The sequence below is a fragment of the Pseudomonas sp. NPDC088414 genome, assembly GCF_044753325.1.
Lineage (GTDB): Bacteria > Pseudomonadota > Gammaproteobacteria > Pseudomonadales > Pseudomonadaceae > Aquipseudomonas.
The window spans coordinates 40,085-86,537 of record NZ_JBIVMY010000011.1; the positions used below are offsets into that span (position 1 = coordinate 40,085).

Sequence of the window (46,453 nt, forward strand, 5' to 3'; positions counted from 1 at the left end):
CCCGATCAGACCCACACGTGGCATCGCAACGACACCGGCTGGAAAAGTGGGCCGCTGCTTTGTATTGAATTTCGCAGCGGGCCCGAGAGATTACAGATTCCGCAGCGCGGCGACTACTGCGTCACCCATTTCCTGCGTTCCGACTTTAGTGCAACCGGCCGAATAGATGTCACCGGTACGCAAGCCTTGATCCAGCACCACGCTGACGGCTTTCTCGATGGCATCGGCCGCATCGTGCAGATTGAAGCTGTAACGCAGCATCATCGACACCGACAGAATGGTCGCCAACGGGTTGGCAATGCCCTTGCCCGCGATGTCCGGCGCCGAACCGTGGCAAGGCTCGTACATGCCCTTGTTGTTCGAATCCAGCGAGGCCGACGGCAGCATGCCGATGGAGCCGGTGAGCATCGACGCTTCGTCGGACAGGATGTCGCCGAACATGTTGTCGGTGACGATCACGTCGAACTGCTTCGGTGCGCGCACCAGTTGCATGGCGGCGTTGTCGACGTACATGTGGCTCAGTTCGACTTCAGGGTAATCCTTGGCGACCTGCTCGACCACTTCACGCCACAGTTGGCTGGACGCCAGCACGTTGGCCTTGTCCACCGAGCACAGCTTCTTGCCGCGAACCATGGCCATGTCGAAACCGACGCGGGCAATGCGGCGGATTTCACTCTCGCTGTATGGCAGGGTGTCGTAGGACTGACGCTCGCCGTTGTCCAGAGTACGGGTGCCGCGTGGCGCGCCGAAGTAGATGCCGCCGGTCAGCTCACGAACGATCAGGATGTCCAGACCGGCAACGATTTCCGGCTTCAGGCTTGAAGCGTCGGCCAGTTGCGGGTAGAGGATCGCCGGACGCAGGTTGCCGAACAGGCCCAGTTGCGCACGGATTTTCAGCAGACCGCGCTCAGGGCGGATGTCACGCTCGATGGTGTCCCATTTCGGGCCGCCCACGGCGCCCAACAGGACTGCGTCGGCAGCACGGGCACGCTCGAGGGTTTCGTCGGCCAGCGGCACGCCGTGCTTGTCGATGGCGGCGCCACCGATCACGTCATGGCTCAGCTCGAAGCCCAGGCTGTACTTGTCGTTGGCCAGCTCCAGCACCTTGACCGCTTCGGCCATGATTTCCGGACCAATACCGTCACCTGGGAGAATCAGAATCTGCTTGCTCATGCTTTCCTCGTGTCTTCAATCGGTGCGCCTCTAACAGGCGCGCCCGGAAAAATGCTTAGCGTTCGGCCATCAATACGATTACATCTGTACTGAACGAGCCGTCGGCATCAATCTCAAAATATTCGCGCACTTCATTGCCCATCGACTGCTGCAACTGGCGGATCGCCGCGCGCATCACGTCGGGCGTACGCATACGCTCGACCCAACTGCTGTACTCCAGACGCAGGCGCTGACGCGTGGTGCTGCGGGTATGCAGCCCGGCCTCGCTGACCTGGCGCAGCCACTCAGCGGCGGAATAATCGCGCACGTGACTGGTGTCGCGCAGCACCTCGACGCTTTGCAGATAAGTGTCGAACAACGGGCTGCCCGGTGACAACACGTCGATGAACGCTGCCACACCGCCCGGTTTCAGCACCCGACGCACTTCGCGCAGTGCCACCCCGAGGTCGCTCCAATGGTGTGCCGAATAACGGCTGAACACGAAATCGAATTCGCCATCGGCAAACGGCAGACGCTCGGCGGCGCCGTTGACCGTGGAGATGTTGGCAAACCCACGATCCACAGCCGCAGCAGCGACCACGTCGAGCATTTGCTGCGACAGGTCGTAGGCCACCACTTCCTTGACCAGCGGCGCCACATGAAAACTCACATGACCGGCGCCACAACCCAGATCCAGCACCCGGGCGTCGCCCTGCCCGGCCAGTTCAGCCTGTAGCAGCGCGAATTCGGTGCCTTGCGCGTGAACGGCGCTGCTCAGGTAGGCGGCAGCCTGTTCACCGAATTGCTTTTGTACAACCTGGGTGTGCTGGGCGGTGCTGGTCATGGGGACTTCCTTTTGATCTTGGGATGCCTGTTCCGGCCTCATCGCTGGCAAGCCAGCGATGGGGCCAGCTCTGACTACATCAGCTTCGAATCATTACGCATCGCGGAACAACCACGGCTGACTCACACGATGCTTGGCCTCGAACGCCGCAATCGCATCACCGTCCTGCAAGGTCAGGCCGATGTCGTCCAGACCATTGAGCAGGCAATGCTTGCGGAACGCGTCGATCTCGAAGCGGTACACCTTGCCGTTCGGGCTGGTCACGGTCTGCTCGTGCAGATCGATCTGCAATTGATAGCCCGGCTCGGCCTCGACCTGCTTGAACAATTCATCGACCTCAGCATCGCTCAGGATGATCGGCAGCAAGCCGTTCTTGAAGCTGTTGTTGAAGAAGATGTCGGCGTAGCTCGGCGCGATGATGCTGCGGAAACCGTATTCTTCCAGCGCCCATGGCGCGTGTTCACGGCTGGAGCCGCAACCGAAGTTCTCGCGGGCCAGCAATACGCTGGCGCCTTGATAACGCTCGGCGTTGAGCACGAAGTCCTTGTTCAACGGGCGCTTGGAGTTGTCCTGATACGGCTGGCCGACATCCAGGTAACGCCACTCATCGAACAGGTTCGGGCCGAAACCGGTGCGCTTGATCGATTTCAAGAACTGCTTCGGGATGATCTGGTCGGTGTCGACGTTGGCACGATCCAGAGGCGCGACAAGACCAGTGTGCTGGGTAAAAGCTTTCATGCTGCGCTCCTTAGATCAATTCACGAACGTCGATGAAACGACCGTTCACCGCCGCCGCAGCGGCCATGGCCGGGCTCACGAGGTGGGTACGACCACCGGCGCCCTGACGGCCTTCGAAGTTACGGTTGGAGGTCGAGGCGCAATGCTCGCCGGACTCCAAACGGTCCGGGTTCATCGCCAGGCACATCGAGCAACCCGGCTCACGCCATTCGAAACCGGCTTCGAGGAAGATCTTGTCCAGACCTTCGGCCTCCGCCTGGGCCTTCACCAGACCCGAACCCGGCACCACGATGGCCTGCTTGATCGTCGAAGCCACTTTGCGGCCCTTGGCGATCACGGCCGCAGCGCGCAAGTCTTCGATGCGCGAGTTGGTGCAGGAGCCGATGAACACACGATCGAGTTGAATGTCGGTGATCGCCTGATTGGCGCTCAAACCCATGTATTTCAAGGCGCGGACGATCGAGTCGCGCTTGACCAGATCCATCTCTTTGGCCGGATCCGGCACGTTCTGATCAACGGCCAGGACCATTTCAGGCGAAGTGCCCCAGCTGACTTGCGGCTTGATCTGCGCAGCGTCCAACTCAACTACGGTGTCGAACTTGGCATCCGCATCGGAGACCAGGTCTTTCCAGGCTTCAACCGCCTGATCCCACTGCGCGCCTTTCGGCGCGAACGGACGGCCCTTGACGTACTCGACGGTCTTTTCGTCCGCGGCCACCAGCCCCACACGGGCGCCGGCCTCGATGGACATGTTGCAAATGGTCATGCGGCCTTCGACGGACAGGTCGCGAATCGCGCTGCCGGCGAATTCGATGGCATGGCCGTTACCGCCGGCGGTGCCGATCTTGCCGATCACCGCGAGGACGATGTCCTTGGCGGTCACGCCGAATGGCAACTGGCCTTCGACGCGTACCAGCATGTTCTTCATTTTCTTCGCGACCAGGCACTGGGTGGCGAGCACGTGCTCGACCTCGGAAGTGCCGATCCCGTGCGCCAAGGCACCGAAAGCGCCGTGGGTCGAGGTGTGCGAGTCGCCGCAGACCACGGTCATGCCCGGCAAGGTTGCGCCCTGCTCCGGGCTGATCACGTGGACGATGCCCTGACGGATGTCGTTCATCTTGAACTCGACAATGCCGTATTCATCACAGTTGTCATCGAGGGTCTGAACCTGCAAACGCGAGACCTGGTCGGCAATGGCTGCGATGCCGCCCTTGCGCTCCGGCGTGGTCGGTACGTTGTGGTCCGGGGTCGCGATGTTGGCATCGATGCGCCACGGCTTGCGCCCGGCCAGACGCAGGCCTTCGAAGGCTTGCGGCGAGGTCACTTCGTGGATGATGTGACGGTCGATGTAGATCAGCGCAGAGCCATCGTCGCGCTGTTTGACCAAATGCGAATCCCAGAGCTTGTCGTAGAGCGTTTTGCCGGCCATCAGACGGTTCCTCATCAGCTTGTTTCTATGCCCTGGGCTTATCAATAACCCTTTGGCTTGTGAGGCCGATCCTATGGGGTTAGATTAAATAACTCAAATTCATATTTTTTATGCTTTGGATAACCAACTGGAATACGATTTATGGATCTGGCCAACCTCAACGCTTTTATCGCGATTGCCGAGACCGGCAGCTTCTCCGGCGCCGGTGAACGCCTGCACCTGACGCAACCGGCGATCAGCAAACGCATCGCCGGACTCGAGCAACAATTGAAGGTGCGGCTGTTCGATCGACTGGGCCGCGAAGTCGGTCTGACTGAGGCTGGCCGCGCCCTGCTGCCCCGGGCCTACCAGATTCTCAACGTGCTGGACGACACCCGTCGCGCCCTGACCAACCTCACCGGCGAAGTCAGCGGCCGGCTGACCCTGGCCACCAGTCACCACATCGGCCTGCACCGTTTGCCGCCGCTGTTAAGGGAGTTCACCCGCCGCTACCCACAGGTGGCGCTGGATATTCAGTTCCTCGATTCGGAAGTGGCCTACGAGGAAATTCTCCATGGCCGTGCGGAACTGGCGGTGATCACCCTGGCGCCAGAGCCGCACACACTGGTCAAGGCCACGCCGGTGTGGGACGACCCGCTGGATTTCGTGGTGGCGCCGGAGCATTCACTGATCAGCAATGGCGCCGTGAGCCTGGCGGACATTGCCGGCCATCCGGCGGTGTTTCCCGGAGGCAACACCTTTACCCACCATATTGTCCAACGCTTATTCGAGGCCCAAGGGCTGACGCCGAACATCGCCATGAGCACCAACTACCTGGAAACCATCAAGATGATGGTCTCCATTGGCCTGGCCTGGAGTGTTCTGCCACGCACCATGCTCGATGAACAGGTGGCGCGCGTACCTTTGCCGGGCATACAGCTCAGTCGCCAGCTAGGCTATATCGTGCACACCGAACGGACGCTGTCGAATGCGGCAAGGGCTTTCATGGCCTTGCTGGATGCGCAAATCGATCTGCCAGGGACTCCAGGCTAACTTGTGCTACTCCTATAGAGCCGCTGTCCCTGTGCCTAACGCCACCATCAGCTCAAGGCCCGTTAACAATGCCGAAATCTGTTGACCGAATTCCGCCGATGCCGCGTATTCAGGCCATTGATCCGCGACGTTCCGAGCAGAGCTGGGAGAGTGCGCCGCAATTACTCGCCGCACTCAACGGCGCCCGGCTCGGCGCCTGGTATTGGGACATCGAGCGCGGGCAGATCAGCTGGTCGCGGGGCACCCAGGCGCTGTTTGGCTTCGATCCTCGGCAACCGCTGCCCCAGGATCTGGAATATCTCGACCTGCTGCCGCCCGAGGACCGGGCGAAAACCGTGCGCGCCTTCCACGCGGTGATTGCCGGCGCGCCGCTGGAACAGGCGATGCACCACCGCATCCGCTGGCCCGACGGCAGCCTGCACTGGCTGGAAATCAGCGGCAGCCTGCTGCCGGACAAACACGGGCGCCCCCGAATGATCGGGGTGATTCGCGAAATCACCCACCAGCGTCAACGCGAACAGGCCCTCAGCAGCTCCGAGAAACGTTTCGCCACACTCTTTCATCTGTGCCCGAACATGGTGTTGCTGACCCGACAGGAGGACGGCCTGATCAGCGAGGCCAACCAGTATTTCGAAAGCCTGTTCGGCTGGCCGGTACAGAGCGCCATTGGCCGCACCACACTGGAACTGGGCCTGTGGGTACACCCCGAGCAACGCGCAGAGCTGGTGAAAAAGACCAAGGCCAAAGGCGAATTGGTCAGCATGGAAGTGCAGTTTCGCGCCAGCAACGGGCAGATTCATGACGGCATTCTCAGCGCGCAGAAGGTCGAACTCGAAGGCCAGCCGTATCTGCTCAGCACCTTTCTCGACACCACCGAACGCAAGGCCGCCGAACACGCCTTGAAAGACAGCCAGGAACGCCTTGATCTGGCGCTGGACTCGGCGCAACTCGGCACCTGGGATTGGCACATCCCCAGCGGCATGCTCTACGGCTCGGCGCGGGCCGCGCAATTGCACGGGCTGGAGCCGATCCCGTTTCACGAATCGTTCGAGGAGTTTTTCGAGGGCGTGCCGGGCGAAGAACGCGACAGCATGCGCGACGCCTACCGCAGCCTGCGTGAAGGCCCGGCGGGCAACTATCAACTGACTTATCGCGTGCAGCTGGCGGATGGCAGTTCGCGTTATCTGGAAAGCCGCGCCCGCCTCTACCGCGACGAAAACGGCGCGCCGCTGCGCATGGCCGGGACCTTGCTGGACATCACCGATCAGGTCGAGCGCGAGCAACGCCTGGTCGCCTCCGAAGAGAAATTCGCCACGCTGTTCCAGGTCAGCCCCGACCCGATCTGCGTTACCCGCCAGGACAGCGGCGAGTTCATCGAAATCAACAACAGCTTCACCCAGACCTTCGGCTGGAGCGCTGCCGATGTAATCGGCCGCACCGCCGAGGATATCGGCCTGTGGGACGCCTCGGCGAAGAGTCTGCAACGCATCGAACGCGTCATCCGCGAACAGGGCCTGAGCAATGTCGCGATCATCGTCCAGCACAAGGACGGCCAGTCGCTGACGTGCGTGATTTCCAGCCGGCAGATCAGCGTCGGCAATCAGCCGTGCATCGTCACCACCCTGCGCGACATCACCCAACAACAGCGCTCCGAAGCCGCACTCAAGGCCAGCGAAGAGAAATTCGCCAAAGCATTTCACTCCAGCCCCGATGCGATCACCATCACCGAACGTGACACTGGGCGCTATCTGGAGGTCAACGACGGTTTCTGCCGCCTCACCGGCTATCGCGCCGAAGAAGTGGTGGGCAAGACCGTGTACCAGATCGGCATATGGGCCGAGGAAAAACAACGCTCGGCGCTGCTCGCCGAACTGCAGATCAAGGGCCGCGTGCACCATCAGGAAATGCTCGGGCGCAACAAGCGCGGTGAACTGCTGACGGTGGAAGTGTCGATCGAACCGATCACCCTCAACGAAACCGCGTGCCTGCTGCTGACCGCCCGGGATGTCAGCCTGCTGAAAAACGCCGAAGCACAGATCCGCCATCTGGCCTATCACGATCCGCTGACCAATCTGCCCAACCGCGCCTTGCTGATGGATCGCCTGAGCCAGCAGATCGCCCTGCTCAAACGCCACAACCTGCGCGGTGCGCTGCTGTTCCTCGACCTCGACCACTTCAAGCACATCAACGACTCGCTGGGCCACCCGGTCGGCGACACGGTGCTGAAAATCATCACCGCACGGCTCGAAGCCAGCGTGCGCATGGAGGACACTGTTGCGCGCCTGGGTGGCGATGAATTCGTGGTGCTGCTCAGCGGCCTCGAAGGCACGCGCAACGAGGTCAGCGCACAAGTGCGGGAACTGGCCGACACCATTCGTGAGTTGCTCTCGGAGCCGATGTTCCTCGACGGCCAGCGCCTGCAAGTGACACCGAGTATCGGCGTGGCGCTGATTCCCGATCACGGCTCGACCCCGACCGACCTGCTCAAACGCGCCGACATTGCCCTGTATCGAGCCAAGGATTCCGGGCGCAACACCACGCAGATGTACCACAACACCATGCAGAAGGCGGCCAGCGAACGGCTGCGCATGGAGACTGATCTGCGTCTGGCGCTGTCCCGTGGCGAATTCAACGTGCACTACCAACCGCAGGTCGATGCGCAGGACAACCGCATCATCGGCGCCGAAGCGCTGGTGCGCTGGAATCACCCGGAACTCGGCGCACAATCGCCCACAGAATTCATCAAGGTGCTGGAGGACAGCGGCCTGATTCTGGAAGTCGGCACCTGGATCCTCGACGAGGCCTGCGAGGCTTTCAAACAATTGATCGCACTGAAACTGGTCGATCCGCTCAACTTCAGCCTGTGCGTGAACATCAGCCCACGGCAGTTCCGCCAGAACGATTTCGTCGAACGCATCGAACACAGCATGAGCAGCCACGGCCTGCCCTGCTCGCTGCTGAAACTGGAGATCACCGAAGGCATCGTGATCCAGAATCTGGATGACACCATCATCAAGATGCGCCGCCTGAAAAAACTCGGCGTGAGCTTCGCCATGGACGACTTCGGCACCGGCTATTCATCACTGACCTATCTCAAGCGCCTGCCGGTCGACACCCTGAAAATCGACCAGTCGTTCATCCGCGACGCAACCACCGACCCCAACGACGCCGAGATCATCCGCGCCATCGTCGCCATGGCCCGCAGCCTGGAACTGGAGGTGATTGCCGAAGGCGTGGAGACGCCGGAGCAACTGGCGTTCCTGCAGGGGCTGGGTTGCCATTTGTATCAGGGTTACCTGCACAGTCGGCCGGTGGCACTGGATGAGTTGAAAAAGATGCTCGAATGACGTGCACAAAAAAAGGGCGCCAGTGGCGCCCTTTTTTCTTGCTCGGCCTTATTGCAGAACCGGCTTCTGCGCCCCGTTGATCGGGATGCGCTTGGCTTTCGCTTCTTCCGGGATCACCCGCAACAGGTCGATGCTCAGCAGACCGTTGCTCAGATCGGCGGCCTTGATCTCGATGTGATCGGCCAGGCGGAAGGACAGCTTGAAAGCCCGCTGGGCAATGCCTTGATGCAGGAAGGTCACGCCTTCGTTGGCATCACGCTTGCCGCCACTGATGGTCAGCACACCCTTCTCGACTTGCAGCTCCAGGTCTTCTTCCTGGAAACCGGCGGCCGCTACGACGATGCGGTATTGATCGTCACCGTGTTTTTCCACGTTGTAGGGTGGGTAGGTGCTGCCTGGCTCGTTGCGCAGCGCGGTTTCGAACAGGTCGTTGAAACGGTCGAAACCCACCGAGGAACGGAACAGTGGCGCCAGGGAAAATGCAGTACTCATGGTTCAAATCTCCTGAAAACAATCAGCAAGTTTTTCTGTCTCCGCGACCCGAATTCGGCATCGCGTAACCCTTAGATAGGGACCGCCAAAATGATTTCAAGAGATTATTTGCAGATTTTTTTCAGGCTGCTGCGGCGACCGGCAAGCCGAGTAAACGCGAGACTTGATCCGGTTCTGTCTCGCGACGCAGCACGGTAAACAGCTCGGTGGCTTCGGGATAATTGCGCGTCAGCATCGCCAGCCATTGCTTCAAGCGACCCGGCGACTGGCGTGCGGTCATCTGCGCCTTGGCTTGCAGCCAGAAGTCCTGAATCAGCGGCAGCAGCTCGGCCCAGCTCATCTCGACCACTTCTTCGCCGGCGCGCGCGGCAGCGATCTGCTTCGCCAGATCAGGACGTGAGACCAGGCCGCGACCGAGCATGATGTCTTCGACGCCGCTGATCTCGCGGCAGCGGCGCCAGTCTTCGACGCTCCAGATATCACCGTTGGCGAACACCGGCACCTTGACCACGTCCTGCACCCGCGGGATCCACTCCCAGTGCGCCGGCGGCTTGTAGCCATCGACCTTGGTCCGGGCATGCACCACGATGTGCTCGGCGCCGCCCTCGGCCAGCGCGGTGGCGCACACAAGCGAGCCGTCCGGGCTGTCGAAACCCAGGCGCATCTTCGCGGTGACCGGGATGTGCGCCGGCACCGCGCGACGCACGTGTTCGACGATGGAGTTGAGCAGCTCCGGCTCCTTGAGCAGCACCGCCCCGCCCCGGGATTTGTTGACGGTTTTGGCCGGGCAGCCGAAGTTCAGATCGATGACTTGCGAGCCGAGCTCGCAGGCCAGTGCAGCGTTTTCCGCCAGGCACACCGGATCGGAACCCAACAATTGCACGCGCAGCGGTACACCGGCACGGGTGCGGGCGCCGTTCAGCAGCTCGGGGCCGAACTTGTGGAAGTAGGCCGGGGTGAGCAACTGATCGTTGATCCGAATGAACTCGGTCACGCACCAGTCGATGCCGCCAACGCGGGTCAGCACGTCGCGCAGGATGTCGTCGACCAACCCCTCCATGGGCGCCAGGGCAATTTGCATGGGGAAAACACTACTCAGGAAGAAAAAACGTGCGGCAGTTTACTGGATTACGAGACAAACCGCAGATCCCTTGTAGGAGTGAGCCTGCTCGCGATAGCGGTGGGTCAGATAGATGAATGCTGACTGACACTCCGCTATCGCGAGCAGGCTCACTCCTACAGTTTAGATTCGGGCAGTTTCTGGACTTTGGATCGCCGGGCCGTAACCCTCGATGAACTCCGCCGGCATGCGCTTGGGCTTGCCGCTGGACAGCTCGATGCAGACGAAGGTGGTCTGGGCGCGCAGCAGGGTGGCGTTGTCGCTCGGGCGGATCAGTTGGAAGTGCCGGGTCATTTTCAGGCGCTGGTCCCAATCGACGATCCAGGTCGCCAGTTGCAGCTCATCACCTTCGTAGGCCGCCGCCAGATAATCGATTTCGTGACGCACCACGGCCATCGCCCGATCCAGACGCCGGTACTCGACCAGATCCAGTCCCAGACGCTGCGAGTGGCGCCAGGCGCAGCGTTCGAGCCAGGTCACGTACACCGCGTTGTTCGCGTGGCCCAGCCCGTCGATGTCCTCGGCGCCTACTTGCAGATCAATGGTGAACGGCGTTGCCCGATCCCAGCCCATGCCCCACTCCCGGTCAGATTATTCAACCGGGGCAGTGTAACGGATGTCAGGCCGATTGCCGCGCTTGAAGGCTGCGCCCGGCCAACAGTGATAACACGCCATCAACCACCCGAGGGTCGGCCAGCACGCGCTGGTGGCCGCCGCTTTCCAGGCGCAGCAGGCGACTGTCGAACCATGATTCGTGGATCAATTGCGATTCCTTGACCGAGACGAAGTTATCGTCCTCGGCATGCACGATCAGGCCCGGCATATCCAGTTGATAGTGCGCGACATCAAGGGTCGCGGCGCGCATGCCGACGTCCTGCTCGACCTGGCGGATGAACGCCGAGCGCGCCCGCGGTGGCATGCCGACGTAGCGGGCGAAACCGCGCAGTACGCCGAGAATCCGCGCGGGAGCAGCGATGCTGACCAGGGTTTCGGTGCGCAGGCCCAGTTGCACGGCGAGCATGGCACTGGCGCCACCCATGGAGTGGCCGATGACGGCTTGAAGTGGTGGCAGCTCGGCGGCCGCTTCGAGCATGGCGCGGGCGAACAGCACGACGTTGGCTTCACGCCCCGGCGAACGACCATGGGCCGGACCATCGAGGGCAACGACGGTGTAACCGGCCTCGACCAGTGCGGTGATCAACGCTGCAAACTGGGTGGGCCGCCCCTCCCAGCCGTGCATCAGCAGCACCGCCGGGCCCTGCCCCCAGCGCAGCGCCGACAGGCCGAAGCGCAGGGTAATCCGCTCGGAACTCGCCAGCAATGGCAACTCCCAATCTCGCAGCGGCAGCGCGCGCGGCGTCATGAACGCTGTGCGCATTTTGCTCGCTACCTGCTTTGGTGCAATCCAGCCCAAGGTGCCATTAACGCCACGAACCCACTTCAACGTGTTCATCGCTCTCTCCTCAGGCGTTGCCTTCAGGTCAACGCACTGCCGACTTGGCAGCGCGCAGCAATCGATCAGATAAATCGCCCGGACCCAGCGCGCGTGCCAGCGCCAGACCACCCACCATCAACGCCACATCCGCCAACGCCTTGTCGGTGTCCTCGGGGCTGGACGCCAACTGCGCAATCATCAGCTCCAGGTGTTCGTTCAGCGCGATGCGGAAGGATTCCGGCAGACGCCCCAGTTCGCCGATGGAAGCCGGAATCGGGCACGCGGCATCGCTGGAATCACGGTGCTTGCGTGACAGATAGAACGCAGCAACCAGGGCGCGACGCTCTTCGCCGGTCAGCTCGGAGTCCATGTCGGCAATCAGATCGCGTCGACGACCGAGCAGTTGCTTGAACGCCTCGAGCATCATCGCGTCCTTGCTTTCGAAGTGTGCGTAAAAACCACCGACGGTCAGGCCGGCGGCGCCCATCACTTCGCCCACGCTGGGATCCGCCGGGCCACGCTGCATCAGTGCGGCGCTGGCAGCCTTGAGGATGCGTTCGCGGGTTTGAGCTTTTTTATCGTTCATCGTTGCCTCCGAATATTACGACTAGAATATTATTCGCATAATAATATTCCGCAAGTCGAGGATATGACCGCTGGTCTGAAGCACAGTGTAAGGAAAAAGGAGAGTTGGCCAAACGCCAGACAAACAAAAGGGCCATTCAATAATTGAATGACCCTTATAAATCCCGCAGAGCGGGTAATCGTGGCGTCCCCTAGGGGACTCGAACCCCTGTTACCGCCGTGAAAGGGCGGTGTCCTAGGCCACTAGACGAAGGGGACACAAACCCTTCTATACAGCTGATCAGCGCTGAGATCTGATCTGATTCAAGGCCGGTGTGGCCAGACCTTGAACTGTAAAATTGGTGGAGCTAAGCGGGATCGAACCGCTGACCTCCTGCATGCCATGCAGGCGCTCTCCCAGCTGAGCTATAGCCCCTCATCGTTGATGTCATCGCTGAGGACGGGGCGAATCTTAAGGGCGTATCGAAAGCCTGTCAAACTTATTTTTGAAAAATTTCAAAGTTTTTTGTCGGCATAACAATCACTTACCGCCCTCCCCCCGAAAATCCGGGAGAAAAACGCTGAAGGCCGGAATCAAACGATCCCGGCCTTCAGCGGTTACCGCAGAGTCAGACGTGCTTAAGCAATCGCGCCCAGCAGCTTTTCCCACTCTTTGTTTTCTTTCTTCGACACGCCGCCCAGCAGGTCGATCGCCTGGCGCAGACGGAAACGAGTCAGGTCCGGACCGAGGATTTCCATCGCATCGAGCACCGACACCGAACTGGCCTGCCCGGTAATCGCGGCAAACATCAATGGCATCGCATCGCGCAGCTTCAGTTCAAGGGACTCGACCACCGCCTGAATCGTCGCAGTGATGCTGTCCTTCTCCCACTGACGCAGGCTTTCCAGCTTCCACAGGATCAATTGCATCAGCTGACGCACCTGATCGCCCGACAGTTTTTTCGATTCGAACAGCTTGGCATCCGGGTTTACGCCACCGGCAAAGAAGAAGCCGCCCAGCGGTGCAACCTGGCTGAAGGTTTCAACGCGGCCCTGAACCAGCGGCGCGATCTTCATCATGTATTCGGAGTTGAACGCCCACTTTTGCACTCGCGCGGCGAATTCTTCCACCGGCAGATCTCGCAACCACTGGCCGTTGAGCCACGACAGTTTCTCGATGTCGAAGATCGGCCCGCCGAGGGACACACGCTTGAGGTCGAAGTTGTCGACCATTTCCTGCAGCGAGAACTTCTCGCGCTCGTCCGGCATCGACCAGCCCATGCGACCGAGGTAGTTGAGCATCGCTTCAGGCATGAAGCCCATGCGCTCGTAGAAGGTCACCGAGGTCGGGTTCTTGCGCTTGGACAGCTTGCTCTTGTCGGGGTTACGCAGCAGCGGCATGTAGCACAGCTCCGGTTGCTCCCAGCCGAAGTATTCGTACAGAAGAATCAGTTTCGGCGCCGATGGCAGCCATTCTTCGCCGCGCAGCACGTGGGTGATGCCCATCAGATGGTCGTCGACCACGTTGGCGAGGAAGTACGTCGGCAGGCCGTCGGTCTTCATCAGCACTTGCATGTCCATGCGATCCCACGGGATCTCGACATCGCCACGCAGCATATCCGGCACCACGCAGACACCTTCGGTCGGCACCTTCATGCGGATCACGTGCGGTTCGCCGGCGGCCAGACGCGCAGCGACTTCTTCCTTGGACAGCAGCAGCGCACGGCCGTCGTAACGCGGGGTTTCGCCGCGCGCCATTTGTTCGGCGCGCATCTGGTCCAGTTCTTCAGCGGTGCAGAAGCACGGGAACGCATGGCCCATGTCGACCAGTTGCTGGCAATACTTCTGATAGATATCACCACGCTCGCTCTGCCGGTACGGGCCGTGCGGGCCGCCGACGTCCGGGCCTTCGCTCCAGTCGATCCCCAGCCAGCGCAGGGCGTCGAAGATCTGCTGTTCCGACTCGCGGGTCGAACGCAACTGGTCGGTGTCTTCGATGCGCAGGATGAACTCACCGCCATGCTGCTTGGCAAAGCAGTAGTTGAACAATGCGATGTAAGCGGTACCTACGTGGGGGTCCCCGGTAGGCGATGGCGCGATGCGAGTGCGGACGGTGGTCATGGCATGTCTCGAAAAGAATGAAAAGCAAAACAATCAAGCGGCGAATGGTAACAGGCGACACCCGCCCCGCTCCAGCGGGCAGGGCATTTAAGCCAAGTTTGCGGCTGGAACGCCCATAGACCGTGGTGACGGGCCGAATATCAGCCATTGGCATTTACCGTTTATCGGCGGTATGCCAGATTCAGCCGCAGATAACTTTCCTTACAATTCCTCGACTACAGTTTGCCCATGCCTGCCCAACTCAAGCGTCGCCTGTTTATTTTCCTGCTCCTGGTTCTGTTGATTGCCGGGGGCTTCTTCGCCCACTGGTTTTTCAAGGGCCGCTTTTATGAAAGCACCGATAACGCCTATGTCCAGGGCGAGATCACCCGCGTCTCCAGCCAGTTGAGCGCACGCATCGACGAAGTGTTGGTGCAGGACAACCAGCACGTGGAAAAAGGCCAGTTGCTGGTGCGCCTTGAACCCAATGATTTCCGCCTCGCGATTGATCGCGCCAATGCCGCCCTCGCCACGCGCGAAGCCGAGCGCTTGCAGGCACAAAGCAAATTGACACAGCAATCGAGTCTGATCGCCGCCAGCGACGCGCAAGTGGCGACCACCCAGGCCACGCTTGGCCGTTCGCAGATGGATTTGTCGCGAGCCGAAACCTTGCGCAAACCCGGTTACGTTTCCGAAGAACGGGTGACCACCCTCTCCGCTGATGCCCATATCGCCCGCTCGCAAGTGGCCAAGGCCCAAGCCGATGCACAGAGCCAGCGCCAGCAGGTCAATGCACTGACGGCCGAGATCAAACGCCTCGACGCGCAGATCGCCAACGCCCGCGCCGATCTGGCGCAAGCCGAGCTCAACCTGACCCGCAGCGAAATCCACGCACCGATCAGCGGCCTGGTCGGCCAGCGTGCCGCACGCAATGGTCAGGTAGTGCAGGCCGGCGCCTATCTGCTGTCGATCGTCCCGGACGAAGACATCTGGGTGCAGGCCAACTTCAAGGAAACCCAGATCGGCCACATGCAGCCCGGACAGAAAGCCGAGCTGACCTTCGATGCCTACAGCGACACGCCGATCGAAGCGCGGGTCGACAGCTTGTTTGCCGCTTCCGGCGCGCAGTTCAGCCTGTTGCCGCCAGACAACGCCACCGGCAACTTCACCAAAGTCGTGCAGCGGATTCCGGTGAAACTGACGTTCAAGGCCGACAACCCGCTGCACGGCAAGATCCGCCCGGGCATGTCGGTCACCGCCACCGTGAACATCAAAGACGCCCCAGACAATGGCCGGTGATTCGCTGATCCGCCCGGTCGGCGAACCGACCCGGCGGGACTGGATCGCGGTGATGAGCGTGATGCTCGGCGCCTTCATGGCGGTGCTCGATATCCAGATCACCAACTCTTCACTCAAGGACATTCAGGGCGCGCTGTCGGCGACGCTGGAAGAAGGCTCGTGGATTTCCACGTCGTATCTGGTCGCGGAAATCATCATGATCCCGCTGACCGCATGGCTGGTGCAGCTGCTCTCGGCGCGTCGGCTGGCGGTGTGGGTTTCCCTGGGTTTTCTGATTTCGTCCTTGCTGTGTTCGATGGCCTGGAGCCTCGAAAGCATGATCGTCTTTCGCGCCATGCAGGGCTTCACCGGCGGCGCGCTGATTCCGCTGGCGTTCACCCTGACCCTGATCAAACTCCCCGAACACCATCGCGCCAAGGGCATGGCGATGTTCGCCATGACCGCGACCTTCGCCCCGTCCATCGGCCCGACCCTCGGCGGCTGGCTCACGGAAAACTGGGGCTGGGAATACATCTTCTACATCAACATTCCGCCGGGGCTGATCATGATCGCCGGGCTGATGTACGGGCTGGAGAAGAAGGAAGCGCACTGGGAACTGCTGAAAAGCACCGACTACACCGGGATTCTCACCCTCGGTGTCGGCCTCGGTTGCCTACAGGTATTTCTCGAAGAAGGCCATCGCAAGGACTGGCTCGAATCAAACCTGATCGTGACCTTGGGCAGCATTGCCCTGCTCAGCCTGATCACCTTCGTCATCGTGCAGATTTCCAAACCCAACCCGCTGATCAACCTCGGCATCCTGCGCAATCGCAACTTCGGTTTGTCGAGCATTTCCAGCCTCGGCATGGGCGTCGGGCTGTATGGCTCGATTTATCTGCTGCCGCTGTACCTGGCGCAGATCCAGAACTACAACGCCCTGCAGATCGGCGAAGTGATCATGTGGATGGGCGTGCCGCAGCTGTTCCTGATTCCACTGGTGCCGAAGCTGATGAAATTCGTCTCGCCGAAGTGGCTGTGCACCCTGGGTTTCGGGTTGTTCGGGCTGGCGAGTTTTTCGTCGGGGGTGCTCAACCCGGATTTCGCCGGGCCGCAGTTCAACCAGATCCAGATCATCCGGGCGCTGGGCCAGCCGCTGATCATGGTGACCATTTCGCTGATCGCCACGGCGTACATCCTGCCGCAGGACGCGGGGTCGGCGTCGAGCCTGTTCAACATCCTGCGCAACCTCGGCGGCGCGATCGGCATCGCCCTGCTCGCCACGCTATTGGATGCTCGGACCAAGACTTACTTCGATTATTTGCGTGAAGCGGTGGTGCCGACCAATCCGCAGGTAGCCGAGCGGCTGGCGTCGATGACCGACCGCTTTGGCAGTGACACGGCGGCGCTCGGCAAGTTGAGTGAGATCGTGCATCAGCAGGCGCTGATCATGGCCTACAACGATGCGTTTCACTTTGTCGGGATTGCGTTGGGGATCAGCATGCTGGCGATTTTGTTGACCAAAAAATTACCGCAGGGGCTGAAGGCTGGGGAGTCTCACTGATTTTTGTGGTGTCTGTACCGGCCCCATCGCTGGCAAGCCAGCTCCCACAGGTTTCTATGGTGCTCACAAATTTTGTGTACGCCATCAATCTCTGTGGGAGCTGGCTTGCCAGCGATGGGGCCCGGCCGGGCGATAAAAATCAAACCGCCAAAAGCCGCTCGCGCAACTTGGCAATCTCATCGCGCATCTGCGCCGCGGCCTCAAATTCCAGATCCCGCGCCAGCTGATACATCTTCTCTTCCAGCGCCCGGATTCGTTTGGTGATTTCGCTTGGCGAACGCAGTTCGGCTTCGTACTTGGCGTTTTCTTCGGCGGCCTTGGCCATGCCCTTGCGCTTCTTGCTGCGCGAGCCAGGTACGGTGGCGCCTTCCATGATGTCGGCGACGTCCTTGAACACGCCCTTCGGGGTGATGCCGTTTTCCAGGTTGAAGGCGATCTGCTTGTCGCGACGACGCTCGGTTTCGCCAATCGCCCGCTCCATCGAGCCGGTGATGCGGTCGGCGTAGAGAATCGCCCGGCCATTGAGGTTCCGCGCAGCCCGACCGATGGTCTGGATCAGCGAGCGTTCGGAACGCAGGAAGCCCTCCTTGTCAGCATCGAGAATCGCCACCAGCGACACTTCCGGCATGTCCAGACCTTCACGCAGCAGGTTGATCCCCACCAGCACATCGAAGGTGCCCAAACGCAGGTCGCGGATGATCTCGACCCGTTCGACGGTGTCGATGTCCGAGTGCAAGTAACGCACGCGCACGCCGTGGTCGGCGAGGTAATCGGTGAGGTCTTCGGCCATGCGCTTGGTCAACGTGGTGACCAGCACCCGCTCCTCGACCGCCACCCGTTTGGTGATTTCCGAGAGCAAGTCGTCAACCTGGGTCAGCGCCGGACGCACTTCAACCTGCGGGTCGACCAGACCGGTCGGGCGCACCACTTGTTCGACCACACGTCCAGCATGCTCGGCCTCGTAGTTGCCCGGCGTCGCCGAGACGAAAATCGTCTGCGGGCTGACCCCTTCCCACTCGTCAAAACGCATTGGCCGGTTGTCCAGCGCCGACGGCAAGCGGAAGCCATATTCGACCAGGGTTTCTTTACGCGAACGGTCGCCCTTATACATCGCGCCGACTTGCGGCACGCTGACGTGGGATTCGTCGATCACCAGCAAGGCGTCGGCCGGCAGATAGTCATACAGCGTTGGCGGCGCGGCACCGGCCGGACGTCCGGACAGGTAGCGCGAGTAGTTTTCGATGCCGTTGCAGTAACCCAGTTCGAGGATCATTTCCAGATCGAAACGGGTGCGCTGCTCCAGACGCTGGGCTTCCACCAGTTTGTTGTTGCTGCGCAGGTATTCGAGACGTTCCTGCAATTCGACTTTGATGTGTTCGATGGCGTCGAGCAGGGTCTCGCGCGGTGTCACGTAGTGACTCTTCGGGTAGAAGGTGAAGCGCGGCATTTTGCGGATGACTTCGCCGGTCAGCGGGTCGAACGCGGAGATGCTTTCGACTTCGTCATCGAACAGCTCGATGCGGATCGCTTCCAGATCGGATTCCGCCGGATAGATGTCGATCACGTCGCCGCGCACGCGGAACGTCGCCCGGGCAAAATCCATGTCGTTGCGGGTGTATTGCAGGTCGGCCAGACGCCGCAGCAAGGCGCGCTGATCGAGTTTGTCGCCGCGATCGACGTGCAGCACCATCTTCAAATAGGTTTCCGGGCTACCGAGACCGTAGATGCACGACACCGTGGTGACGATGATCGCGTCCTTGCGTTCGAGCAACGCTTTGGTCGCGGACAGGCGCATCTGCTCGATGTGATCGTTGATCGACGCGTCCTTCTCGATGAAGGTGTCGGACGACGGCACATAGGCTTCGGGCTGATAGTAGTCGTAGTAGGAAACGAAATACTCGACCGCGTTTTTCGGGAAGAACGCCTTGAACTCGCCATACAGTTGCGCGGCGAGGGTCTTGTTCGGCGCCAGCACCAGCGTCGGGCGCTGTACCTGCGAGATGACATTGGCGATGCTGAAGGTCTTGCCCGAGCCGGTCACACCGAGCAGCGTCTGGTGCGCCAGCCCGGCTTCGATGCCCTCGACCAATTGGCGGATCGCTTCTGGCTGATCGCCGGCGGGCTCGAAGCGGGTGACTAGCTGGAATTCGGACATACACACCTCTGGGATCGCGGCTCGCGCAGAAAACAGCCGAGCCGCGGGGATGACCGCAAACGACCGTTGTCGCCCAAGGAAAAACGAAGATTGTGCTCAATGTGGAGCCGATTGCCTCGCCTTTCAAGGCAAACGTCCTACATCCGGTAAAGTCTCTGACAGAGTCAATCGACTAACGGTCAAGAAATAATCGGAAAAACTTGCTTGAAAAGCTGAATCGCCTGTCGCCATTGCTCGGTGATGGCCTCTATACTAGCTCCCCGTTTGTGCACCGCTCTAGTGCATTCGGCTGGAGCGCGACACGTCCCTCCACTCTCCATTCAGAGCCGCCGTAATAATGAGCCTGTTCTCCGCTGTCGAAATGGCACCCCGCGATCCAATCCTGGGCCTCAACGAAGCATTCAACGCCGATACCCGGACCACCAAGGTCAACCTGGGTGTAGGTGTTTACTGCAACGAAGAGGGGCGAATTCCCCTGCTGCGCGCGGTGATCGAAGCCGAAACCATTCGCGCTGCTCAGCACGCTTCCCGTGGCTACCTGCCGATCGACGGCATCGCGGCCTACGACCAGGCGGTGCAAAAGCTGCTGTTCGGTAACGACTCGCCGCTGATCGCTGCCGGTCGCATCGTCACCACTCAGGCCGTCGGCGGTACCGGCGCACTGAAAATCGGTGCCGACTTCCTCAAGCAACTGCTGCCGAACGCCGTCGTGGCGATCAGCGACCCGAGCTGGGAAAACCACCGCGCGCTGTTCGAAACCGCCGGTTTCCCGGTGCAGAACTACCGTTACTACGACGCCGCCACCCACGACGTGAACCGTGCCGGCATGCTCGACGACCTCAACGCTCTGCCGAACGGCTCGATCGTTGTGCTGCACGCCTGCTGCCACAACCCGACCGGCGTCGACCTGACCCCGGCCGACTGGAAAAACGTGCTGGACGTGGTCAAGGCCAAAGGTCACGTGCCGTTCCTCGACATGGCTTACCAGGGTTTCGGCGACGGCATCGACGAAGACGCCGCAGCCGTGCGTCTGTTCGCTGAATCGGGCCTGACTTTCTTCGTTTCGAGTTCGTTCTCCAAGTCGTTCTCGCTGTACGGCGAGCGCGTGGGCGCCCTGTCGATCGTCAGCGAATCGAAAGAAGAAAGTGCGCGCGTGCTGTCGCAGGTCAAGCGTGTGATCCGCACCAACTACTCCAACCCGCCGACCCACGGTGCAAGCATCGTCGCCGCTGTCCTGAACAGCCCGGAACTGCGCGCCCAGTGGGAAGCCGAACTGGCAGAAATGCGCCTGCGCATTCGCGGCATGCGCGAGCAGATGGTGGACCTGCTGGCCGAAAAAGCCCCGCAGCGTGACTTCAGCTTCGTCGGTCGTCAGCGCGGCATGTTCTCCTACTCCGGCCTGACCACCGAACAGGTGCACCGCCTGCGCAACGAGTTCGGCATTTACGCCCTGGACACCGGCCGCATCTGCGTGGCTGCGCTGAACCAGAGCAACATCAAAGCGGTAACGGATGCGATCGTTCAGGTCATCTGATTTCGCCTGGCAATGAAAAACGGGAAGCCTTGGGGCTTCCCGTTTTTTATTTGTCTCAAACTAGCGCCAACACCCTCTAAACTGCACACAAATCAAAAACTGTAGGAGTGAGCCTGCTCGCGATAGCGCCCTGTCAGCCGAAGCATTACAGTCTGACACACCGCTATCGCGAGCAGGCGAAGGCCTACAGAGTTTTGTGTTTATCCAAGAATTCTGTGAGAACCCAAATGAAAAACGACAACCTGCGCGCCGACCGAGACGACCTGGATGATTTCATCCCGCGCACTACGGCCAAACGCGAGAAAAACCTGGTGCTGCAAGTGGCCGCCGGGGTGTTTCTCGGCGGTCTCGCCCTGTGGCTGGTGCAACTGGCGGCCACCGCAGCGTACGCCAAATTGCTGCTCGGAACGATTACCTTCGGCAGTTAAGCCAGTTCGCTCGCGCGCTGACTCGCGGCATCGTCATAGGCGACGTAGAGCGATTCGGCAATCTGGCTTTTGATCGCCTTGGTGCTTTCCAGGCCGAGCACGAAACCTTCGGCTTTACCGCCAGCGCGATTGAGTTCCTCAACCGTGCCGGCCTGAGTGATTGCGTCGAAGAGTTTCTCGGCGTGGGGGCCAACGCCCTTGGGCAGACTGATTTGCGCGATGCTCATGCGAGCACCTCGTTGTTGCGAATTGCAGGCTTCATGGCGCGTACCTTTTCGGCGAATGGCCGGCAGCGCGTGTGACCACTTCCGGGCAGCCATGGTAGACCTGTGAGGCGGTTCTGGTAATCGCCAATCGCTGACAAATCACCGTCCGTCCTGCTGACAGCAGAAATTTTACACCCGACGCTTGACTTCTCTTTTTGAATCAGTAACATACGCACCAATTCCGCAATAGCTCAGTTGGTAGAGCAAATGACTGTTAATCATTGGGTCCCTGGTTCGAGTCCAGGTTGTGGAGCCAAATAGCAAAGCCCCTGAATTGAAAGATTCAGGGGCTTTTTTGTGGGCGTTCGAAAAGTCAAAAGATCAAAAGATCAAAGGATCGCAGCCTTCGGCAGCTCCTACATTTGGAATGCGTTCCCCTGTAGGAGCTGCCGCAGGCTGCGATCTTTTGATCTTCAAATAAAAAGGCCGAACTGTAGTTCGGCCTTTTTCATCCAGTCAGCGATCAGACGTGCTCGCTGCTCTTCACCTGGGGCTTCGGCGCGCCATGCCCATGATCGTGTTCATCAGGCTCGATCACCGGCACTTCCTTGCCATCGCAATCATGCAGCTTGCCGTCACTGAAGTAATCGCCTTCCCGCAGCGCCGCCAGATCGCGATAACGCAGGGTGCGCTCTTCTGCCGCGGCAAACACCGACTGCTGGTCCGAGTTGCCGGCAGTGAAGTGGTTGAAGGTCAGGTTCAGCACAATCGCCATGATCGCCGACGAGCTGATGCCCGAGTGGAAAATGGTCGCGAACCAGCTCGGGAAATGATCGTAGAAGTTCGGCGCGGCAATCGGGATCATGCCGAAGCCGATCGAGGTGGCGACGATGATCAGGTTGACGTTATTGCGGTAATCGACCTTCGACAGCGTGCGAATCCCGCTCGCCGCCACCGTACCGAACAGCACGATACCGGCACCGCCCAGCACCGAGGTCGGCACCGCAGCGATCACCCGCCCCATGAACGGCAGCAAGCCGAGAATCACCAGGAAGATACCGCCGGTGGCCACCACATAACGGCTCTTGATCCCGGTCACCGCCACCAGCCCGACGTTCTGCGCGAAGGCGCTCTGGGTGAACGAACCGAAGATCGGCGCAAACATGCTCGACAGCATGTCAGCGCGCAGACCGTTGCCCAGACGTTTGGAATCGACTTTGGTGCCGATGATCTCACCGACCGCCAGAATGTCCGCCGAGGTTTCCACCAACGTCACCATGACCACGATGCACATCGACAGAATCGCGGCGAAGTGGAAGGTCGGCATGCCGAAGTGGAACGGCGTCGGGAAGCCGAACATCGGCCCTTGAGCGACACCAGAGAAATCCGCCATGCCGAGGAACACCGCCAGAATCGTGCCGATCACCATGGCCAACAGGATCGACAGGCGCGAGATGGTCGAGCTGCCGACCTTGCTCAGCAGCAGCACCAGCACCAGCGTCACCGCCGCCAGACCGATGTTCTGCATGCTGCCGAAGTCCGGCGCGTGGCTGTTGCCGCCCATGGCCCAGCGCGCGGCCACTGGCATCAGTGTCAGGCCGATGGTGGTGATCACGATGCCGGTCACCAGCGGTGGGAAGAACTTGGTGATTCGCGAGAACACCGGAGTGATCAGCAAGCCGATCAACGACGCGGCAATCACCGCGCCGAGCACCGACTGGAAGCCGCCCTCCCCGCCACTGCTGACGATCGCGACCATGGTCGCCACACCCGAGAACGACACGCCCTGCACCAGCGGCAACTGACAGCCAAAAAACGGTAGACCCAGGGTTTGCAGCAGTGTCGCCAGCCCCCCCGCAAACAATGAAGCAGCAATCAACAAACCAATGTCCGCCGGCGACAGCCCGGCCGCCTGGCCGATGATCAGTGGCACCGCAACGATACCGCCGTACATGGTCAGAACATGTTGCAGGCCGTAAGCCATATTCGCGCCGACCCCGAGATTTTCGTCCTCGGGCCGTTGGTGTGAAACATGGGGCGTTTTCATGTGGGGGGTTCCCTGGTTTTTGTTATGCGCACACTGTATTCAATACTCGGGACAAATGTCCATAGAGTTGTATACAACTTATCAGTCACATAATGGATAGGTAGCCACCGAACCTTCTATCTCACTGTCTCCATCCCCCACAAATCCGGCAACACACTCCTTACTTCATTCGAATCAGCGCCCACTAGGCTGAAGTGTTCATGGCGACCAGCGGTGCACCGGCGCTCTTTTTTATACATATAAAGTATGCATAATGAAGTCATTCGAAATTCAGTACGACAAAAGCAAGAACGCAGCCAATAAACTCAAGCACAGAGGCGTCAGCCTTGCCGAGACCGAGCCGGTCTTTCACGACGAGCGCGCGCTGACGATCGAGGACAACAACCATGACGAACAGCGCTGGATCCCCCTTGAACTCGACGGCAAAGGCCGCTTGCTGGTGGTTGCGTACAGTTATCGCGAAACCAACGTCGTACGAATCATTTCTGCGCGTGTCGCTACACCGAGCGAGCGTTGCGCTTACTTTCTGGAGACTTGAACGATGAAAGATCAATACGATTTCTCGCAGGGCAAGCGCGGCGCATTGGCGCCCGCCAAGGGCAAGACCCGCATCACCATCATGCTCGACGACTCCGTGATCGAGGCCGCGCGCAATGTCGCGGAAAACGAGGGCTTCGGTTATCAGACGGTGATCAACAACACCCTGCGCCATGCTCTGCTGGAGGCTGGCAGTAAAACGCGGGAGGTAGAGGCACCCCACGAGGGGCTATTCAAGCAAGGCATCACCGCCGCCGACCTCAAGAGCCTGGAAAAAAAGCTCTCGGCAGCGGTCGGGGAAATCCGCCGGGTGCTGGAGCCGGAAGCCAAGCCCTGAGATCAGCCCGGCACGAGCATCCGCGCCAGCGACTGGCGCACGTGCGGCTGGTCAGGCAGGCGCAGGCCGAACTCCTGCTCCAGCACCTCGATCAACTCATCGACATCCGCTACCTCGCGGCGCTCGCTGTCGGCGCCCATGTGATGAATCGCGAAGCTGCCGTTGTTCAGGGTCCGCCGCCAGCCATCGCCAGTGCGCGCAACCATCAGCCGTTTGGCGAACGGGGACTCGGGATGGGTCGAGACGTACCAGTTGCCAAGGGTGTAATCGATGTCTTCCTGGCGTTGCAGATCAAACAGGTACATCGCGCGCCACTCGCCTGCGACATTGGCGCGTAGCATGTAGCCGTCGGCCTGTTTCTCGATACGATAGGATTCATGCGGCGTCGGCTGTTCAGCCTCGCTATCGAGCAGCAGCGGCGCAGTCGGCACCATGCCGCCAAAGCCGACATCGGTGATGTAACGCTCGCCGTCGATGATCACCAGGCTCAAGCGATGGGTACGCGCCGTCCAGGTTCCCTCGGGTTGCGCCAATACCACGCGTCCGGAGATGCCACGGGCCTCGAAGCCCAATTCCTGCAGCAACGCCAGAAACAGATTGTTCAGTTCGTAGCAGTAACCACCCCGGCCACCGTGGAGAACCTTTTGTTCGACCGATGCCAGATCGATCAGCACCGGCGCGCCAGTGATCGTCGACAGGTTCTCGAAGGGAAAGACGCCGGTGTGGCGCAACTGCAACTGCTGCAGGTTTTCCAGCGTGGGGGGCGGAGGGATGTCGAACCCCAGGTGTTGCAGGTACAACGTCGGATTCGCCAGACGTGGCTCGCTCATTGCTCAGTCCTTTTGCATGTGGCCGCGGATCGCTGCGCCGCTGGCCGACAGGTATACGGGATCAGGCCGCCACTCCGACAATTGATTTCGCCAATCAGCGCTACCGCCGCTTGCGTGAACCGATGCGAATCCAGGTCGGGGCATGGTCGCTGGCGTGTGGTTCGTTGCGCACCCAGGCGTCAACCCCGGCCTCGTGCAGATACGGACTGAGCGCCGGGTTGAGCAGCAAATGATCGATGCGCAGACCGGAGTTGGTTTGCCAATGCTGGCGAAAGTAATCCCAGAAGGTGTAGAGGCGATCCTCGGGATACAGATGGCGCAGCGAATCGGTCCAGCCCTGATCCAGCAGCCGTTGATAACACTCGCGGCTTTCGGGTTGCAGCAGCGCATCCTTGAGCCAGGAGCGGGTGTTGTAGATGTCCATGTCAGTGGGCACCACGTTGTAATCGCCGGCCAGCACCACCGGATGATCACTGCTTTGCAAATCCTTGGCGTAGCGGATCAGGCGTTCGAACCAGGCCAGTTTGTAGTCGAACTTCGGCCCCGGCTGCGGGTTGCCGTTGGGCAGGTACAGACAGCCGACCAACACCCCATGCACCGCCGCCTCCAGATAACGGCTGTGCTTGTCGTCCGGATCACCCGGCAGACCGCGACGGCTCTCCAGCGGTTGCGCATCGCGGGCGAGAATCGCCACGCCGTTCCATGACGCCTGCCCGTGCCAGATCGCGCCGTACCCCGCTGCCTCCAGTTCGGCGGCGGGGAATGCACTGTCGACCGACTTGAGTTCCTGCAGACAAGCGATGTCCGGTTGCTCGCGCTTGAGCCACTCCAGCAGGTTCGGCAGGCGCGCGCGCAGGCCGTTGACGTTGAACGTGGCGATCCGCAGGTTTTTCATCGTTCAGGCTCCGGCGAACAAGGTGTGAAAATTGTGACCCTGTGCTGACGGCGGTGGTTGCATCGGATCAACCGGCTGCGGCGTAATAGGCGCTCGCCACTGTCCCCGAACTGCCGAGACTCGATTCCATGCTCACCACCCTGCAAGGCCCGCGCATTCTCCTGCGTCCGCTTCAGTACAGCGATGCCGACGCCCTGCTCCGCGCTGCCGCCGACGGCGAACTGTGGAACCTCACCGTCACCGTGGTGCCGTCGGCGAGTACCGTCGACAGCTATCTGAAGAAGGCCCTCGACGGCCGCGACGCCGGTACGGTCATGCCGTTTGTGATTGTGTTGAAGGATAGCGGCGAAGTGATCGGCTCGACCCGGTTCTGGAAGATCGATCCGCTCAATCGCAAGCTGGAAATCGGCAGCAGCTGGATTTCGGCGCGCTGGCAGAAATCCTTCGTCAACACTGAAGCCAAATACCTGATGTTGCGCCACGCCTTCGAGGTGCTCGATTGCGTGCGAGTGCAGTTCACCACCGACGAGAACAACCAGAAGTCGCGCAACGCGATTCTGCGCCTCGGTGCGCAACAGGAAGGCATCGTGCGCCACGAGCGGATCATGCCGGACGGACGCAAGCGCAACTCGGTGCGCTTCAGCATCATCGATGACGAGTGGCCGCAGGTGCGTCAGGCACTGGAGCAGAAACTGGCGGCCGACCGACACTGAGGCTCGACAACCGCTCGTCAGGCAATCGGCACCAACGGGTAAAAGCGTCAGACCAAAGTCAGGTAACCGACCCCTTCTGGAGACGTACCATGACTACACGCACACTCACCTCGTTGTTACTCGCCGGCCTGCTCGCCGCCACCTCGGCTGCCAGCTTCGCGGCGAACGACAGCTCTGGCACATCGAGTACCAACCCCGACGTCAACAAAAGCACGCCCAAGCCGCCGGACAACACCCCGGGCGCACCTGCCGGCAGTAACGGTGCGGGTAGCCCTGGTTCTGGCAACGGCACCGGCACCAATGGCGGCGCCATGGGCTCGGGTTCGGGGGCTGGCGGCGGTACAGGCGCGGCCGGTGGCGGAACCGGCGGTGCGGGCGGTGGCTCGGGCAGCTGAACGAACCGGCGTTACGGTTGGTGATGAGACCCGCGTGAGGGAGCTTGCTCTCTCACGCTTGATGAAGCGTCGAAACCTCAGCGATCCGAACGAATCAACTCGGCAAAGCCTGCATCCAGCGACAACACCGCCGCGCGATTGCGACCGGCATTTTTCGCCTGATAAAGCGCCGCGTCTGCACGCTGAATAAACACTTCCAGACTGTCATTGCCACTCGGGATGAACGAATAGCAGCCCAGACTCACCGTCAGATACCCGGTCGGTGACCCGCTGTGGGTGATGCGTTTATCCATCACGCTGCGGCGGATCTGCCCGGCAATCGCCAATACGCCATTTATATCGGTATCCGGCAGCAGCACCGCAAACTCCTCGCCACCATAACGCACCGCCAGGTCAGCCTTGCGCTGGCAGCAATTTTTCAACACCTGCGCCACCTGCGTCAGGCAATGGTCGCCCGCCACATGGCCGTAGGCATCGTTGTAGCGTTTGAAGAAATCGATATCGAGCATGATCAGGCCGACCGGACTCGACTGCCGTGCGCCGCGGGCAAACTCAATCTCCAGCGAGCGCTCGAACAGGCGCCGATTCGCCAGCCCCGTCAGGCTGTCGTGGGTCGCGATCTGCTCCAGTGCGCGCTGCGCCTTGCGCAGGTTTTTCTCGATGCGCTCGCCGTCGCGCACCTGATGAATGAACACCCAGCCGAACAGTCCGACGCCGAGAATCACCAACGCCACAATCACGCTGGACTGAAAGGCCCGCTCGTACCAACCCTTGAGAATCGTGTCGCGCGAGGACGCCGCCGCGACCACCAGCGGATACGAGCCCAACTGACGGTAGCCGTACAAACGCACCACGCCGTCGACCACCGACTTGATCATCGCGGTACCGGCTGGAGCGTCGGGTAGCAACTTCTGATAAATCCTGCCTTGCGCCAGTGACGAGCCGATCAGGCCTTCGTCGAACGGTCGCCGCGCCAGCAACGTGCCGTCCTTGAGTCCGAGAAACATGATGCCGTTGTCATCAAGGCTGAAGCTTTTGAAGAACCGGTCGAAGTACGCCATCTTGATCCCGGCCATCAGCACACCCTGGAAATTGCCGGCACGGTCGTTGATGCGTTTCGAGATCGGGATGATCCACTCGCCATTTTCGCGGCTGCGAATCGCCGGGCCGATGTGCGCCACAGTGGAAACGTTCTGCTGGTGAAACTTGAAGTATTCGCGGTCAGCCACACCATTGCCACGGGGCAGATCGGTGAACGAGGTGATCACCCACTGGCCCTCGCGATCGAACAGGAACATGCCGTGCAACTGCTCCAGTTGCTGCACCCGACGTGCAAAAGTTTTTTGCAGACGAGGTCGCTGCGCGGCACCGTAACCATCGTCTTCGACCCAATCCACCAGGCTGGTGAGCACCAGATCGGCGGCTAGAAACGTGTCTTCGGCCTGCTGCGCCATGGCCCGGGTCAGGTTGGTGGACGCCATTTGCGCAGTCGCCAGATCCTGGCGCCGTGTCTGCTCCAGTTGCAGATAGAGCAAGCCGGACAGGCACAGGCACACTGCAACGATGAACAGCGCTGCCGCCTTGCGCAGCGGCAGGCGTTTAAGCGTGCCGGGAGTCTGATGCGGATCGTGAATGGGGATTGGCAAAAACGTGTCCTGGGCAGGTACGACAGGGGCCGCAGCCCGAAACCCTTGCTTTTCGTGAGCGTAGCCCACCGGGGTGTGCACGGCAAACCCGCCGCGCCAATACACGCCCGCCCCGTTGTATCGGCGCGCGAGGGATTTGGATGACCTCCGCACGTCGATTTATTTTCAGTTGTGGTTTTACGCGTGATCGCCCTCGCGTATCTGCGCCGGGCAATCGCGCAGCGCACCGATGACGGCTATCGGGGTTTGTTGATTTCCCGCAGCAGATCCGCGACCGGCAGGTTCATGGTATTTGAGTAGTAGGGTTTGTAGCCGTACGCGGTGACGACGACTTTGCAGGGGATTTGTTGTTTACCAAGCAGAAGGGCATTCAATTCCTGTACGGAGAGATCCTCTTGCGAAGTACCGTTATTTTGGGTCTGCCGCAAAAAAGCACTCGTCATATAGTTGAATTTACCGCTTGCCTGACTGGTTTCGTCCACCTCAATCAGTCCGTAGGCCGAGTACCTGAATCGGCTAGTGATGGAAAAATTCTGATCATCACCAAGCGGACACTCAAACATCGTCGACGCTGCGCCCTTCCCCATACCTCTTCCGAACAAATCCAAAAGATTTACATCCGAGCCGTAATGAATTTTGTAAAGCAGACCAATACTTTCCCTTTCGACTGACAGAAAGTTGAGATTCGCAGGAGGCACTGTGTGATCTTTGGCACATGACGAGCACAATATGGCTAACAGAAGAACAGACAATCTTTTCATCAGCGATTGCTCTCTCGAATTGACTCGAACATCAAATCACTTGCCGATTTTCCTTCAACGACAGGTCGGGTAAACATCGCTGGAGCATTAGCGTGGTTCGTATCCATGGTGACATTAATGTCAGGCCCGCACAGCACTTGCCATTTTTCCCCGAAATCCGCCACCGAGTCGGACTGGTCTGGCCTGGAAGGCATAGCTTTTATGTTTACCCAGAAATCAGCCACCGGTGTTGGCTTATCTCCGTAGATATCGGATCCCAGCCACACCAAAGTACCTTCACCTACGGGGTCGAGCGTAACGAGCATGTTGATCCTGTAACCCCACTCCGACATTACACTGGTCAAGTGCGCGCCGTTCCATCCCCCAAGGCTGTGTCCGACAATGTAGATTGGGCAAGACTTGTAGGGAATTATGTTGAGAACATTTTTTTGGATGTCCTTCTTTCCCCGAACCTCGTTATACCCAAGCCATTGGGATTTATATTTGCCTAGTTTGGTCAGGTCCAGATTACGTTTGTCGAAACCGGTCATGGCCTGGTTCACGTTCCCGAACGGCCCCGAAAAATAATAACTTTCCTTATCCCCTGCGCCGCCAATAAAAAACACAATCGCCTTGGTACTCTCCACCGGCACAGGCTTGTCACTGACATCCTTCTTGTCCGTCAGCGCATGTTCCTTATGCAGCTTGTAATTGTTGCCTTTCGCGCACGTTACTGTTTCAGCCGCCATGCCTCACTCCTCCAGAAACAGCTTGATGGTTTCAGGCAGATGCGAGCTGACTTCGTGGGTGTATCCGTTAGCGTCAGACACCCCGTGTTCCAGACGCCCGTCTGCACGCTGGATCACGTAGGGATGATTGATCATGGGCTCACCGGTCACGTCATTGACCAGCTTCAACTTGTCCGTGAAATGCACCGGCATTGGCAGCAAACCACTAAAAGGCGCCGCTGTTACCGTGTCACCAATGATGACCGTGCCTGACCCACCAATGACCACATTGCCGTGCCCCCCGGTGCTGTCCAGGGTCGCGGCGTTCAAGCCGTTGATAAACACCGTCGAAGAAACGCCGCCAGTAATGGGGCTACCGCACGCTGATTTATCAGTCATTCGTGCAGCCGCCAAGCCGTCGAAATTCACATTCGGCGAGCCACTGGCGATCGGATTAGTGCCGTGCCCCGGGAGTGGGCAGGCGGTTGGATCGGTGACGCGGGCGGCGGGTTTTCCGCTCATGAACAGCTCCTTGCAGTGTTGCGGATCATCCTTTTGGGGCGCAAGCATGCGTGATTTTTTCGGGTGCTTCAAACCTCCAGGCAAAAAAAAGGCGCCCGCTCGGGCGCCCTTTCCTGTTCGTGAAACCGCTCGCATCAACGCGATGGCGGCACCCGAATATCCCCCGCCCGGCACTGCGTCTTCACGCCCTTACCGCACGCGCCGAACTGCAGATCCTTGCCCATGCACACCCGCACTTCCGACAGCTCCGGACCGCTGCAGATCACCGCGATGCCATCCGCCGGGATCCCGGGGTTGGCCTTGCGGAACAGGTCGGCGATTTCCTGGGCTTCGAAGTAATACGAGGAGCTGAACGGTTGCAGCTCCTGCGGAATTTTCACCGCGCCGACGGCTTTGTCCGCTTCATCCAGATAACCCATCGCCCCCAGACCGCTGCAGGTGCCGTGCTTGGACCATTCGTGATCGAGCAGCTTCTTGGTCGGGAACAGCGTCAGGCCCTTGGTGGTTTCCGCTGCCGACAGCGTGGTCAGTGGCGGGCAGGACTCCGGCCAGCCGCCATTGGCGTATTGCGGCCACAGACCATGCAACACAAAGCCGTAACCCTTGCCGGAACACTGCACGTCATCCTTGTGAGTGAGGCAAAAGGTCGGCGACCAGGACAACGTCAGCAGGTAATAATCGAACTGCCCCGCCACCGCTTCCGTTTGTACTTTGCTGGCGTTCGACTGACGCGCCGAACTCAGGCCGATGCTACCGGCCGTCAGCGCGATCAGCGCCAGAATTGTAAACAGCTTTTTCATGTACCCGCTCCTTGGGACGCCTGCGTCCGTGGTTTTCGATGCTGACCAGACTTGGCCAGCGCTGATTTCGCCATGCTTGTGTTGCAAGCGCATGACGCAAGGCAAGGCCGTACGCCGTTGAACGGTCTACGATTAACAGGCAGACATCAAACCAAGGGATCCGAAATGAGTAAAGCAGACGAACTCGCCGCCAAACTCAAGCAAACCCGGCACACCCATGCGGATGCCGCGCTGGAGATCGATTGCTGGCCGGCGCAGGTCTACGATCTGTACCACCGCATCGAGGGCTGGCTGCAACCCGTCACCGAGGTCGGCCTGAAAATCCGCCGCAATCCAACCCACGTTTGCGAAAGCTCACCCGATGGCGAAAGTCACGATTACGCGATCGACCAACTGTTGATCGAAGCCAATCAACAAACCCTGACATTTGATCCCATCGCCCGGTTTACCGAGGACGGCGCCGGCCGCGTGCAGATCACCCTGCCGGATCGCAACACCTACTTGCTGCGCACCGTCGATGAACATCACGAAAGCCATTGGTGGTTGCAGACCGTGGAAACGGGGCAGGAACTGGATGCGATTGCGCTAACGGAGAACAACTTGTTGCAGGTGGTGCAGGAAGGACTGGGCCTGTAATTTCTTCACGTTCACCGCTCAGAACAACAAAGACCCGCCACACTCAACGGCCAGACTTCCTAAAGAATTCTGGCCATTTGTCGTTACAGGACCACTCGTCATACTCGATGGAAATTTTGTTCGCATGGATGCTTCGACCGCACCAACGTTTACACAGTTTTTCAAGCGCAATTTCAAACGTGTTCTTAATTACTGGAGCCAGATCACCGTCACTCTGGGTTTTCTCGGCGCAGGGTTGGCAATCCTTGGGCTATACGTCTACACCCGGGCAATTGGTCGTACTGACCTTTTCCTGGCAGGTAGCGATGCCAAGTCAGCCCTTGCTATCTGGCTTTTACTGATCGTGCTGATCATGGTGGGCTACCTTGGCGTGCTCTCCGCCAGCGCATGGTTCTACGGCATTACCGTATCGATGTTCGAAAAAGTGCCAAAAAGGCACAAGCAGATCGCTGCCTGGTTGCTGCTTCCTTTGTGCTTTGGCTTTTGTACCTTCACTTTTCTGCTTTTCAAGTTCTCGAATACATTCAGCGCCGGAGGTTCGATGCTGTTTGTTTTTTCCTCGACCCTGCTCGCCTACCTTGCTCTTTTCCTGTTCAAACACTTCCGAAAGATTTTCAACAAAAACACCCGTCGAATGGGAGTCTGGAAGAAAAACGGGTTCCGACTCTTGATCGGTAGCATGATCGGCTTTGCCGTTCTGTGTGCGTCACTCCCCACATTGCTGATTATCTCGACCTACGTCGGCGAAGATAACGCGCAGGCGGTGGTGGTTGTCGGGTTGTTCTCCCTCGGCACACTCGTTTTCAGTCTTGTTCCGGTTTTCATTTTTTACATCAGCAAAGGTCATGTCTTCGCGCGTATCGCTTATGGCATCGCAACAGCATTGGTGCTGTTCAGCGGGTTTCTTCTTTTATCACCAGGTGCAATGCCGAGCATCACCTACGCCGCCGCAGGAAATCTGGCTATCCGTCAGCAGCCGGCACGGTTCATTCTCGACGAAAATATCAGCCTGGGAGACGTGGATAACAGAGCGTGGAGGACCAGACTCAACGAAAAGAAAAAGGTTGAAGTCACCGCATTTCCATTGCTCGCCTTCGGCGACGTTTTGCTGTTGTGCAGCAGAGATTTGCAGCGTTTGAACCTATATGACTTGCCCCGCTACACAGGCTTTTGCATCGCCACACGCAACAGCAAGGTGACCCAGAAACCATGGCATCCCGGGCTTGCGCGTGCGCTCACCTGGCAACAGCGCGCTGAGCACGTTTTGGGTTGGGAGCATTTGCGCTTAGCTGTTTTCAAACCCATTCACGCATCACCACGAGCGCTCGAATTCAAACGCTTGAATGATCAGATGACTGAACCTGCCAAAGCTGTGGTCCCCTTCTCCGCTGACTGAAGATAGGCTGGGAAATTCTGGCGACAGCAACGGCCACGTACCGCATCAGCAAACTGCATATTGCCACCGCCAAAGAACGTGGATCAGCAGCCGGATCGTGTGTTACTAAACACCTTCCCCTGCGAATCCACTCCCTCAAAAAAGTCCGGTAAATATGCACAATCAAAAAAAATCGGCGTTGCTCGGCATTTTTCTAGCCCTTTCCTGCGTCGCTCACGCTCAGGAAAGCCCTTCGCACCTCGACAGCATCCAGCAACAAGGCCAACTGCGCGTCTGCACCACCGGCGACTACAAGCCCTACACCTTCAAGCGCACCGACGGTGACTTCGAGGGCATCGACATCACCATGGCGCGCTCGCTGGCCGATAGCCTCGGGGTCAAAGTCGAGTGGGTGCAGACCACCTGGAAAACCCTGATGCCGGACATGCAGGCCGGCAAGTGCGACATCGGCATGGGCGGCATTTCAGTGACGCTGGAGCGGCAGAAAAAAGCCTTCTTCAGCAACACCCTCGACAGCGACGGCAAGATCCCGCTGGTACGCTGCGCCGACCAGTCCAAATACCAGACCGTCGAGCAGATCAACCAGCCCAACGTGCGTCTGGTCGAACCCGCCGGCGGCACCAACGAAGCCTTTGTCCACGCCTTCCTGCCCAAGGCGCAACTGGCCCTGCACGACAACGTGACGATCTTCCAGCAACTGCTCGACAACCAGGCCGACGTGATGATCACCGACGCCTCGGAAGCGCTGTATCAGCAGAAACTCAAACCGGGTTTGTGCGCGGTGAATCCGCACCAGTACATGCAGTACGGCGAGAAGGCGTACCTGCTGCCGCGCGACGACATCAGCTGGAAACTGTACGTTGATCAGTGGCTGCATTTGAGCAAAGTCACTGGTAGTTATCAGAAGGTCATTGGTGAGTGGCTGGCGCTGCCGCAGTAATCGTCCAGGCACGAACTTTGTGGCGAGGGAGCTTGCTCCCGCTGGACTGCGCAGCAGTCCGCTGTTTTAAAAGCGGGGGTTGCTTCGCAACCCATCGGGGATAAATCCCCTCGCCACAGGTTCAGGTTCTATTTCTATCAGTCGTCGTGCAACATCCCGGAACTGTACTGATTCAAACTGCTGCCAATACTGTTGCCACCAAACTTGAGGGTCGTCGCATTACTGCGCCCCTCCGGCGACTGACAATCCGCAGAAAAACAACTGGTGGTGGTCAGCCCACCGGAGCCCGAACAGGCACTCAATACCGAGACAGCTGCAGCAATCAACAGCACTTTGACGACATTGGCGCGCATGGTACGGCTCCCCTTGGGATGATCTTGTGCAAGCATCCTAGGCCTTCGCCGCACTCGGCAAGATGAAACTTTGCTGATCGACAGCGCGGGTTCAGGTTCATATCAAACCGCCCGCCACGCCTCCAGCGGAATCTGCGCCATCGCCTCAAACGCCGGTTTGGCGAACCAGAAACCCTGCATCAGATAAATCCCGCAATCGGCCAGAAAGTCCCGTTCCTCCGGGTGCTCGATGCCCTCGGCAATCACCTCGATCCCCAGTTCGGTACACATGCCCACCACACCCCGCACAATCGCCTGACGCACACGGTCGCGGTGGATATCGCGAATCAACGCCATGTCCAGTTTGATCAGATCCGGCTGAAAGTCCGCCAGCAGATTCAACCCGGAATACCCCGCACCGAAGTCATCAATAGCAGTCTTGAAACCAAACTCGCGGTACTCGCGCAAGATGTTCATCAAGTGCTTGTTGCTTTCAACGTGCTCGCCCTCGACCGCTTCGAAAATCAGCCGATCCAGCGGAAACGCATGCGCGCGCGCCGCCTCCAGCGTGCTGCGAATGCACAGGTCCGGACGATAAACCGCGTTGGGCAGGAAGTTGATCGAGAGAAACCCGGTGAGCCCCAACTGCGCTGCCGTAGAGATCGCCCGCACGCGGCACAGTTGATCGAAGCGATAGCGATTCTGGTCATCGACCTGTTCCAGCACCGACAGCGCACCCTCGCCATGCACCCCACGGACCAACGCCTCGTGGGCGAAGGTCGATTGATCACGTACATCGACAATCGGCTGGAAAGCAAAGGAGAACGCCAGATCGGCCTCGCCTTTTTGTCGGCACCCTTGGCACCCGCCGCCGGGCTGGGGGAAAACGGGAATATGAGTCATGAAGCCCCCTGAGAGCGGGTTGAAACCTTCCGTGGTGCAGAAATTAACGGTAAGAAAAGCGGTAGCCATCACTTGATGGCACCGCATATTACAGGCTGACCGGCGCGGTCAGCCCAAGTTCATTGCGAAATGCCATCAGGTGTAAAAATGCAGCGTCGCTTCTCACGTAGGGCCGGGTTTTACGCCTTGAGCTCGACGTTATCCAACGCCTGATTCACCGCCAACTCCCCCAACATCACCACCTGCGCAATGCCCAGCAGCGTCTTGCGGTGCGAGACATCCAGCAACGCGGCGAAGTCGTTGAGCATGGTCGTGGCGGAACCCAGGGATTCACTGGCGTTGGCGAGCAAGGATTCGGTGTCGTAGGCCGGGTTGGCGAGGAACATCGGTTTGGATTGATCGCCGCTGGCCATGATCTGGCTGGCCGGGGTGAGGTAGTGATCGAGGGCGCGCTCGGCGGCTTCGTGGAGTTTGCGGGAATCGAGGGATTCGTAGGGGGATGCGGGGTTGGATTCGGGTGGGTTGGGCGTTACTTTGAACATAGATGGAGCCTCTAGCGCGAATACTAAAAGGAGCCATCACCCTCGCTACCAAACGATAGGTGGCGGCCATACGCGGGTTGGTAGACCGGTCGCACTAGAACCCGGCGCCCACGAATGAGCCCCACGCATGACCACCATGAAATCGGAGTCCTGGGAGGGACTGCACACGGTGACGCCATGAGTCTAGAAACGAAGCGGGCTACCAAACCCGATCACTGGTTTTTAGTGACACAGGGACGATAGAACCCGCGAGCTAGACGCACAAGCCGGCGGATTCTGTCTTAGGTGTAGGGGATGGCGCAAGGTGGTGTAGGGCTAAGGTAGTGCAGATAATCACAGTTTAAACAGCACGCATCTAAGACGTTTAAATTGATGGCGTTGTCCCCAAGCACGGTTCCAGGCAAGTCTGATAAAGTCGGCACCGGTTCATTTGTTGACAGGTCAGGATGAAGAGCTGGAGGTTTTTTTGACATGGAACGTTCGATGACGGATAAGGAACTCGCTTACGTCTATTGGGCGCTGTCTGACGCTTTTGTTGATACAGAAGTTGATTACGAAGCTATTGCGCGTCAGACTGAAGATTACGATCCTGACGAAATTAAGAGGATTCTCTATCATGAGGTAGCACCTGTCTGTCATACGAACCTTGAGACGGTGATTCCAATGATATGGTCAGCATTCAATTTAGAAAACTTGAAAGCTGACATAGAGGAGATGCTAAGAATGCGAGAAAGGAGTTACTTCCATCGTCAAAGAGACAAACTATTAATACGTTGGCTCGAATTCAGATATAGCTATATCTGGAAAAAAATTCAAAAACATTACAGAAATAAAACATCTTGATCGAAAAGAATATTGCGAAATTAGCAGACTATAGGGTAGCTAGCGGCGCTGAGTTTGGAGCGAAAAAAGGGGGGCAGATTCATTTACTGCCAAGCACACCGCCCGCCTAAATAAATCCTTCGACTTTTTTACACCATTCTACAACTAGACAAACTAATGAAAAACGACTGAGATAAAGAAAAATATTACTCCTCAACAGCACCGTAAAGCCGACAGCAAACTCCCAGCCATACTCGTTATTTTTCCCCACCCATCAACCAATTCAACCTTATATATAAAGCCATGAAGTGCTGCCGCCGAGACAGCAGGAATCCATACTAAACACCTCAACGCAACCAAAGACCGACCCAACATCTTTTCATTGCGGGCAAGCCCTCGAACCGCTGAACGCAAATACTCTTTCAAATCATCCGGATAAATTTCAATCTTTTTTTCATGAGCAGAAAAAAGCAGCCTTCGAGAGTGCGAAATTCGATTATATTGCAATTTCTGGGCAGCAATCGTTTCAGCCATTATAAAAGAAGTAATAGCAACTCCCAAGACCAGTATCGCGCTTTCAAAACCATTTTCAGCCTTTGCAATAGCGACTAGCACGACGAGAGAAATCGGTATACTTAAGATCTTTCCACTTATATCACTTATTAGTTTTGACAATTGATCAGCAATACTTAACTCAGCCGTACCAACCTCTTGTTTAGCTTTATGAAAAGAGAAGCCACTAAGATAAGTATCCAAGTTATTATTATACAACCGCAAGAACTCTTTCCAATTTACCACTAAAAGCTTAAATCTTTCTCTAGAATCACTAACCTCAGCAAAAAACTCCACTAATGAAGCTCTAAAAATCGATCTCTCCTTGACTATATGCGGATTTTTTTCGAAGTTAGACTCTAGCAGAGCCCCCAGCAACAAAGAGCTGACATTATACTGCAAGAGTTCAAGATCAATATTTGGCTGCAGCGCTATCGTCTTCGCTCCCCTGACACCATCTTCCTCAACGAAGATCAACCTATACTCTTCACCTCTAAGTTTTTCGTCATGGTAATGTGCGAGATCCGCCAAACAGACGATTAGATCACAGAGCGACTTTAAATTATCTAAACGAGGATCAGAAACTGCATCCCCTTGCGAACATATATCTTCATCAATCAGATACAGCTCTTTAGGTACAACCCCTCGAACAATAGCCTTACACTCAATCAACAACTGCTGAAAATTCTTGTAAACTCCTATTTCCCCCCCACCTAACTTGTAAACAAATTCAAACGTTGACCATTTATCTGGAACTTCAAAATCAACCGATTGAATCTCTTTACCATCTACAAGAATTTCATCAAATCGACCGACCTGCGATGCGCGCAACGTCGCAATCGCAGGCGCTAGCTCTTGACTGTAGCTATCCGCGCGAAAACTGAACGAGCTCCTCGTTTGCAACTTCGGTCTACCCAAGAGACGATAGGCTGTCGCAAACAGAACAGAGGAAGTCATATTACTTCTCTACCCTTTCATCTTTCTTTTCATCTATAGCAGCGCGTATCACCGCAATCGCATCATCCGACAAATTATTTAGTATCAATTTACGATCCTTTTCAACAAAGAGAATCTCCGAATTAATGTCTTCACCTAACGCATCGCGATCAAATTTTAACTGCCAATTATCAGACTTGTATTGAACATGAGTATACTTCTGCAATGTTGCCTTACTCAGTGGAAACTCAACAGGCACACCTACCGCCTCGCTATTAAGGTGAGCGATAAACTCGCCGGCCAAATCATCCGCCTGCCCCTCATAAGTGGCAGGAAAAAATCCTCTTGCAATGGCTTCCACTTCACTTAGCTTTACCGAGTCTCCAGATATACGCTTGCTTTCTAAATAATGCAGAACCTGATCCTTCATCGCTAGCCTAAGTGGATACAGATCCGGCCGCTCTCTAAAAAACTGAGTACTTTCCATTATCAGATTTTTTGTCGCCTGCGAAGATGCACTACCAACCATGCACCCTAAAGAATTTACAAAATAGCCTGCAGCCGTCCTGCCAGAAGTTTGGCTAAGGAAGCTCAAATAATTTAGCTCTAGACGGCCCTCTTCATCCGCCACCAAAAACTGCTCGTACCTATCAAAATTTACTCGCGCGGCCTGATATAGACTATTCAAATCCAACTCAATCAATTCTTCAGGAATTAATTTATCATTCAACCTAAGACCATCGCGCTTCTTGAGCATTGCGATTAAAATAAAACGCCCTTGGGGATTATAGTAATCAACGAATAGAATATATCCACCCGAAGCAGCAGGCAAAGGCTTCGCGCTTGCATAAAGTTCCGCCATTGCCGACTGGGTCAACTCAATAAACGACTTCTCTACAAGTTTAGGCTGTGAAAAATATGCATGAAAATCATTTGGAAAGTCGCTTGCAGTTTTTTTTGCAAACGTCCCATAGTGAGAATTGTTATTTTTCTTTCCATATATCCCTACCGCACCTTCAATTAATTTTGAAACAGCAGGAATTTTTAGATCGTAAACAACATCTCGAATATTGGAATTGAGAATATCCTTGTATTGTTCCTTTACCAGTTCATGAACTATCGCAAAATTGACCTTAGTTTCCATGCTAGCTCCTTGCAAGTTAAGTGATGACGCCATCAAAATGATGTCATCATACGAGCGATGGCGCATTGTGCAAAGGTCATCTATTGCGGGTTGACTCCAGGCGCTTATCATCACGTCCATCCAGCCAAGGCTAGCTCCGTCCGATGGAGTGGCAAATTCGCCTATAGATTTAACTGTATGCATACACAGTTAAAATTACAAGATCGACTCGACGAACGCGCTATATCGTCGTTCGCTTCCACCAGCCTCCAAACCCGTCCGCCCTCCATTCCTGATAAACTCCCCAACCTCCCAGCCCCACCCAATCCAGAACCGCCATGTCCCCTATCACCGCCACACCCGCCCCACTCTCCCGCCGCTTCTCCGTCGCCCCGATGATGGACTGGACCGACCGCCATTGCCGTTTCTTCCTACGCCTCCTGTCGAAGAACGCCCTGCTCTACACCGAAATGGTCACTACCGGCGCCCTCCTCAACGGCGATCACGAACGTTTCCTCCGTCACAACGAAGCCGAGCATCCGCTGGCGCTGCAGTTGGGTGGCAGCGTCCCGCTGGATCTGGCCGCTTGCGCGCGCATGGCGCAGGAGCATGGTTACGACGAGGTGAATCTGAATGTTGGCTGCCCGAGTGATCGGGTGCAGAACAATATGATCGGTGCGTGCCTGATGGGGCATCCGCAGTTGGTGGCGGATTGTGTGAAGGCGATGCGCGATGCGGTGTCGATTCCGGTGACGGTGAAGCATCGGATCGGGATCAATGGGCGGGACAGTTACGCCGAGTTGTGTGATTTCGTCGGGACGGTGCGGGATGCCGGGTGTACCAGTTTTACCGTGCATGCGCGGATTGCGATTCTGGAGGGCTTGTCGCCGAAGGAGAATCGCGACATTCCGCCGTTGCGGTATGACGTGGCGGCGCAGTTGAAGGCGGATTTTCCGGAGCTGGAGATTGTGCTGAACGGCGGGATCAAGACGATGGAGGCCTGCCACGAGCATTTGCAGACCTTTGACGGTGTGATGCTCGGGCGTGAGGCTTATCACAATCCGTATTTGCTGGCGGAGGTCGATCAGCAGTTGTTCGGCAGCAGCGCACCGGTGATCAGCCGGGCCGAGGCGCTGGCGCAGTTGCGGCCATATATTGCCGAGCATCTGCAAGCGGGCGGTGCGATGCATCACATCACCCGGCACGTGCTGGGGCTGGGCACCGGGTTCCCGGGTGCGCGTAAATTCCGCCAGTTGTTGTCGGTGGATATTCACAAGGCCAAGGATCCGCTGGCGTTGCTGGATCAGGCTGGCGAGTTGCTGCAAGGGCGTTGATGCCCTCCTTCCGTAAAACGCGCCAGGCGGGTAGATCCGCCTGGCGTGCGCATCACCCCGCCGCGGCTTCCGTCCAGTTCACCCAGCCAAACACCCACGTCGCCAGAATCAACAAGCCAAACGCGATCCGATACCAGGCGAACGCCGCATAGCTGTGGTTGGCGATGAATTTGAGCAGGCCGCGTACGGCGATCATGGCGAAGATGAAGGCGATGACGAAACCGAGGGCGAACACTGGCAGGTCGCTGGCCTGGAACAGGTCGCGGTATTTGTAGCCGGAGTACACCGCGGCGCCGACCATGGTCGGCATGGCGAGGAAGAACGAGAACTCTGTGGCGGCTTTCCGGGACAAGCCGAACAATAAACCGCCGATGATGGTCGAGCCGGAGCGCGACGTGCCGGGAATCATTGCCAGGCATTGCACGAAACCGATTTTCAACGCGTCTGACCAGCGCATGTCGTCGACGTGATCGACGCTCACCACATGGCTGCGCTGTTCGGCCCACAACATGACGATGCCGCCCACTACCAAGGCCATGGCTACGGTGATCGGGTTAAACAGGTATTGGTGGATTTTGTCAGCGAACAGTACGCCGAGGACCACCGCCGGAAGGAACGCGATCAGCAGGTTGAGGGTGAAACGTTGCGCATTGCGCTGGGTGGGAAGGCCTTTGACGATGTCGAAGATCTTCGGGCGAAACTCCCAGACCACGGCCAGGATCGCGCCCAGCTGAATAATGATGTTGAACGCCATCGCGCGTTCGCCGCCGAAGTCCAGCAGGTCGGCGACGATGATCTGGTGGCCGGTACTGGAGATCGGCAAGAACTCGGTCAGGCCTTCTACCGCGCCCAATATCAACACCTGGATAAAGGTCCAGAAATCCATTAATCCTCCGTCAGAGCGCTCTTGATGAGCGACCGGTCAACTGCATTCAGGAATTGAGTATCTGAAGTTAAACAATCGGTATAACGCGACACCCATTGCCTGATCAGGCGACGGAGAATATGTCTTATCAAAAGACACACTCAAGCCATGTTAATAATCGTCCGCCTACGAACCACTCGGAAAATATTTAGGCATTTAGATAGGAAAAAGTTCGACCAGCCAATAAAGTGTGATCAAGCTCACACTATCCCGCGATCGTGGACAGTGGCAATTGGACATGAATAAAGCCATCGCCATAGATTCAAAATAGTGGCACAATTCCACATTGCCACCATCTAACGACTAGTTCACGGTCTCGAGAAAATCAACTAAAAGCTTGAAATGCTTAATTATTGTTAGAAAACTCGGGAGCCACGTCTAAAAATCGCGTGAATGTTACCAATTGTCAGTCACAGATGAGAACCGGTGCTTTAACATCCCGATGTCAGCACCTAATTCGAGTCAAAGCATGATGCTCTCAGGGAACTTGGCGACTAGAAGTCCGCGCCCGACAAACGACGTACCCGGTGTTCTTACTCTGGGTCGTACCCGTGGCGTGGCTGAACATTTCAGGGCGCTGATCGCAAAGCACGTACGCACTGATATGGCACTCGAGGCCGGTTCGTACACTAGTTCCTATAACAATGAACTTTCTGGTTCGTATCGAGCCATCTTCATCGTTATCGACAGTCCGCAAGCGCTGGAAGACAATCTTGCGTTGATCGAGAACCTGCGTAACGAAAACTTGAAGCCGATCATTTGCGCGGTCATTACCGGTCGCGGCGCCTTCAACAAGATCAAGTACTTCCTGGCCGGTGCCGACTTCTGTATCAAGCTCAATACCCTTTCCGACGAGGGCGACGAGTTGCTCGGTGAGTTCTTCAATAGCGAAGAATGGCAGCGGGATATCAATCTGACGCTCGACCCGACGCGCATCTGCCTGCAGGGCGGCCCCCACCAGAAACTCGACATCTCGTTCGCCGAAATGAAGATTCTGGAAGCCTTTGCGCAGACCAGCAATCACATTCTCAGCCATGATGAAATCGCCGGCATCATGGGGCTCAATACCAATTTCTACGACCCGAGGGCGCTGGAAAAATCCATCAGCCGCTTGCGTGGAAAAATCAAGGACATGTATGGTACCAACGCGATTCAGAGCATCCGCGGCTACGGCTATCGCCTGATGCGGGGTCTGATTTCGACTGCCTGACTCTCGGGCAGCCATTCTCTTTGCATAATCACGAAGGATCGTCATATGCAACCATACAGCTCAAGTTGTACTTCAAATCTACTAATAATCAAGCCATTGAATGAGCGCGGCTACACCGAACCATAACAATAAACTTAACAACATAGCAGCAGAACGAGTGGAACTTATCGAGGGCCATTTTGGGCCCAGACCCTGCCTGTCGATTACTTCCGAGGAAGTCATTGCTCGCCTGCCGATTTACCTTTTCGCCCATTTTGGTGCACATTTTAGGAGAGAGACATGGAAACTAGTACAACCCTCCCAAGAAAATATTTTGTCGTCGTGACCAACAGTACAACGTCGCAGCGTGAGCTTGAGAGCATTCTGTCCAGCGAGCGCTTCAATTCGTTTGGCACGTCTCAGGCACAAATGTTTATTGAAGGTGCTACTTCGCCCTCTTCCGCTCCCATGCTGATGGAGTTCACTTACCCAAGGGGCACCCGGAAAAATGTTGCCCGCACGATTGAACACGACACCCAGCGCATATTGGCCACCCTCGAATCGGAATGGCTCGCAGCACAATCGGCCAATCCGTTTCAAAGTGCAGAGAGCGACAACCGCACTGCCGCCATCGAAGACGCCGCCACTTGCAACGAAACCTGGCATCTGGACAACGATCAAGGCGCACTGGTCAAGGAAGGCGTCGAGATCAGCCTTACCGGACTGGAAACCGCGCTGGTGCGCAAAATGCTCCATCACGAAGAACGCGTGGTCAGTCGAGATGACCTGATCCTCAGCATCGGCCGCGAGCCGGAGCAATATCGTGGCCTGGAAATGTGCCTGAGTCGCCTGCAGGACAAGTTCAAAAACGCGAGTAATGGTGAGCGATTATTCCGTGCCGTAAGAAACCGCGGTTATTGCCTCATTCAGGAAATCGTTGCGTAAATACCGCCGATATCCGCGAACAAGACAAACAGATACAGTGCGATTACAAAAACAACAAGAGCACTCTGTTTGGTTTCACCTCTCCTGGTAAATTCAAGCTCCCTGCCTCCACCCCTCCTACAGTAACAAACACAACATAATTTATTCACCCCCTGCTCTGCGACCTTTTCTAACACCCTTGTATTTGATTATTAAAAAGTTGGCACTATGCCATCTTGTTAGAACTCGTCAGACACCCTCTCCGGCAATAACTTAGTCTATTGATTGACGACAGTTCGGCCTATCGACGTTGTTACCTCAGGACACTCGTCCAATAACAACAACAAGCCTATCTAGCAACTCGGACTTCAACTGTCGAAACCTGAATGGACGTATTTCTGGGGATATCTCATGGAACTTTCTCTACGGATCAATCGAAATAACGGCCTCAAGGGACTTACCTTCTGGGGCCAATGGGCATTGGCGCAGGCTTTCATTGTTGCGTTGTTATTCATACTGGCTGAACGGCACACAGGCACCGTCGAGTTCTATTACCGCATGTGCGCGACACTGGCGGTATTGGCCTCGGTGCCGGCGTATACGTTCAGCGGCGTGTATCGCAAGCAGGACAATTACCTGACGGGGCTGGGACGTCTGTTCATGGGCTGGTCGATGACCATGGTCGCGCTGGCCGGCATCGCGTTCGTGTGCAATGCCGACGAGGTGTTCTCCCGCGAGGTGACGCTGAGCTGGGCGGTCTACGGCTTCCTCGGCCAGGCATTGATGTACGCGCCGCTGCATGCCTTTTCCAAGTATTACCAGCGTTCCCGCACCAGCGCGCAGAAGACCCTGATCGTCGGCACTGGCGAGCTGGCTCTGGGTCTGGCGAAGAAGATCAGCCAGGTGGAAAACCTGCCGCTGGTAGGTTTGGTCAGCAACGGCGCGACACCACAACTGAATGCGGATGCACCGCGTGTGGTCGGTGATCAGGAAGATTTGCTGGAGCTGATCAAGGACCATGACATCCGCCGTTTGTACATCACCCTGCCGCTGGCCGAGGCTGCGAAAATCGAAGCGATGTACGTCGATTTGCTCGGCGCCAACGTCGATGTGGTCTGGGTGCCGGACTTGAACAGTCTGACCCTGCTCAACCATTCGGTGAAGGTCGTGGACGGTTTGCCGGCGATCTGCCTCAACGAAAGTCCGCTGACCAGCCGCCCTACCGCTGCGCTGAGCAAGAGTCTGGTGGAAAAAGGCGTGGCGCTGCTGGCGATCATCCTGTTGAGTCCGGTGCTGCTGTTTATTGCATTGGCGGTGAAGATCAACTCGCCGGGCCCGGTGTTCTTCAAGCAGGATCGCCACGGCTGGAACGGCAAGGTGATTCAGGTCTGGAAATTCCGCTCGATGCGTGTGCACGATGATCGTGAAGTGATTCAGGCCAGCCGTAATGATTCGCGTATTACCGCGGTCGGGCGTTTCATCCGTCGCACCTCGCTGGATGAATTGCCGCAGTTGTTCAACGTGCTGCAGGGGCAGATGGCCCTGGTCGGTCCGCGTCCGCACGCGGTGGCGCACAACCACTACTACTCGGGGAAAATCCTCGCGTACATGGCCCGTCACCGAATCAAACCGGGGATCACCGGGCTGGCGCAAATCAGCGGCTGCCGTGGCGAGACCGACACCATCGACAAGATGCAGCGTCGGGTGGAGATGGACCTGCATTACATCAACAACTGGTCGCTGTGGCTGGATCTGAAGATCCTGGTGAAGACGCCGTTTACGTTGTTGTCGAAAGATATTTATTGATGGACTGGTAACAAGCCGGGCGATACCGCAAGGGGACGAAAGTCCCCTTTTTTGTGGGCGGGATTCGGGCAGTGGGTCAGGCGGTTGCGAGGGTGGCAGTGCCGACGCCTTCGCGAGCAGGCTCGCTCCCACAGGGATTGGGGTGTGGATCAAGATATTTGCTTCACCCTCGAACCACTGTGGGAGCGTGGCTTGCCCGCGAAGGCGGTGGGTCAGGCAGCACAGATGTTGAATGGGCCGGCGCCTTCGCGAGCAAGCTCGCTCCCACAGGGATTGGGGTGCGGATCAAGATATTTGCTTCACCCTCGAACCACTGTGGGAGCGTGGCTTGCCCGCGAAAGCGGTGGGTCAGGCAGCGCAAATGTTGAATGTGCCGGCGCCTTCGCGAGCAAGCTCGCTCCCACAGGGATTGGGGTGTGGATCAAGATATTTGCTTCACCCTCGAACCACTGTGGGAGCGTGGCTTGCCCGCGAAAGCGGTGGGTCAG

44 protein-coding genes and 3 tRNA genes are annotated in these 46,453 nt (G+C 57.8%); 19 read left to right on the plus strand and 28 right to left on the minus strand.

All coding sequences use genetic code 11. The features are described 5' to 3' along the window. Nucleotides 1-90: 90 nt before the first annotated feature. From leuB to leuC, 4 genes are all read right to left on the minus strand, one after another. On the minus strand, nucleotides 91-1,173 hold the full coding sequence (gene leuB / locus ACIP8I_RS12535) for a 3-isopropylmalate dehydrogenase (protein WP_400761423.1): 1,083 nt from the start codon (nucleotides 1,171-1,173) through the stop codon (nucleotides 91-93). 55 nt (nucleotides 1,174-1,228) lie between these two features. Continuing rightward, nucleotides 1,229-1,996, minus strand: coding sequence for a class I SAM-dependent methyltransferase (locus tag ACIP8I_RS12540; RefSeq protein WP_400761426.1), 768 nt, complete (start codon nucleotides 1,994-1,996; stop codon nucleotides 1,229-1,231). A 93-nt stretch (nucleotides 1,997-2,089) separates the two neighbouring features. Continuing rightward, complete coding sequence (gene leuD, locus ACIP8I_RS12545; RefSeq protein ID WP_098964653.1) at nucleotides 2,090-2,734, minus strand: 3-isopropylmalate dehydratase small subunit; 645 nt, start codon at nucleotides 2,732-2,734, stop codon at nucleotides 2,090-2,092. Between the two features lie 10 nt (nucleotides 2,735-2,744). After that, nucleotides 2,745-4,163, minus strand: a complete 1,419-nt coding sequence (gene leuC / locus ACIP8I_RS12550) for a 3-isopropylmalate dehydratase large subunit (RefSeq protein ID WP_041066037.1) — start codon at nucleotides 4,161-4,163, stop codon at nucleotides 2,745-2,747. Between the two features lie 141 nt (nucleotides 4,164-4,304). On the opposite strand from leuC, the gene ACIP8I_RS12555 reads away from it, so the two are divergent. Both ACIP8I_RS12555 and ACIP8I_RS12560 read left to right on the plus strand, forming a co-directional pair. Further along, nucleotides 4,305-5,195 carry a LysR family transcriptional regulator gene (locus tag ACIP8I_RS12555; RefSeq protein ID WP_108591687.1) on the plus strand — a complete coding sequence of 297 codons (891 nt, stop codon included), beginning with the start codon at nucleotides 4,305-4,307 and terminating at the stop codon, nucleotides 5,193-5,195. A 68-nt stretch (nucleotides 5,196-5,263) separates the two neighbouring features. After that, nucleotides 5,264-8,542 carry a PAS domain S-box protein gene (locus tag ACIP8I_RS12560; protein WP_400761430.1) on the plus strand — a complete coding sequence of 1,093 codons (3,279 nt, stop codon included), beginning with the start codon at nucleotides 5,264-5,266 and terminating at the stop codon, nucleotides 8,540-8,542. Between the two features lie 48 nt (nucleotides 8,543-8,590). On the opposite strand, the gene ACIP8I_RS12565 is transcribed toward ACIP8I_RS12560, so the two are convergent. The 8 genes from ACIP8I_RS12565 to gltX form a co-directional block, all read right to left on the minus strand. After that, nucleotides 8,591-9,034, minus strand: coding sequence for an Hsp20 family protein (locus tag ACIP8I_RS12565; RefSeq protein WP_007969230.1), 444 nt, complete (start codon nucleotides 9,032-9,034; stop codon nucleotides 8,591-8,593). 121 nt (nucleotides 9,035-9,155) lie between these two features. Continuing rightward, a complete protein-coding gene (locus ACIP8I_RS12570; protein ID WP_400761432.1) occupies nucleotides 9,156-10,115 on the minus strand; it encodes a tRNA dihydrouridine synthase in 960 nt (319 codons plus the stop codon). A 162-nt stretch (nucleotides 10,116-10,277) separates the two neighbouring features. Continuing rightward, nucleotides 10,278-10,727 carry an acyl-CoA thioesterase gene (locus tag ACIP8I_RS12575; RefSeq protein ID WP_400761435.1) on the minus strand — a complete coding sequence of 150 codons (450 nt, stop codon included), beginning with the start codon at nucleotides 10,725-10,727 and terminating at the stop codon, nucleotides 10,278-10,280. 46 nt (nucleotides 10,728-10,773) lie between these two features. Next, nucleotides 10,774-11,607 carry an alpha/beta fold hydrolase gene (locus ACIP8I_RS12580; RefSeq protein WP_400761437.1) on the minus strand — a complete coding sequence of 278 codons (834 nt, stop codon included), beginning with the start codon at nucleotides 11,605-11,607 and terminating at the stop codon, nucleotides 10,774-10,776. Nucleotides 11,608-11,635: 28 nt separating this feature from the next. Beyond that, nucleotides 11,636-12,175 carry a TetR/AcrR family transcriptional regulator gene (locus tag ACIP8I_RS12585; protein WP_400761439.1) on the minus strand — a complete coding sequence of 180 codons (540 nt, stop codon included), beginning with the start codon at nucleotides 12,173-12,175 and terminating at the stop codon, nucleotides 11,636-11,638. 181 nt (nucleotides 12,176-12,356) lie between these two features. Continuing rightward, nucleotides 12,357-12,432: transfer RNA gene (locus tag ACIP8I_RS12590), tRNA-Glu, on the minus strand. 81 nt (nucleotides 12,433-12,513) lie between these two features. Beyond that, nucleotides 12,514-12,589, minus strand: a tRNA-Ala gene (locus ACIP8I_RS12595). A 203-nt stretch (nucleotides 12,590-12,792) separates the two neighbouring features. After that, nucleotides 12,793-14,274, minus strand: coding sequence for a glutamate--tRNA ligase (gene gltX, locus ACIP8I_RS12600; protein WP_003226448.1), 1,482 nt, complete (start codon nucleotides 14,272-14,274; stop codon nucleotides 12,793-12,795). 228 nt (nucleotides 14,275-14,502) lie between these two features. On the opposite strand from gltX, the gene ACIP8I_RS12605 reads away from it, so the two are divergent. Next, nucleotides 14,503-15,552, plus strand: coding sequence for an HlyD family secretion protein (locus ACIP8I_RS12605; RefSeq protein ID WP_400761441.1), 1,050 nt, complete (start codon nucleotides 14,503-14,505; stop codon nucleotides 15,550-15,552). A gap of 49 nt (nucleotides 15,553-15,601) precedes the next feature. Then, the gene (locus ACIP8I_RS12610) at nucleotides 15,602-17,092 is read left to right on the plus strand and encodes an MDR family MFS transporter (RefSeq protein ID WP_400761560.1); all 1,491 of its coding nucleotides are present in this window, start codon (nucleotides 15,602-15,604) and stop codon (nucleotides 17,090-17,092) included. A 139-nt stretch (nucleotides 17,093-17,231) separates the two neighbouring features. Here ACIP8I_RS12610 and uvrB read toward each other — a convergent pair whose 3' ends face one another. After that, nucleotides 17,232-19,247, minus strand: coding sequence for an excinuclease ABC subunit UvrB (uvrB, locus tag ACIP8I_RS12615; protein ID WP_400761444.1), 2,016 nt, complete (start codon nucleotides 19,245-19,247; stop codon nucleotides 17,232-17,234). 337 nt (nucleotides 19,248-19,584) lie between these two features. Here uvrB and ACIP8I_RS12620 point away from each other — a divergent pair, with 337 nt between their 5' ends. Together ACIP8I_RS12620 and ACIP8I_RS12625 are read left to right on the plus strand one after the other, a co-directional pair. Next, nucleotides 19,585-20,781: an amino acid aminotransferase gene (locus ACIP8I_RS12620; protein WP_367085157.1), complete on the plus strand. Its 1,197-nt coding sequence runs from the start codon at nucleotides 19,585-19,587 to the stop codon at nucleotides 20,779-20,781. Nucleotides 20,782-21,008: 227 nt separating this feature from the next. After that, nucleotides 21,009-21,209 (plus strand): hypothetical protein, encoded by a 201-nt coding sequence (locus tag ACIP8I_RS12625; protein WP_007969217.1) that lies wholly within the window; start codon nucleotides 21,009-21,011, stop codon nucleotides 21,207-21,209. On the opposite strand, the gene ACIP8I_RS12630 is transcribed toward ACIP8I_RS12625, so the two are convergent. Next, complete coding sequence (locus ACIP8I_RS12630; RefSeq protein ID WP_400761446.1) at nucleotides 21,206-21,436, minus strand: hypothetical protein; 231 nt, start codon at nucleotides 21,434-21,436, stop codon at nucleotides 21,206-21,208. The two genes, ACIP8I_RS12625 and ACIP8I_RS12630, sit on opposite strands and share 4 nt — an antisense overlap. A 219-nt stretch (nucleotides 21,437-21,655) precedes the next feature. On the opposite strand from ACIP8I_RS12630, the gene ACIP8I_RS12635 reads away from it, so the two are divergent. Next, nucleotides 21,656-21,731 (plus strand) — tRNA-Asn (locus tag ACIP8I_RS12635). A 207-nt stretch (nucleotides 21,732-21,938) separates the two neighbouring features. On the opposite strand, the gene ACIP8I_RS12640 is transcribed toward ACIP8I_RS12635, so the two are convergent. After that, entirely contained in the window at nucleotides 21,939-23,462 is a 1,524-nt protein-coding gene (locus tag ACIP8I_RS12640) for a nucleobase:cation symporter-2 family protein (protein WP_007969565.1), read from the minus strand. Between the two features lie 253 nt (nucleotides 23,463-23,715). Here ACIP8I_RS12640 and ACIP8I_RS12645 point away from each other — a divergent pair, with 253 nt between their 5' ends. Both ACIP8I_RS12645 and ACIP8I_RS12650 read left to right on the plus strand, forming a co-directional pair. Then, nucleotides 23,716-24,000: a BrnT family toxin gene (locus ACIP8I_RS12645; protein ID WP_400761448.1), complete on the plus strand. Its 285-nt coding sequence runs from the start codon at nucleotides 23,716-23,718 to the stop codon at nucleotides 23,998-24,000. A 3-nt stretch (nucleotides 24,001-24,003) separates the two neighbouring features. Next, on the plus strand, nucleotides 24,004-24,336 hold the full coding sequence (locus tag ACIP8I_RS12650) for a BrnA antitoxin family protein (RefSeq protein ID WP_400761450.1): 333 nt from the start codon (nucleotides 24,004-24,006) through the stop codon (nucleotides 24,334-24,336). 2 nt (nucleotides 24,337-24,338) lie between these two features. Here ACIP8I_RS12650 and ACIP8I_RS12655 read toward each other — a convergent pair whose 3' ends face one another. Together ACIP8I_RS12655 and ACIP8I_RS12660 are read right to left on the minus strand one after the other, a co-directional pair. Continuing rightward, nucleotides 24,339-25,166, minus strand: coding sequence for an arylamine N-acetyltransferase (locus ACIP8I_RS12655; RefSeq protein ID WP_400761453.1), 828 nt, complete (start codon nucleotides 25,164-25,166; stop codon nucleotides 24,339-24,341). 100 nt (nucleotides 25,167-25,266) lie between these two features. After that, nucleotides 25,267-26,061 (minus strand): exodeoxyribonuclease III, encoded by a 795-nt coding sequence (locus ACIP8I_RS12660; RefSeq protein WP_400761455.1) that lies wholly within the window; start codon nucleotides 26,059-26,061, stop codon nucleotides 25,267-25,269. A gap of 128 nt (nucleotides 26,062-26,189) precedes the next feature. On the opposite strand from ACIP8I_RS12660, the gene ACIP8I_RS12665 reads away from it, so the two are divergent. Both ACIP8I_RS12665 and ACIP8I_RS12670 read left to right on the plus strand, forming a co-directional pair. Continuing rightward, a complete protein-coding gene (locus ACIP8I_RS12665; RefSeq protein ID WP_202370427.1) occupies nucleotides 26,190-26,774 on the plus strand; it encodes a GNAT family N-acetyltransferase in 585 nt (194 codons plus the stop codon). Between the two features lie 89 nt (nucleotides 26,775-26,863). Next, a complete protein-coding gene (locus tag ACIP8I_RS12670; protein WP_003226473.1) occupies nucleotides 26,864-27,169 on the plus strand; it encodes a hypothetical protein in 306 nt (101 codons plus the stop codon). A 77-nt stretch (nucleotides 27,170-27,246) separates the two neighbouring features. On the opposite strand, the gene ACIP8I_RS12675 is transcribed toward ACIP8I_RS12670, so the two are convergent. The 5 genes from ACIP8I_RS12675 to ACIP8I_RS12695 form a co-directional block, all read right to left on the minus strand. Next, nucleotides 27,247-28,815, minus strand: a complete 1,569-nt coding sequence (locus tag ACIP8I_RS12675; RefSeq protein WP_400761459.1) for a diguanylate cyclase — start codon at nucleotides 28,813-28,815, stop codon at nucleotides 27,247-27,249. A 236-nt stretch (nucleotides 28,816-29,051) separates the two neighbouring features. Further along, entirely contained in the window at nucleotides 29,052-29,576 is a 525-nt protein-coding gene (locus ACIP8I_RS12680; protein WP_400761461.1) for a hypothetical protein, read from the minus strand. After that, on the minus strand, nucleotides 29,576-30,304 hold the full coding sequence (locus ACIP8I_RS12685) for an alpha/beta hydrolase (RefSeq protein ID WP_400761464.1): 729 nt from the start codon (nucleotides 30,302-30,304) through the stop codon (nucleotides 29,576-29,578). The genes ACIP8I_RS12680 and ACIP8I_RS12685 overlap by 1 nt, the downstream gene beginning before the upstream one ends. Nucleotides 30,305-30,307: 3 nt before the next feature. After that, complete coding sequence (locus ACIP8I_RS12690) at nucleotides 30,308-30,805, minus strand: PAAR domain-containing protein (protein WP_202370432.1); 498 nt, start codon at nucleotides 30,803-30,805, stop codon at nucleotides 30,308-30,310. Between the two features lie 134 nt (nucleotides 30,806-30,939). Continuing rightward, a complete protein-coding gene (locus ACIP8I_RS12695) occupies nucleotides 30,940-31,605 on the minus strand; it encodes a ribonuclease T2 (RefSeq protein WP_007969574.1) in 666 nt (221 codons plus the stop codon). Between the two features lie 165 nt (nucleotides 31,606-31,770). Here ACIP8I_RS12695 and ACIP8I_RS12700 point away from each other — a divergent pair, with 165 nt between their 5' ends. The 3 genes from ACIP8I_RS12700 to ACIP8I_RS12710 all read left to right on the plus strand — a co-directional run bounded on the left by ACIP8I_RS12700 (nucleotide 31,771) and on the right by ACIP8I_RS12710 (nucleotide 34,577). Beyond that, nucleotides 31,771-32,241 carry a hypothetical protein gene (locus ACIP8I_RS12700; protein WP_400761466.1) on the plus strand — a complete coding sequence of 157 codons (471 nt, stop codon included), beginning with the start codon at nucleotides 31,771-31,773 and terminating at the stop codon, nucleotides 32,239-32,241. Nucleotides 32,242-32,365: 124 nt separating this feature from the next. Next, a complete protein-coding gene (locus ACIP8I_RS12705) occupies nucleotides 32,366-33,637 on the plus strand; it encodes a hypothetical protein (protein WP_400761468.1) in 1,272 nt (423 codons plus the stop codon). 154 nt (nucleotides 33,638-33,791) lie between these two features. After that, nucleotides 33,792-34,577 (plus strand): transporter substrate-binding domain-containing protein, encoded by a 786-nt coding sequence (locus tag ACIP8I_RS12710; RefSeq protein ID WP_400761470.1) that lies wholly within the window; start codon nucleotides 33,792-33,794, stop codon nucleotides 34,575-34,577. Between the two features lie 137 nt (nucleotides 34,578-34,714). Here ACIP8I_RS12710 and ACIP8I_RS12715 read toward each other — a convergent pair whose 3' ends face one another. The 3 genes from ACIP8I_RS12715 to ACIP8I_RS12725 form a co-directional block, all read right to left on the minus strand. After that, entirely contained in the window at nucleotides 34,715-34,930 is a 216-nt protein-coding gene (locus ACIP8I_RS12715; protein WP_400761471.1) for a hypothetical protein, read from the minus strand. 102 nt (nucleotides 34,931-35,032) lie between these two features. Further along, complete coding sequence (locus ACIP8I_RS12720) at nucleotides 35,033-35,812, minus strand: EAL domain-containing protein (protein WP_007969582.1); 780 nt, start codon at nucleotides 35,810-35,812, stop codon at nucleotides 35,033-35,035. Nucleotides 35,813-35,991: 179 nt separating this feature from the next. Further along, nucleotides 35,992-36,354, minus strand: coding sequence for a DUF6124 family protein (locus tag ACIP8I_RS12725; RefSeq protein ID WP_400761473.1), 363 nt, complete (start codon nucleotides 36,352-36,354; stop codon nucleotides 35,992-35,994). 471 nt (nucleotides 36,355-36,825) lie between these two features. Between ACIP8I_RS12725 and ACIP8I_RS12730 the strand changes: the two genes are divergently transcribed. Further along, on the plus strand, nucleotides 36,826-37,197 hold the full coding sequence (locus tag ACIP8I_RS12730) for a hypothetical protein (RefSeq protein ID WP_400761475.1): 372 nt from the start codon (nucleotides 36,826-36,828) through the stop codon (nucleotides 37,195-37,197). Nucleotides 37,198-37,389: 192 nt separating this feature from the next. On the opposite strand, the gene ACIP8I_RS12735 is transcribed toward ACIP8I_RS12730, so the two are convergent. Next, on the minus strand, nucleotides 37,390-38,685 hold the full coding sequence (locus ACIP8I_RS12735) for a hypothetical protein (RefSeq protein ID WP_400761478.1): 1,296 nt from the start codon (nucleotides 38,683-38,685) through the stop codon (nucleotides 37,390-37,392). A 1-nt stretch (nucleotide 38,686) separates the two neighbouring features. Next, complete coding sequence (locus ACIP8I_RS12740) at nucleotides 38,687-39,808, minus strand: nucleoid-associated protein (RefSeq protein WP_400761481.1); 1,122 nt, start codon at nucleotides 39,806-39,808, stop codon at nucleotides 38,687-38,689. A gap of 317 nt (nucleotides 39,809-40,125) precedes the next feature. Between ACIP8I_RS12740 and dusA the strand changes: the two genes are divergently transcribed. Then, a complete protein-coding gene (gene dusA / locus ACIP8I_RS12745; protein ID WP_003226510.1) occupies nucleotides 40,126-41,121 on the plus strand; it encodes a tRNA dihydrouridine(20/20a) synthase DusA in 996 nt (331 codons plus the stop codon). Between the two features lie 52 nt (nucleotides 41,122-41,173). Here dusA and ACIP8I_RS12750 read toward each other — a convergent pair whose 3' ends face one another. Beyond that, nucleotides 41,174-42,007 (minus strand): undecaprenyl-diphosphate phosphatase, encoded by an 834-nt coding sequence (locus tag ACIP8I_RS12750; protein WP_123588482.1) that lies wholly within the window; start codon nucleotides 42,005-42,007, stop codon nucleotides 41,174-41,176. Between the two features lie 508 nt (nucleotides 42,008-42,515). Here ACIP8I_RS12750 and ACIP8I_RS12755 point away from each other — a divergent pair. From ACIP8I_RS12755 to ACIP8I_RS12765, 3 genes are all read left to right on the plus strand, one after another. Beyond that, the gene (locus ACIP8I_RS12755; RefSeq protein ID WP_007969589.1) at nucleotides 42,516-43,256 is read left to right on the plus strand and encodes a winged helix-turn-helix domain-containing protein; all 741 of its coding nucleotides are present in this window, start codon (nucleotides 42,516-42,518) and stop codon (nucleotides 43,254-43,256) included. 279 nt (nucleotides 43,257-43,535) lie between these two features. After that, complete coding sequence (locus ACIP8I_RS12760) at nucleotides 43,536-44,180, plus strand: helix-turn-helix domain-containing protein (protein WP_007969590.1); 645 nt, start codon at nucleotides 43,536-43,538, stop codon at nucleotides 44,178-44,180. 390 nt (nucleotides 44,181-44,570) lie between these two features. Further along, entirely contained in the window at nucleotides 44,571-45,965 is a 1,395-nt protein-coding gene (locus tag ACIP8I_RS12765) for an undecaprenyl-phosphate glucose phosphotransferase (RefSeq protein WP_400761483.1), read from the plus strand. Nucleotides 45,966-46,453 lie beyond the last annotated feature (488 nt).

What these genes read in the sequence shown, in the direction of transcription:
- leuB (WP_400761423.1), bottom strand. Translation starts at nt 1,173, where the DNA reads ATGAGCAAGCAGATTCTGATTCTCCCAGGTGACGGTATTGGTCCGGAA.
- ACIP8I_RS12540 (WP_400761426.1), bottom strand. Translation starts at nt 1,996, where the DNA reads ATGACCAGCACCGCCCAGCACACCCAGGTTGTACAAAAGCAATTCGGT.
- leuD (WP_098964653.1), bottom strand. Translation starts at nt 2,734, where the DNA reads ATGAAAGCTTTTACCCAGCACACTGGTCTTGTCGCGCCTCTGGATCGT.
- leuC (WP_041066037.1), bottom strand. Translation starts at nt 4,163, where the DNA reads ATGGCCGGCAAAACGCTCTACGACAAGCTCTGGGATTCGCATTTGGTC.
- ACIP8I_RS12555 (WP_108591687.1), top strand. Translation starts at nt 4,305, where the DNA reads ATGGATCTGGCCAACCTCAACGCTTTTATCGCGATTGCCGAGACCGGC.
- ACIP8I_RS12560 (WP_400761430.1), top strand. Translation starts at nt 5,264, where the DNA reads ATGCCGAAATCTGTTGACCGAATTCCGCCGATGCCGCGTATTCAGGCC.
- ACIP8I_RS12565 (WP_007969230.1), bottom strand. Translation starts at nt 9,034, where the DNA reads ATGAGTACTGCATTTTCCCTGGCGCCACTGTTCCGTTCCTCGGTGGGT.
- ACIP8I_RS12570 (WP_400761432.1), bottom strand. Translation starts at nt 10,115, where the DNA reads ATGCAAATTGCCCTGGCGCCCATGGAGGGGTTGGTCGACGACATCCTG.
- ACIP8I_RS12575 (WP_400761435.1), bottom strand. Translation starts at nt 10,727, where the DNA reads ATGGGCTGGGATCGGGCAACGCCGTTCACCATTGATCTGCAAGTAGGC.
- ACIP8I_RS12580 (WP_400761437.1), bottom strand. Translation starts at nt 11,607, where the DNA reads ATGAACACGTTGAAGTGGGTTCGTGGCGTTAATGGCACCTTGGGCTGG.
- ACIP8I_RS12585 (WP_400761439.1), bottom strand. Translation starts at nt 12,175, where the DNA reads ATGAACGATAAAAAAGCTCAAACCCGCGAACGCATCCTCAAGGCTGCC.
- gltX (WP_003226448.1), bottom strand. Translation starts at nt 14,274, where the DNA reads ATGACCACCGTCCGCACTCGCATCGCGCCATCGCCTACCGGGGACCCC.
- ACIP8I_RS12605 (WP_400761441.1), top strand. Translation starts at nt 14,503, where the DNA reads ATGCCTGCCCAACTCAAGCGTCGCCTGTTTATTTTCCTGCTCCTGGTT.
- uvrB (WP_400761444.1), bottom strand. Translation starts at nt 19,247, where the DNA reads ATGTCCGAATTCCAGCTAGTCACCCGCTTCGAGCCCGCCGGCGATCAG.
- ACIP8I_RS12620 (WP_367085157.1), top strand. Translation starts at nt 19,585, where the DNA reads ATGAGCCTGTTCTCCGCTGTCGAAATGGCACCCCGCGATCCAATCCTG.
- ACIP8I_RS12625 (WP_007969217.1), top strand. Translation starts at nt 21,009, where the DNA reads ATGAAAAACGACAACCTGCGCGCCGACCGAGACGACCTGGATGATTTC.
- ACIP8I_RS12630 (WP_400761446.1), bottom strand. Translation starts at nt 21,436, where the DNA reads ATGAGCATCGCGCAAATCAGTCTGCCCAAGGGCGTTGGCCCCCACGCC.
- ACIP8I_RS12640 (WP_007969565.1), bottom strand. Translation starts at nt 23,462, where the DNA reads ATGAAAACGCCCCATGTTTCACACCAACGGCCCGAGGACGAAAATCTC.
- ACIP8I_RS12645 (WP_400761448.1), top strand. Translation starts at nt 23,716, where the DNA reads ATGAAGTCATTCGAAATTCAGTACGACAAAAGCAAGAACGCAGCCAAT.
- ACIP8I_RS12650 (WP_400761450.1), top strand. Translation starts at nt 24,004, where the DNA reads ATGAAAGATCAATACGATTTCTCGCAGGGCAAGCGCGGCGCATTGGCG.
- ACIP8I_RS12655 (WP_400761453.1), bottom strand. Translation starts at nt 25,166, where the DNA reads ATGAGCGAGCCACGTCTGGCGAATCCGACGTTGTACCTGCAACACCTG.
- ACIP8I_RS12660 (WP_400761455.1), bottom strand. Translation starts at nt 26,061, where the DNA reads ATGAAAAACCTGCGGATCGCCACGTTCAACGTCAACGGCCTGCGCGCG.
- ACIP8I_RS12665 (WP_202370427.1), top strand. Translation starts at nt 26,190, where the DNA reads ATGCTCACCACCCTGCAAGGCCCGCGCATTCTCCTGCGTCCGCTTCAG.
- ACIP8I_RS12670 (WP_003226473.1), top strand. Translation starts at nt 26,864, where the DNA reads ATGACTACACGCACACTCACCTCGTTGTTACTCGCCGGCCTGCTCGCC.
- ACIP8I_RS12680 (WP_400761461.1), bottom strand. Translation starts at nt 29,576, where the DNA reads ATGAAAAGATTGTCTGTTCTTCTGTTAGCCATATTGTGCTCGTCATGT.
- ACIP8I_RS12685 (WP_400761464.1), bottom strand. Translation starts at nt 30,304, where the DNA reads ATGGCGGCTGAAACAGTAACGTGCGCGAAAGGCAACAATTACAAGCTG.
- ACIP8I_RS12690 (WP_202370432.1), bottom strand. Translation starts at nt 30,805, where the DNA reads ATGAGCGGAAAACCCGCCGCCCGCGTCACCGATCCAACCGCCTGCCCA.
- ACIP8I_RS12695 (WP_007969574.1), bottom strand. Translation starts at nt 31,605, where the DNA reads ATGAAAAAGCTGTTTACAATTCTGGCGCTGATCGCGCTGACGGCCGGT.
- ACIP8I_RS12700 (WP_400761466.1), top strand. Translation starts at nt 31,771, where the DNA reads ATGAGTAAAGCAGACGAACTCGCCGCCAAACTCAAGCAAACCCGGCAC.
- ACIP8I_RS12705 (WP_400761468.1), top strand. Translation starts at nt 32,366, where the DNA reads ATGGATGCTTCGACCGCACCAACGTTTACACAGTTTTTCAAGCGCAAT.
- ACIP8I_RS12710 (WP_400761470.1), top strand. Translation starts at nt 33,792, where the DNA reads ATGCACAATCAAAAAAAATCGGCGTTGCTCGGCATTTTTCTAGCCCTT.
- ACIP8I_RS12715 (WP_400761471.1), bottom strand. Translation starts at nt 34,930, where the DNA reads ATGCGCGCCAATGTCGTCAAAGTGCTGTTGATTGCTGCAGCTGTCTCG.
- ACIP8I_RS12720 (WP_007969582.1), bottom strand. Translation starts at nt 35,812, where the DNA reads ATGACTCATATTCCCGTTTTCCCCCAGCCCGGCGGCGGGTGCCAAGGG.
- ACIP8I_RS12725 (WP_400761473.1), bottom strand. Translation starts at nt 36,354, where the DNA reads ATGTTCAAAGTAACGCCCAACCCACCCGAATCCAACCCCGCATCCCCC.
- ACIP8I_RS12730 (WP_400761475.1), top strand. Translation starts at nt 36,826, where the DNA reads ATGGAACGTTCGATGACGGATAAGGAACTCGCTTACGTCTATTGGGCG.
- ACIP8I_RS12735 (WP_400761478.1), bottom strand. Translation starts at nt 38,685, where the DNA reads ATGACTTCCTCTGTTCTGTTTGCGACAGCCTATCGTCTCTTGGGTAGA.
- ACIP8I_RS12740 (WP_400761481.1), bottom strand. Translation starts at nt 39,808, where the DNA reads ATGGAAACTAAGGTCAATTTTGCGATAGTTCATGAACTGGTAAAGGAA.
- dusA (WP_003226510.1), top strand. Translation starts at nt 40,126, where the DNA reads ATGTCCCCTATCACCGCCACACCCGCCCCACTCTCCCGCCGCTTCTCC.
- ACIP8I_RS12750 (WP_123588482.1), bottom strand. Translation starts at nt 42,007, where the DNA reads ATGGATTTCTGGACCTTTATCCAGGTGTTGATATTGGGCGCGGTAGAA.
- ACIP8I_RS12755 (WP_007969589.1), top strand. Translation starts at nt 42,516, where the DNA reads ATGATGCTCTCAGGGAACTTGGCGACTAGAAGTCCGCGCCCGACAAAC.
- ACIP8I_RS12760 (WP_007969590.1), top strand. Translation starts at nt 43,536, where the DNA reads ATGGAAACTAGTACAACCCTCCCAAGAAAATATTTTGTCGTCGTGACC.
- ACIP8I_RS12765 (WP_400761483.1), top strand. Translation starts at nt 44,571, where the DNA reads ATGGAACTTTCTCTACGGATCAATCGAAATAACGGCCTCAAGGGACTT.